The organism is Burkholderia metallica (genome assembly GCF_902832845.1).
GTDB classification, from domain to species: domain Bacteria; phylum Pseudomonadota; class Gammaproteobacteria; order Burkholderiales; family Burkholderiaceae; genus Burkholderia; species Burkholderia metallica.
In genome coordinates, this window is the sequence record NZ_CADFDB010000016.1 from 1 (window position 1) to 57,392 (window position 57,392).

The window sequence follows — 57,392 nt, forward strand, 5'->3', positions numbered from 1 at the left end:
AGACCAGGACGTTGATAGGTCAGGTGTGTAAGCGCAGTAATGCGTTCAGCTAACTGATACTAATTGCCCGTAAGGCTTGATCCTATAACAAGTCTGTCTCGCGCTGAGAACAGCGCGTCGGACTGGTTGGATTCTCGTGTGTGATACACACAACTCAAAATTACTGCTTCTTCCCAGATTGGTTCTGTTGGCCACGCCAGCAGAACAACCCTCTTTGCCTGATGACCATAGCGAGTCGGTCCCACCCCTTCCCATCCCGAACAGGACCGTGAAACGACTCTACGCCGATGATAGTGCGGATTCCCGTGTGAAAGTAGGTAATCGTCAGGCTCCCTAAGCCAAGAACCCCCGCCCGAAAGGCGGGGGTTTTTGCATTTCAGCGGCGGAAATGCATGCGCACGTGTTGGTCGATGCAATCTGCTATGCCGCGTCCTGAATGTGGAATCAGTTTGTGGTGGTGACGGTCCAGCTTTTCGATCGTTCGCCGTTGCGCCGAGCGCCCTCTCGGATAGTCGGCCACGCTGACACCTGACGTCATCGACCAGGAGCAGACAATGACAATCTTCTTGGCCGCCCAGTTCGCGACGAAGGCCTTGGCCCGGTCGGTGGCACCCGACCAGTGTTGTTGTGATTGTCAATGACGTTGTAAAGACAGACGATGGGCGGAGTTCGCCGAAAATGCCGGTGAATGATTCATGCCGACACAGGGTTTCCTTCACCGCGCCCCTCTTTCGACGCATTGCGTCGACCCTGCTGACAAACGTCAGTCGGCTCGCGCAGACGAAATTCGTCATAGAAATCTATGCGCATAAAGTCCATTCGCGCGACAAGCCCGCAGAGCAGGGTGCAAGTCCTTCGGGGTAATATCGCGATTCGTCCCGATTCCCGGCGCTTCCAGAGACCCCCGGGCGGTCGGTATCCTCCGTATTCCGTCTCCCGCACCGTTCATGACTGACAGCCCCGTTCAAGGTGGTCGGACGACCGACTTCTTGCCGTATCTCGTCGCCGCGACGTTCTTCATGGAGTACCTCGATACGACCGTGATAGCGACTGCGCTGCCGCAAATGGCGCGCTCGTTCGGCGTCGGGCCGAACGCGCTGAGCCTCGGGATGACGGCCTACATGCTGGCGCTCGCCGTATTCATCCCGATCAGCGGCTGGATTGCCGACCGTTATGGCTCGCGGACGGTGTTCGCCAGCGCGATCGTCGTCTTCACCGGCGCGTCGATACTGTGCGGGTTATCCGAGGGTGTCGTGTCGTTTACGGCTGCGCGTCTGCTGCAAGGCGTCGGCGGGGCGATGATGGTCCCGGTCGGGCGCATGATCGTCGTTCGCAGCACCGAGAAGGCGAAGCTGATGCGGGCGATTGCGACGATCACGTGGCCGGGCATCGTCGCGCCCGTCGTCGGGCCGCCGATCGGCGGCTTCATCACCACCTATGCGTCATGGCGATGGATCTTCCTGCTGAACGTCCCGTTCGGCCTTGCCGCACTGGTCTGCACCTGGCTGATCGTCCGGAACACGCGGGCCGACGAGCAACGGCCGCTCGATTGGGTCGGTTTCGTGCTCGCAGGGGGCGCGCTGACCTGTCTGCTGATCGGCACCGAAGCGGCCGGCCAGCAGGACGTTCACTTCACGCGCGCGGCTCTTCTGGTGGGCGCGAGTGTGCTGTTCGGTATCGTCGCGTGGTGGCATGCGCGACGTTGCGCGCATCCGCTGCTCGATTTCACGACGTTGAAGGTGCCGACGTTCTCCGTGACGGTGGTCACCGGTTCGATCACGCGGATGGCCATCAATGCCGTGCCGTACCTGCTGCCGCTGCTGTTCCAGATCGGCTTCGGGTTGTCGCCGTTCCAGTCCGGCCTGCTGCTGCTGGCGAGCGCGCTCGGCAATCTCGGGATGAAGGCGGGAACGTCGTGGATTCTCGATCGCTTCGGCTTTCGGCGCGTTGCGCTCGTCGACGTGACGATGGTCGGCCTTTTCACGATCGCGTGTGGCTGGCTGACTGCGTCGACGCCGTTGGCGATCACGCTGTTCGTCGTATTCGTCTATGGGCTGACCCGATCGATGCAGTTCACGACACTCGCGACGCTGGCCTATGCGGATATCCCGGCTCAGCAGACGAGCGCAGCCAGCACGCTCTGGAGCGCGGCGCAGCAGATGACGATCGGGATGGGCATCGCGTTCGGGGCGTTGTCGCTGCGACTCGCGGCGTTGGTGCGTGGCGATGCGGCCGGCATGCACTACGTGCTTGACGATTTCCGCTGGGCGTTCGTCGCGGCGGGCGTGCTCGCGTTGCTGACGTTGCCGGGCTACGCACGTCTTGCCTCCGATGCGGGCGACCGGCTGCGGGCAAATGTCGCGCGCGGATAGGCCGGGGTTCACGTCGATTTTGTGCTGCGACAGGTGAATGTTTCGGCTCGACGTCACTTGCCTGAAACGTGGATCCGTCGTGCGGCGATGCTCCGAAGGGAAGCGGAAACGGCTATCTGTCACAGCGGGGGAGTGAACTGATCGCGTAATGATGTCTATCCGCGAAGCGTCCTGATCGATCACGCGATTGGCACGTCGGATGTGCAGTTCTTCTCGCTCGAATCCGCCGGTGTGACGGATGGCATCACAGCGTCGTGCTCGTCCCGATCACCGTCACTGTGCGTCATGGAAAATGATGCCGACCGTATGGCGGTGGCCGCTCCGGATCCGGCTGACACCGTGGCGCAGTGTGACGCGATAGACGCCCCGCGTTCCCTGCACGGGCCTGCCATGGACGGCGAAGATGACGGCGTCGCCTTGTGTCAGCGGCACGACTTCCGCACGCGACTGCATGCGCGGCCGTTGTTCGGTCAGGACGAATTCGCCGCCGGTAAAATCGCGGCCCGGCTCCGACAGCAGGATCGCGACCTGGAGCGGGAACACATGCTCCCCGTACAGGTCTTGGTGGAGGCAGTTGTAGTCGTCGGGACCGTATTGCAGGATCAGTGGTGTCGGTCGCGTCTGTCCTGCCGCGTGGCAGCGGTCGACGAACGTCGCGTGGTCCGCCGGATAGCGGACGTCCATCCCGAGTGCCTGGTTCCAGCGATTCGCGATCGGCGCGAGGTGCGGGTAGAGCGTCGCACGCAGCTCGGCGATGACAGCCGGCAGCGGGTACGCGAAATACTTGTATTCGCCTCGGCCAAACCCGTGTCGCGCCATCACGACGCGCGAACGATAGAGCGCATCGCGCGGATAGAGCGACGCGAGCGCCGCGCACTCGCTTGCCGACATCAGGCCCGGCACGCGCGCGCATCCGTAGCGATCGAGATCGGTAGCGACGGTCGTCCAGTCGATCGTGTCGACGCGTTGCGCAATATCGAGCGATTCGACGGCAGGTTGCAGGTCGGCTATGTTCACGGGCGTACCTCGTTCGTCAGCGATGGGGCGCCGTGCAGTCGTGCAACCGTGCGAAATGCTTCGGCCACGTCGTCTGCGCGGTTGAGCCTACGGTAAGTGTCGATGAGCCCAGTCTACGGATGTCCACGCACCGGCGCGCTCCAGATCTTGCGCTTCAATTCGGGAAAAGAAGACGGTGAGTGCTCGTGATGGCACGGGCGCACCGGATGCTTCGACGCGTCGAGGTGGAGAAGCAGAGAAGCATGGGCCGCGTAGTCCCGAGATGCCGCTCAAGTTTGAACGGCGGAAAGGCGGAAAGGCGAGAAAGGCGAGGTCGAATCTTCTGCGTCAGGCAGCAAGCAGCCGGCTCTCGCCGGCCACCCGCCGCGTCACCGGTCACGCCAGCGACCGGAACAACCAATAAAGCGCGCCGGCGAGTACGATCGACGCCGGCAGCGTCAGCACCCATGCCAGCACGAGGCTGCGCACCGTCCCCCATTGCAGGCCCGATCCGTTCGCCGCCATCGTGCCCGCGACGCCCGACGACAGCACGTGCGTTGTCGACACGGGCAATCCGTACACGTCGGCCGCGCCGATCGTGAGCATCGCGACGAGTTCGGCCGACGCCCCCTGTCCGTACGTCAGATGCTGCTTGCCGATTTTCTCGCCGACGGTCACGACGATCCGCTTCCAGCCGACCATCGTGCCGAGGCCCAGCGCGATCGCGACCGCCACCTTCACCCACGTCGGAATGAACTTTGTCGCATGGTCGAGCTGCTTGCGATAGTTGTCGATCGCGAGCTTGTCGTCGGCTGCGAACGCGGGCTGTCCGGATTTCTCGATCAGGCGGATGGCTTCGGAGACCAGATACATCGTGTTGCGCACGTTGTCGACGTCGCGTTGCGGCACGGCCGCCATCGAGCCCGACGCGCCGACCGCGGTCGCGAGCGACGTGGACAACTGCGCGACGGCAGGAATCACGGCCGGCGTCAGTTCGCGATGCTGTACGTAGCGCTCGACGTCGATGCGCGGGTTCGCGGACGGTGCGACGCCGTTCGTGTACTTCCCGAACGTCGCGGCGGCCTGGTTCGCGACCGCCACGAAGGTCTGCGTTTCGGCCGGCGTGACGGCCTTGTTCAGCGCATACGCGGTCGGCACCGTGCCGATCAGGATCAGCATGATGAGGCCCATCCCTTTCTGGCCGTCGTTCGAGCCGTGTGCGAACGACACGCCCGTGCAGGTCAGGATCAGCAGGCAGCGAATCCAGAACGGCGGCGGCTGGTCCTTCGGCGGCTCCTTGTACAGCTCCGGAATCCGCACGAGGTTTTTCAGCACGAGCAGCAGCAGTGCCGCGCACAGGAAGCCGACGATCGGCGAGAACAGCAGCGACTTGCCGACGCCGAGCGCCTGGCCCCAGTCGACGCCGCTCGTGCCGGACGGCCCGTGCATCAGCTGGTTCATCAGCCCGACGCCGATGATCGATCCGATCAGCGTATGCGAGCTCGACGACGGCAACCCGAAATACCAGGTCGCGAGGTTCCAGACGATCGCGGCGATCAGCAGTGCGAACACCATCGCGAAGCCCGAGCCGCTGCCGACCTGCAGGATCAGCTCGACCGGCAGCAGTTGCAGGATGCCGAATGCGACTGCGCCGCTCGAGACCATCACGCCGAGGAAGTTCCACATGCCCGACCAGATCACCGCGACGTTCGGCGTCAGCGAGTGCGTGTAGATTACGGTGGCGACGGCGTTCGCGGTGTCGTGGAAGCCGTTGACGAATTCGAAGCCGAGCGCGATCAGCAATGCCGCGCCGAGCAACAGGTACGGGAACAGCTTGGCGTCGCGGACCGGCGACAGGTCGTCGATCAGGTGCGTGGCGATATAGACGGCGCCGAGCACGAGCACCAGCAGGAACACGGCATAGCCGATCTGCCGGGTGCGTTCGACGGAGCCCGATTGGTTCGGTGCGGACGAAGCAGGTTGATTCATGACGGCGTCTCGTAAGGGAATCGCGTCCGATCCTAGCTGCGGCTCGCAGTCAGTTTGATGACAGTCGGGACCACGAACGGTATGCCTTACAGATGTGTAAGGTACTCGGCGATGCGCTCACACAGTGAGCGCAAAGGCGGCTTACGCGTCGCTGTCGCGCCGGTCGTCGTCCGGTGTGGCCCACGTCCAGCCATCCGGTGACGCAGTGAACGTCGTGCACGACATCGGCGCAACGTCGACGCGCATGGCCGCGCGCGGCTCCATGCGCCGCACATGCGCGATGGCCGCACGGACGATCGGCGCATGCGTGATCGCGACGACGTCGCGACCGCGCGGCAGTGCGTCCAACCATGCGCCGATCCGCTGCACGGCGGCGTCGAACGATTCGCCGCGATGCGGCGACGCGGACGGATCGCCGATCCATGCGGCCAGTGGGTCCGGCAAATCGCGTGCGAGATCGTGCAGCCGCTTGCCGCGCCAGTGTCCGTAGTCGAGGTCGCGCAGCGCGTCGTCGACGCCGGCGTGCAGCCCGAGCGCATCGACGGTCTGCATCGCACAGCGGGCCGGACTGCACAGCACCAGCGAGCGGGAGGCGCCCGTCCACCGGTCGCGCGATGCAGCGGCTTCGGCGAGCCCGTGCGCATCGAGCGGATCGTCGTCGGGAAACGTGCCGGTGCGCATCGCGCGGGTCGATGCGTGTGCGATCAGGCGCAGCGTGGCGTGCATGTTCGTGTCGGTGTTCGGATGATCCGGGACGGACGCACCAGTCCCCCTGCCGCCGCTTCAATACGCGAACGTTCGCGCGTACAATTCGCCCGATACGAAACGCGGAAGCCGGTGCAAATCCGGCGCGGTCGCGCCACTGTAACCGGTGATCGATGATCCCGGAAGCCAGACCTGCCTTCGTACCCATCCAACATTTGTCGGGGCGCGATACCCCTGAGGTGCATCCATGAGCGAAGCAGTGCTGAAGCCGGCGGTCGTGCCGGCCCCCATCCCCGTCCGCGAACTGTTGCCGTGGGCTGTTTTCGTCGGCCTGATCCTGTTGCTCGCGCTTTATTTCGTCGGCGCGGAACAAGGCGCGACGTCGCTCGTGCCGGGCATGTACGTTCACGAATTCGTTCACGACGGCCGCCATCTGCTCGGCTTTCCCTGCCACTGACACGGAGCATACGATGGTCGGAAAGCTGCTCATGCGCGGGATGCTCGCAGGCATCGCCGCCGGTCTTCTCACGTTCGGTTTCGCCAGAATCGTCGGCGAGCCGCAAGTCGATCAGGCCATCTCCTTCGAGGAAAAGCTCGATGCCGCCAAGGGCGACGCACCGGAGCCCGAACTGGTCAGCCGCCACACGCAGGCCGGTCTCGGTCTGCTGACGGGCGTCGTGACCTACGGCGCGGCGTTCGGCGGGCTGTTCTCGCTGGTCTTCGCGTTTGCGTACGGGCGCGGCAGCCGCCTGCCGGCACGTCCGCTCGCCGCGTGGCTCGCGGTGGCCGCGTTCGTCGCGCTCGTGATCGTCCCGAACATCAAATACCCGGCCAATCCGCCGTCGGTCGGCGACCCCGACACGATCGGCTATCGCACCGGCCTGTTCTTCCTGATGATCGCGATTTCGATCGCGACGATGGTGTTCTCGGTGAGCGTCCGCCGCCATCTGCTGGCGAAGCTCGGGCAATGGAACGCGTCGATCGTCGCGGGGCTCGTGTTCATCGTGATCATCGCAGCCGTGCAGTTCGGGCTGCCGTCGATCAACGAAGTGCCGGCCGCGTTCCCGGCCGACGTGCTGTGGAAGTTCCGCGTGGCGGCCATCGGCATGCAGGTGATCATGTGGACGACGATCGGCCTGCTGTTCGGTGCATGGGTCGCGCGCGGCGAACGCATCGGCGCGCGCGCCGCCTGACGCGCATGGGCTCGGAGCGCGGCTAGCGCAGCATGCGCGGCGTGCTCGCCGTCGACTCGCGCGCCAGGGCGACGAACGCGGCGAGATAGTCGATCGACGCATCCGCTTCGCGGATGCCGAGGAAGATCTGCTTCGCGATTCCCTTTTTGCCGAGCTTGACCGGCACGACCGGCATCCGGTCCGCGTATTCGTCGGCCAGCCATCTCGGCAGTGCGGCCACGCCGCGCCCGCTCGCCACCATCTGCAACATGATGTCGGTCGTCTCGATCGACTTGTGCCGCCGCGGCACGATGCCGGCCGGCGTCAGGAACTGGTTGTAGATGTCGAGCCGGTCGGTTTCGACCGGGTAGGTGATCAGGATCTCGTCGGTCAGTTGCTCGGGCGTCACGTAGTCGGCATTCGCGAACCGGTGCGAATCGGCGACCACCAGTACCTGCTCGTAGTCGAACACAGGGTCGAAGCGCAGGCCCGGCTTGTTCAGCGGATCGGGCGTCACGAGCACGTCGATGTCGAAACCGATCAGCGCCCCGATGCCGCCGAACTGGAAGCGCTGTTTCACGTCGACGTCGACATCGGGCCAGCGCGACAGGTACGGCGACACGACCTTCAGCAGCCACTGGTAGCACGGGTGGCACTCCATCCCGATGCGCAGCGTGCCGCGCTGCCCCTTTGCGTACTGCTTCATCCGCTCTTCCGCGAGCTCGAACTGCGGCAGCAGCCGGTTCGCCAGTTTCAGCAGATACTGCCCGCCCTGCGTGAGCCGCAGGCCGCGACCTTCCCGGTCCCAGATCGGCGTACCGAGCTGCTGCTCGATTTTCCGGACGGTATGGCTGAGTGCCGACTGCGTGAGATGCAGCGTATTGGCGGCCGCGGTCATCGAGCCCTGGCGCTCGACCTCACGAATGACGACGAGATGGAATCGTTCCAGCATGGATAGGGGGCCGCGATAGACGCATGAGCCACATTAATGGATGAACGAAATAATGCCATTTTATTTCATGATTTGACATCCTTATGGTGGCTGCCGGACCTTCCAGTTTCTTCTGGACGACAGCGCACGGTCACGACCGTTCATGCGCGACGACCCGCCGCGCCCGGTGTCGTGCTACCCGCTTGCGCTCGCGATCCGCGACGAAGTGCTCGATCTGGAGAAGGCCGGCGTACGCGTGATCCAGATCGACGAGGCTGCATCGCGCGAAGGGTTGCCGCGGCGCGCAATGGAGCGAGTACCTGAAGCGGGCGAGTCCGACATCCACTCGCCGAACATCCCGGCGCAGGATCACATCGTCGGTCTGATGAAGGTCACGCGTGCTCGTGCGCGGCCGTGTCGGCGAGTGTCTCGGGGGACGGTGTCTCGGCAATCACGCGCCGTTCGCGGTCGAGGTCGAGCGAACGCGACAGGAGCGCGTACACGGCGCCCGCGACGATCAAGCCGACGAGCCACGCGATGTCGACGCCGCCGAGCATGCGTGCGAACGGACCGACGAACACCTCGCGATTCGCGTCGGCATCGAAGATGTAGAAGAACGGCACCATCGCCGCGAAGCCGGCCAGGTACGCGACGATGCCGCGCGGTTGCCATGCGCCGTAGAGCCCGTTCGGCGTGAAGAAATGCGCGATCGCATAGTGGCCGCGCCGCACGAAGAAATAATCGACGAGATTCACCGCGGTCCACGGCACGAGGAAGTAGAGCATCAGCGTCAGGAACGTCTGCAGCAGCGCGATGCCGTTGCCGCGGATCGCGAACACGCACGCGAGCACGAACGTGCTGATCGCGACGATCGACGCGACGCGCGCGCGCCGCGTCGGCCGGATCGGCACGATCGAATCGGCGGCGGTCAGCACGGTCAGCATCGCGCTGTATGCGTTGAGCGCGATGATCGGCAGGAAGCCGACCAGCGACACGATCGCGATCAGCTTGCCGAGGCCCGGCACGAGCGATGCGCCGACATGGTCCATCGCGATCAGTGCGTCGGCCGCGTGCAGCTTCTGCGCGAGCCACGCGCCGAGGCCGATCATCCACGTGCCCGACAGCGACGCGCCGGCGAAGATCACCGCGATCAGCTTCGCGCGGCTCGTATGCTTCGGCAGATAGCGCGAATAGTCCGACACGTACGGCGCATACGAGATGTTGTAGCTGGCGGCGATCGCGAACTGCGTCGCGAACGCGATCCAGTTGAAGCCCGGCGCGGCGGCCGGCGCAACGGCGGTGTGTGCGGGCGCCGCGTGGCCGAACGCGAGCGCGAGCGTGACGAGCGCATAGAGCGGCAGCGTCGCGATCAGCGCCCACGTGAAGGTCCGGTGCATCAGGTCGTGGCCGTAGATCGCGAGCAGCGCGCCGATCGCGACCGCCGCGACGGCGACGAAGCCGCCGTCGATCCCGAACACGTTGTGCACGCCGTCCACCATCAGCGATACGTTGACGACATTGAATCCGACGAATACGAACAGCGTCGCGAGCAGCGCGACGATCACGCCGCGATAGCCGAACTGCGCACGGGACTGGATCATCTGCGGCAGGCCCATCTCCGGCCCCTGCGAGCCGTGAAACGCCATGAAGATCGTGCCGAACATGATCCCGAGCGCGCCCGCGAGCGTCGTCCAGCCCGCCGACAGCCCCATGCCGGGGCCGACGAAGCCGATCGAGATCGTGAAGAAGTGGAAATTGCCGAGAAACCAGAACGGCCCCTGGCTCCCCAGTTTCGCGTGGCGTTCGTGTTCCGGGATGTAGTCGATCGAGTGGTGTTCGATCGCGAGGCCGGCCGGTTCGGCGCGGTCGAGGTCGAGGGTGTCGGGGCGGTTCATGACGGCTTGTCTCCATGGTCGCGCGCGGCGCGTCGATGCGACCGCGTGCGCCTGCCCTGCCGCGACACCGTCGCGGCGGGCGATGAATATCGGGGGATGCCGGGGCGGTGCGGTACGCCGCCGGACCATTCAACGAAAACGGGCAGGCGAATCGCCTGCCCGTCGCGGGAACTTACACGGCGCGTACGCCGCGCGGCAGCGGTTCGTTCACGTTGCCCGGCGCACCGGCATCGTCGATGCCGACGCGGCGCGCAATCAGCCACACGCACAGCGACGACAGGAGCGCGGCGCTCGTGTACTGGATCGCGAGCGGCCACCATTGCGGCGCGGTGTTCTGCGCGATGACGGTCGCGACGAGCGGCGTGAGGCCGCCGGCGAGCGCGCCGCACACCTGGTACGCGATCGAGATCGCCGTGTAGCGGATCCGCGCAACGAAAATGCCACTGACGAAGCCGGCGACCACCGAGTAGTAGCCGGATTCCGCGAGCGTCGCGAGGCCGACGCCGACGGTGATCGACACCGGCGTGCCCATGTGCACGAGCGGCAGCATCGCGAACGGGACGATCGCGGCCCACGCGCCGGTGATCAGCAGCACGCGCGTGGTGCCGAAGCGCTGCGCGAGGAACGCGGCCGCGAGCTGCACGACGAACTGCAGCACGGCGACGATCGTCATGCAATGCAGCACCATCGACCGGTCGAGCGACAGGAACTGCGTCGCGTAGCTGATCATGAAGATGTTGCTGAAATACACGCCGGCGATGCCGTACACGTTCGCGCCGATCGCGAGCAGCAGCAGCGGCCAATATTTGAGCGCTTCGCGCAGCGGTTTTTGCGCGATGTTGCCGCTCTTCCTGACTTCCTCGAACTCGGGCGACTCCGACACGCTCGCGCGGATCACGAAGCCGACGATCAGTAGCACGGAGCTTGCGAGGAACGGCACGCGCCAGCCCCAGCTCATCATGTCTTCCTTCGACAGCGTGCTGATCGCGCCGAACGCGAGCATCGACAGGATCAGGCCGCTCGCGCTGCCGAGTTGCGCGAACGAGGCGAAGAACGTGCGCTTGCCTTCGGGCGCATGTTCACCGGCGAGCAGCACCGCGCCGCCCCATTCGCCGCCCACGGCGATGCCTTGCAGCACGCGCATCAGCACGAGCAGGACCGGCGCGATCACGCCGGCCTGCGCATGCGTCGGCAGCAGGCCGATCGCGACCGTCGACACCGCCATCAGCATCAGCGTCGCGAGCAGCGAGCGCTTGCGGCCGAAACGGTCGCCGAGATAGCCGAACATCACGCCGCCGAGCGGCCGCGCGAAGAAGCCGACCGCGAACGAACCGAACGACGCGAGCAGGCTGATGAAGCGGTTTTCGCCGGGAAAGAACAGCGGCCCGAACACGATGGCGGCGGCGGTCGCGTAGCTATAGAAGTCGTACCACTCGATCGTGGTGCCGACGAACGATGCAAGCGCCGCCCGCTTGGGTTGCTTGACGGAAGTCCCCATTTTTATGTGTGCTCCTCTGTAATCTTCTGATTTGGAATAGGTGACGGCGCGGGGATCAGTCGCGGTATGCGACGCCCGGGAGCACGCACAGCAGCTCGTACGCGAGGTTCGCACCGAGCAGCGCCGTGGTGCCGAACGGGTCGTACGGCGGCGCGACTTCGACGAGGTCGCAGCCGACGATGTTCAGCCCCTTCGCGCCGCGGATGATCTCGAGCGCCTGCGGCACCGTGAGGCCCGCGATTTCGGGCGTGCCGGTGCCAGGCGCGTAGGCCGGATCGATGCCGTCGATGTCGAAGCTGATGTAGACGGGCGTGTCGCCGACGCGCGCGCGCACTTCTTCCATCAGCGGCGCGAGCGACTTGTTCCAGCATTCCTCGGCCTGGACGACGCGGAAGCCCTGCTCGCGGCACCAGTCGAAATCCTCGGCCGCGTAGCCGGTGCCGCGCAGGCCGATCTGCGTGACCTTGTCGCCGTGCAGCAGGCCTTCCTCGACCGCGCGACGGAACGGCGTGCCGTGCGCGATCTTTTCGCCCATCATCGTATCGTTCACGTCGGCGTGTGCATCGACGTGGATCAATGCAACCTTGCCGTGCTTGCGGTGGATCGCGCGCAGGATCGGCAGCGCGATCGTATGGTCGCCGCCGAGCGTGATCGGCTTGCAGTCGTGTTCGAGAATCGCGTCGTACGCGGCTTCGATGCGCACGATGGAATCGTGCAGGTTGTACGGATTGATCGCGACGTCGCCGATGTCGGCGATCTGCAGCGAATCGAACGGCGCGGCGCGCGTCGCCATGTTGTACGGGCGCAGCAGCACGGATTCGGTGCGGATCTGGCGCGGGCCGAAGCGCGCGCCGGTGCGGTTGGAGGTGCCGAGGTCGAACGGCACGCCGACGAAGCACGCGTCGAGCCCTTCGGCGCTGGCCACGTGCGGCAGGCGCATCATCGTCGCGATGCCGCCGCAGCGCGGCATTTCATTGCCGCCGAGCGGCCGGAAATGGGTGTGGTCGTTCATGGGCTGTCTCTTCCGATGTGGGGTTGCCGTATCATGCGACGCGGCCTGGCGCACAGTTTTACGCGCTCCGCCGGGAAAGAAGAATGCGAAGATATCGACGTAAACATCGATTTTCATCGATGTATGGAAGGGGATGAGCGTGCTGGGGAATCTGTCGACCCTCGATCTGCGGTTGATCCGCGTATTTCTCGCGGTCACGGACGCAGGCGGCGTATCGGCCGCGCAGGCCGTGCTGAACGTCGGGCAGTCGACGATCAGCGCGCAGCTGTCGTCGCTCGAGACGCGGCTCGGCTACCGGCTCTGCGAGCGCGGCCGCAGCGGCTTCCGGCTCACGCCGAAGGGCGAGCGGTTCCACGCGATGAGCCGCAAGCTGCTCGCGGCGCTCGACGAATTCGGGATGGCCGCGCGGCACATGGACCGTCAGCTCGTCGGTACGCTCAACATCGGCCTGATCGGCCATACGCCGATTAGCCAGAATGCGCGGATCGCCGAGGCGATCGCCGCGTTCCGCACCCGCGACGAGGCCGTGCGTTTCTCGATCTCCGTGCGCGCGCCGGGCGATCTAGAGGAAAAGCTGTTGAGCGACGAGATCCAGATCGCGGTCGGCTACTTCTGGCACCGCGTGCCGTCGCTGCACTACACGCCGCTGTTCGTCGAGCGCCAGGTGGCGTACTGCGGGCGCGGCCATCCGCTGTTCGACGGCGCGGGTGCGCAGACGCCCGCCGACGTCGCGGGCTTCGAATGGGCGTGGCGCTCGTATCCGCTGCCCGAAGCGCAGATGTCGACGACGCCCGACTGCGTGACCGCGACCGCCGACAACATGGAGGCCGTCGCGCTGCTGATCCTGTCCGGCCACCACCTCGGCTATCTGCCGCAGCATTTCGCGGCGCCGTACGTCGCGCAGGGGCTGCTCGCGCCGCTCAATCCGGAGCAGCTGCGCTACGACGTGACGTTCCACATGGTCGTCGCGCGCAACGGGCGCGGGAATCCGCTCGTCGAAGCCTTTCTCGAGGATCTCGAGCGCGCGCACCAGCCGCCCGACGTCGCGTAGGCGATCCGCATCGCCACGGTGAACGAGCGCGACGACGGCGCGGCCGGAGGCGGGCTGACGCGGCCCACATCGATCGGCGCCGAAGTAACGAACCGGGCACCGGGTTCGGCGGGCATCACGGCACCGGCAACCCCGCGTCGTGCTTGACCTCGCGCAGCGACAGCGCCGATTCGATCGACGTCACGCCCGGCAGCATGCGCAGCGATTCGCGCAGGAACGTGCCGTAGTCGTCGAGGTCGCGCGCCACCACCTGCAGCAGATAGTCGGCGGTGCCCGCGACGTTGTGGCACGCGAGAATCCGCTCGATGCCGAGCACTTCCCGTTCGAACCGGTCGGCGGTCTTGCGGTCGTGCGTCGCGAACCGCACGAGCACGAACGCCACGACGCCGAAGCCGAGCGCCTGGCGCGACAGCTGCGCGCGATAGCGCTCGATGTAGCCGTCGTTTTCGAGGCGCTTCAGGCGGCGCGCGCAAGGGGTCTCCGACAAGCCCACGGTGTCGGCGAGGCGGGCGATCGGCAGGCGGCCGTCGCGCTGCACCGCGGCGAGGATGGCGCGGTCGGTTTTGTCGAGGTCGGTCATGTTGGCGGATTCCTGATGCGGATGGGTAGATTGTGGCGGATTCCCCTACGGATCGCCAATCCCGAGCCAAAGATGGCCAATAATCCCTCGCTCTCCGGCGGCAACATATCGCCGTAAGAGGACGGGGGCAGACCATGATTTCCACGCATTTGCTGTTGATTTATCTCGCCGCGCTGGCGGCCATTTATGCGGTGCCGGGGCCGGACATGGCGCTCGTGCTGCAGACCAGCATCGGCCGCGGCGTGCGGCCCGGGATCGCGGCGGCGGCCGGCCTGTCGCTCGCCCGCACCGCGCACGTGACGCTGTCCGCGTGCGGCGTCGCGGCGCTGATCCGTAGCGCGCCGTGGCTGTACGAAGTGATCCGCTATGGCGGCGCGCTCTATCTCGCGTACGTCGCGATTCAGGTGTTCCGTTCGCCGGTGTTCGCGCTCGGCGACGGCGATGCCACGGCCGCCGCGGGCGAGCTGCGCCAGTCGTTCGTGAAGGGCCTGCTCACCAACCTGCTGAACCCGAAGGCGCTGCTGTTCTGCTCGGTGCTGCTGCCGCAGTTCGTGCGCCCCGAGGCCGGGCCGGTCGTGCTGCAGATGTTCGAGCTGGGCGCGCTGCTGGTGGCGGCCGGCGTATGCTTCGACCTCGCGTGCGTGTTCGGCGCGTCGCGGATCGCCGTGTGGATGCGCGCGCATCCGCTTGCGCAGACGGTGCAGCGTTGGACGTTTTCCGCGGCGCTGATCGGTTTCGCGCTGCGCTTGTCGATGGACTGAGCGACGCCGCGCGGCAGCCATCCCATGGAGCGGGGCGACCGCGCGCGATGCCGGTCGCCCGCGCGCACGCGTTGCGGCAGAAGGGCGTGCGCGCAAATCATCTGACTGTTCTACACTTCCTCTAACGTCGCGCAGCGGCGAACCGACTGACCGAACGGAACCGTCTTCCACCGGCCCTGTCCGATTTCCTGGCTGTTCCGTGCAACGCGGTACCAAGGAGGGTCTGAACATGGCAAGGCATCTTCAAGCCGACCGTGAGCCCCGGATCGTCGCCGAATCGAAGTGTCTCGGCCAGTGCGATCCGGCAGAACGTATCCACGTCACGATCATGTTGCGGCGGCAGGAAGAAGGGCAACTCGACGCATTGGTCCACCAGCTCGCCACCGGCGACGCTCACGCAAAACCGCTGTCGCGCGACGCGTTCGCGCAGCGTTTCTCCGCCAACCCCGACGACATCCGCAAGACCGAGGCCTTCGCGAAGCGTCATCAGCTGACGGTCGATCGCGTCGATCCGGTCGAAAGCGTCGTCGTGCTGTCCGGCACGATCCAGCAGTTCGAAGCGGCGTTCAGCGTGAAGCTCGAGCGCTTCGAGCATCGTTCGATCGGCCAGTATCGCGGCCGCTCGGGCCCGATCGCGCTGCCCGACGAGCTGGGCGACGCCGTCACCGCGGTGCTCGGCCTCGACAGCCGCCCGCAGGCGCGGCCGCACTTCCGGCTGCGGCCGCCGTTCCGGCCCGCGCGCGGCGCCGCGGCCGTCACGTTCACGCCGATCCAGCTCGCGTCGCTGTACGACTTTCCGGCCGGCGACGGCGCCGGGCAGTGCATCGCGATCATCGAGCTCGGCGGCGGCTATCGCGCGGCAGACATCCAGCAATACTTCCGCGGGCTCGGGATCAAGACGCCGCCGACGCTCGTCGACGTGAACGTCGGCACCGGCCGCAACGCGCCGACCGGCGACGCGAACGGCCCGGACGGCGAAGTCGCGCTCGACATCGAGATCGCCGGCGCGATCGCGCCGGCCGCGAAGATCGCGGTCTACTTCGCGCCGAACAGCGACGCGGGCTTCATCCAGGCGGTCAACGCGGCCGTTACCGACAAGACCAACAAGCCTTCCGTGATCTCGATCAGCTGGGGCGGCCCGGAAGCGATCTGGCAGGCGCAGTCGGCGCAGGCGTTCAACCGCGTGCTGCAGGCGGCGGCCGCGCAGGGCATCACCGTGTGCGCGGCGTCGGGCGACAGCGGGTCGGGCGACGGGCTGCAGGACGGCACCGATCACGTCGATTTCCCCGCATCGAGCCCGTACGTGCTCGGCTGCGGCGGCACGCAGCTCGACGCGCTGCCGGGCCAGGGCATCCGCAGCGAGGTCGCGTGGAACGACGAAGCCGCGGGCGGTGGCGCGGGCGGGGGCGGCGTCAGCACGATGTTCGACCTGCCGGTGTGGCAGCAGGGGCTGAGCGTCGCGCGCACCGACGGCGGCAGCACGCCGCTCGCGAAGCGCGGCGTGCCGGACGTTGCCGGCGATGCGTCGCCGCAGACGGGTTACGAAGTGTCGGTGGCCGGCACGCCCACGGTGATGGGCGGCACGAGCGCGGTCGCACCGCTGTGGGCCGCGCTGATCGCGCGGATCAATGCGGCAGCCGGCGCGCCCGCCGGCTGGATCAATCCGGTGCTGTACAAGCATCCGGGCGCGCTGCGCGACATCACGAAAGGGTCGAACGGCACCTATGCGGCCGCGTCGGGCTGGGACGCGTGCACGGGCCTCGGCAGCCCGAACGGCGCACAACTCGCCGCGATCCTCGCGCGCAAGCCGTCGAGCTGACGCGCGGGGACACAGCTTTGCGTTCGACGCGGGTGTCCTGCCCGCGTCTTTTTTCACCTCCAGGAGCAGCACGATGGGCATCGATTCCGCATCTTCCGGCGGCGTGTATCCGCTGCATCACGGCGACCACAATTCGCATGGCGTGCCGCCGACCGTCAATCCGGTCGCGCTCAGCCACGGCCGCGACCAGCCTTTCTTCGATCCGGTCGCGTACGGCAACGGCCCCGACGACTCGGTGACCGACACGACCGAGGCGGCCGCGATCACGCATCACACGATCCTGATCGACGGAAAGCGCATCGCGTACACGGCGACGGCGGGCCATCTCGTGACGGTCGACCCGAGCAGTTCGCAGCCGGCCGCGAAGCTCTTCTACGTCGCGTTCACGGCCGACGGCGCGAAGGAAGAAACGCGGCCCGTCACGTTCTTCTACAACGGCGGGCCGGGCTCGTCGTCGGTGTTCGTGCTGCTGGGCTCGTTCGCGCCGAAGCGCATCAAGACGTCGATGCCGGGCTTCACGCCGCCCGCGCCGTACCAGATCGAAGACAACCCGGACAGCATGATCGACCACAGCGACCTGGTGTTCATCAACCCGGTCGGCACCGGCTATTCGGCGGCCGTCGCGCCGAACAAGAACCGCAACTTCTGGGGCGTCGACCAGGATGCGGATTCGCTGAAGCAGTTCATCAAGCGCTACCTGACGAAGAACAACCGGTGGAACTCGCCGAAGTACCTGTTCGGCGAATCGTACGGCACCGCGCGCAGTTGCGTGCTCGCGTACAAGCTGCACGAGGACGGCGTCGACCTGAACGGCGTCACGCTGCAATCGTCGATCCTCGACTACCGGCAGGCCGGCAACCCGGTCGGCGCGCTGCCGACCGCCGCGGCCGATGCGTGGTATCACAAGAAGCTCGGCATCACGCCGGCGCCGACCGATCTCGGCGCATTCGTCGAGGAGGTCGCGCAGTTCTCGCGCACCGACTACCTGAACGCGCTGCGCACGGTCCCGCATGCGGACCCGGCCGTCGTGAAGAAGCTGTCGCAGTACACGGGCATCGATACGGCGACGCTGCAATCGTGGAGTCTCGACATCGCCGGCTACGACACGCGCGGCAATTCGCTGTTCCTGACGACGCTGCTGCATGCGCAGGGGCTCGCGCTCGGCTCGTACGACGGCCGCGTGACCGGAGTCTCGTCGGGCATCGCCGGCAAGATCGACCCGAACTCGGGCGGCAACGATCCGACGATGACGGCCGTGACGGGTGTCTATACGGCGATGTGGAACAGCTACCTGAACGAGCAGCTGAAGTTCACGTCGAATTCCGCGTTCACCGACCTGAACGACCAGGCGTTCCAGAACTGGGATTTCAGTCACATCGACCCGACCGGCGCGCAGCAGGGCATCGATGCGCAGGGGAACGTGATCCTTTATACGGCAGGCGATCTCGCCGCGGTGATGGCGCTGAACGTCGACCTGAAGGTGCTGTCGGCGAACGGTCTCTACGATTTCGTCACGCCGTTCTACCAGACCGTGATCGACCTGCAGCAGATGCCGCTCGAGGATCAGAAGGTGCGGCAGAACCTGTCCGCGCGTTTCTATCCGTCGGGGCACATGGTGTATCTCGACGGCGGCTCGCGTACCGCGCTCAAACGCGATCTCGCGGCGATGTACGACACGACGGTCAGCGACACCGGGGCGCGGCTGCGGATTCGCGCGCTGCAGGCGAAGAAGACGGGCGGGCACGCATAACGGTGCCCGCCGGGTGTCCGCCGCGCGCAGCCGTGACGGTGCGCGCGGCGTTTTTTTGACGCGCGGGCGGCCGGCTTACGCGGCCGGCCAGTCGAACGGCGTGTACGGCAGCGCGCGCTTGTGGCGCGAAGCGTCGTAGAAGCGCAGCACCGTTTCGTACACGTGGTCGCTGACCGGCTTGCCTTCGAGGAAATCGTCGATCTCGTCGTAGCTCACGCCGTACGCGTGTTCGTCGGGGCGCAGCGGGCGCAGTTCCTCGAGGTCGGCCGTCGGCACCTTCATCACGATCAGCTCCTCGCCGCCGAGCGCGCGGGCCACCGCGCGCACGCGACGCTTGTTCAGCCCCGCGAGCGGCAGGATGTCCGCGCCACCGTCACCGAACTTCGTGAAGAAACCCATCAGCGACTCGGCCGCGTGATCGGTGCCGATCACAATGCCGCGCCGCGCGCCGGCTACCGCGTACTGCGCGATCATGCGTTCGCGCGCCTTGATGTTGCCGTGCACGAAATCCTGCTGGGCCGGCGTCTCGAACGCATGGCCGGACGCGGCGAGCGCGCCGAGCATCGCGTCGGCGGCCGGTTTCACGTTGACGGTCAGTTCCTCGTCCGCGCGGACGAACGCGAGCGCGCGTTGGGCGTCGGCTTCGTCGTTCTGCACGCCGTTCGGCAGGCGCATCGCGATGAAGCGCGCATCGTAGCCGCCGGCGCGCAGGCGCTCGACCGACAATTGGGCGAGCCGGCCGGCCGTCGACGAATCGACGCCGCCGCTGATGCCGAGCACGTAGGTCCGCAGGCCGGTCGAACGAAGGTATTGCGCGAGGAACTCGACGCGGCGGGCGATTTCGGCCTCGGCGTCGAAGTGCGGGGCGACGTTCAGTTCGGCAATGATCGCGCGTTGGCGGCTGGCGTAATCGGCGGATGTCATGAAGGAGGTTCCGGAACGAAATGCAAGGCGCCCATCATAAGCGCAATCGCCGCGCGGCGCCGCGCCGGGCGTGCGATCCGGCGGTTTCGCGTTGCTTCGGCGAGACGCGCTGCCTCGCGTTGGTGCACGGTGCGCCGGGCGGGTGCGGGAGGCCGCGCGCAGTGCGGTTGCGCACGGTTGCGACGCGGATGCGGGCTCGCCGGCCGACGTCAGCGCCGCGCGAGCACGACGCCCACCAGCGCGAGCGCGAAGCCGGCGAGCTGGATCGCCGCAAGCGTTTCGCCGAACAGCCAGTAGCCCTGCAGCGCGGCCAGCGGCGGCGCGAGGAACAGCAGCGACGTCGCGCGCGCGGCGTTGCCGCGCCGCAGCATCCACATCAGCATCGTGACTGCGCCGCCTGACAGGAACACGACACCCCACACGAGCGACACCCACAGCGCCGGCGCGCCGATCCAGCGCGTCTCGTGCAGCAGCACGACGAAGAGGGCCGCGACGATCGCCGCACCGAAGTTCTGGACCGCGACCGCCGTGCGCAGGTCGCTCTGCGCGAGCTTGCCTTTCTGGTACAGCGAGCCGGCGGTGATCGACCCGACCGCGAGCACCGAGACGGCGACGACGAGCCACGCGGGCGCCGCGCCCGGCGGCGGCGCGCCGCCGCCCGTGACCTTCGGCGCCAGCACGAGCGCGACGCCGGCGAGCCCGAGCGCCATCCCGAGCCAGCCGCGCGCGGGCAGTCGCTCGTTGAACAGCGGGACGGCGAGCACGGCGGTGGCGAGCGGCTGCAGCGCGCCGAGCAGCGCCATGACGCCCGCGTTCAGCCCTTGTGCGACGGCCCAGTAGCTTGCGCCGAGATAGACGCCCTGCAGCAGCGCGCCCGCGATCAGGTGGCGCGGCCATTCGCGCCGGGCCGGCCACGGCGCGCGCGTGACGAGCGCCACCGCGCCGAACAGCGCGGCCGTGCCCGCGAAACGCGCGAGCAGGAACAGGTTGGGATCGGCGTAGGGCTTGATGGCCCGCGCGACGATGAAGCCGGTGGACCAGAGTGCGACGAAAGCGGCGGCGACGATCGAGGTCAGCATGCGTGGCGGGCCGCGACGCGGCCGGACAGAATCGTGAAGTCGGCCAGTATCGGCGCAGGCGCTGCCGGCGTCTTGTCGAATCCTGCACTCGTGCCGTGGGCCGCGCATGCGGCCGTCGGTGCGGGCGACGCGAGCGCCGCCGCGCATGGGCGGCCGGCGGGCGTGACGCCGCGACGATCAGTCGATCGAGAACGTGTCGAGCGGCTGGTTCGCGCGCGCGTCGGTCGCAAAGCGCGCGGCGAGCTGTTCGTAGAGCCGGCGCGCTTCGTCGAGCGTCAGGTCGATCCAGTACGGATCGCCGGCCGCGTCGTTGAGGCGTTCGGGCGGAAACTGGATTTCGATCACACTGCCTTTGCGATACATGGCGCGAGCCCCTTTGCTTGGTCGTCGTTCGGCGAAGCGCAAAGTGTAGCAACCGGCGCCGTGCCGATTCGCGCGCGTCGGGCAATTCAGAATTTCGCTTTCGGGAAACGCGACCGGCCCCGGTTCCCGCCGCGGTCAAATGCCGGTCAAACGGCCGTAATACAATGGCCGGCTTACCCATTACCAGTCGCCTCGGGCGCACACGCGATGCTGGCGGAACAACGTCATCAATACATCCTGTCGGAGCTCGGACGGTCGGGCGCATTGTCGGTCGCGGAACTCGTGCGCTCGCTCGACGTGTCGCGCGAGACCGTGCGGCGCGACCTGAACGCACTGGCCGCGCGCGGCCTGCTCGTGATGACGCACGGCGGCGCGCTGGCGGCCGACCGCCGCGAGCCGAGCCTGTCCGAACGCGAAGCCGCGAACGCCGACGCGAAGCGCACGATCGGGCGGCGCGCGGCCGAATTCGTGCCCGACGATGCGTCGGTGCTGATCGATTCGGGCAGCACGCCGCATGCGGTCGCGCTCGCACTCGCCGACCGGCACCGGCTGTCGATCTACACGAACGACTGGCGCACCGCGTTCGTGCTCGCCCGGCGCAACGGCAACCGCGTGACGCTGCTCGGCGGCGAGCTGTCCGACGACGAGGACGCCACCTTCGGGCTCGACACGATCCAGCAGCTCGCGCAGTACCACGTCGATTTCGCGTTCATCGGCGCCGGCGGCATCACGCCCGACGGCGAATGCACCGACTACTCGCGGCTCGCGGCCGAGGTGCGCAGCCGGATGATCGCGGCGGCCGGCACGGCGATCATCGTCGCCGATCATTCGAAATTCGGCCGCGTGACGCCGGTGCGGATCAACGGCGCGGCCGCCGCCCGCTATCTCGTGACCGAGCGCGCGCCCGACAAGGCCGTGCGCCGCGCACTCACCGCGCGCGGGATCGAGCTGCTCGTGTGCGACTGACGCGCGTCCGACATACAAGGTTCATCGAACCGTCATTCCGCGGGAAGAACCTCTGCCGACACTGACCCATTCATTTCGACCGGCCTCGCGGCCAGGGAGCAACGAATGTCCGTCAGCGTGCGCAGCTATCTTTCCCCCACTCTCGTCCTGCTGGCTTTCGACTGGGCCGATGCGCAGTCGCGCGACGATTTTCTCGGCTTCGCGATCCGGCGCACGCCGGGATTCTGGTCGGCCGACGGCAGGACGCGCGCACCGAACAGCTGGCTGCCGAACCGCCTGACGTTCGACGGCCCGGCTGCCGACACGCAGGGCGACGCACCGACCGACCAGGCGCCGATCCAGAAATTCATGTGGTGGGATGCGCGCATCGATCCGCAGGACCGCGGTGCGTCGTTCCGCTACGACGTCTATCCGGTCGTCGGCACGCCGGCGAACCTGAACGTGCTCGACGCGCAAGCCGGCGTGTGCGACGTCGTGCTGCCCGCGCACGTCGAGGACGGCATCGGCACGTGGTTCAACCGCGCTGTGGTGAGCTCGCAGGCGTTCGCGAAGCAGGTCGCGGCGCTGGGCCTCGCGCCGAATGCGGCGCCGAGCGACGCGCAGGCGCTGAAGCTGCGCACGTGGCTCGCGAACGACATGGAGCAGGTGTTCGCGCAGATGCTCGACCCCGCGTCGCGCGCGGTGTCGGCCGTCTATCACCTGACCGACACGCTGTGGGCGCTGCCCGCGTTCGAAGCGTTCGGGCGCACGCACGGCGAAGCGTCGCTCGCGATCGTCTACGACGCACACACGACGGCGCGCAAGGGCAAGCCGCCGCTGCCGTCGCCGAACCAGCCGGCCGTCGATGCGTTGCAGGGTCTCGCGACGCTCGCGCCACGCGACAGGACGCACATCATGCACGACAAGTTCATCGTGACCGATGCGCCGTCCAACCCGGCGCCCGCGCGCGTGCTGACCGGCTCGGCGAACTTCACGACCGAGGGGCTCACGGAGCAGGCGAACGTGCTGCACGCGTTCGACTCGCCCGCGCTCGCCGTGCTGTACGACGCGCGCGCGCATGCGCTGGCCGGGAATCCGTCGATCGCGGAGACGGCGCGCCTGTCGCCGGGCTGGTCGGAACCGGTGACGATCGGCAGTGCACAGGTGCGGCTCGCGTTTTCGCCGGAGCCGGCGGGGCAGCGCACCGAGATCGACACGATCGTCACCGCGATCGCGGCCGCGAAGCATTCGGTGTCGTTCTGCCTGTTCATGCCGACCGACGCGGCGCTGCGCGATGCGTGCTTCGCGGCCGGCGACCGCGGGCTGATGATGTTCGGGCTGGTGAACAGGATCAACGTCGGCAGCGCGACGAAGGCCGATGCCGCGCGGCAGGCCGGTGAGCCGCTCGATGCGGCCACGCTCGCGAACCTCGAGCTGTACCACCGCAGCCGCGACAACCGCGACGTGATCGATGCCGCGTATTTCTCGCCGGCCACCGTGCCGCAGGGTTTCGAGCCCGAGCTGCGGCTCTTTCCGGGCGAACCGGCGCCGGCCTTTCCGCCCGTCGTGATCCATCACAAGTTCATCGTGATCGATGCGGAAGGCGCGAATCCGGTCGTCTATACGGGCTCGGCGAACATGAGCCGCAATTCCGAGCAGTACAACGACGAGAACCTGCTCGAGATCCGCGACCGGCGGATCGCGGCGATCTATCTCGCGGAATTCCTGCGGCTTTACGAGCACTATCGCGCGCGGGCGCTGTCGATCGATGCGAAACGGCGCGGCGCCGATGCGGGTACGGGCGCGCATGCACGGCTCGCGCTGGCGCCCGATTCGAGCTGGGCCAGGAAGTATTACGTGACGGGAAGCCCGGAAGAGAAGGCGCGGATCGCGCTGGCGTCGAGCGCGCCGACGGACTGACGCACGGGGCTGGGACGGGCGCGGCAGATGCGCGCCCGGTGCGCGCTAGTGCGCGGCCGGCCGGTGCCGCTTACGCGGCGACGTAGCGCAGCACGGCGTCGGCGATCGTGTCGCGATGCCGTGCGCGCAGGCGCGGCGCCGACGGATCGCGGCCGAACGCGGCGCCGAACGTGTAGCGGTTCGACACGCGGTGGAAGCAGAAGGAGCTGATCAGCAGGTGCAGGTCGAATGCGTCGATGTCCTTGCGGAACGCGCCGCTCGCCGCGCCGCGCTCGACCAGTTCCTCGAGCGTCTTGATGATGCTGACGTTGCGGTTCTTGAACGACTTGAGCTGTTCGAGATACTTCGCGCCGTGGATGTTCTCGATCGACACGAGACGCACGAAGTCGCGATGCTTGTCGTGATAGTCGAACGTGAATTCGACGAGGCGGCGCATGCCTTCGCGCGGCTCCATGTCGCCGACGTGCAGTTCCTGCTCGAGCGCGCGGATGTCGCCGTACACCTTCTCGAGCACGGCCTCGTACAGCCCTTCCTTGCTTTCGAAGTAGTAGTAGAGCATCCGCTTCGTCGTGTTGGTGCGCTCGGCGATCGCGTCGACGCGCGCGCCGGCGAGCCCCATCGCGGAAAATTCCTGCGTGGCGACATCGAGGATGTTGCGCTTGGTTTGCTCGGGATCGTATTTGCGCCGCGCATCGGACGCAAGCGCGCGGATGTCGGACGTGGCGGCCTTGCTTCCTGCTTTCATGTGACTTTATTGTGGCTTCGGCGGCGTGGAAAAGGCATTCTAGCATGTGGGAAATCCCCGCCCGGCCGACCTCGCGCTCTAATCGTCGGGGCCGTTTCGGCCGCCGTGGCCGCCGCTCAGCGGCGGCAGGACGCGAGCGCGTCGCGGGCCTGGTATGCCGTGTACGTGAGCTGCGCGGCGGCGAGGCCCGCCAGCCCGAACGTGCGCGTGAGCCCGAACGCGTTGAAGCCTTCCGGCACCGGCCGGCCTTCGGCCAGCGCGGCCGCGAGCGCTTCGCCGGCCACCGTGGTCGGCGCCATGCCGTGGCCGCCGAACGCGATCGCGTGCCACACGCCGTCCGCGTCGCGGCCGATCTGCGGCATCTTGTGCCGCGCGTAGCTCATCAGCCCGCCCCACGCGTAGTCGACCTTCACGTCGTCGAGTTGGGGATACACGCGCAGCAGGTCGCGGCGCAGCAGCCGGGCGATCGCGTCGGGGCCGCGGTCGAGCACCGAGATCCGGCCGCCCCACAGGATCCGCGTGTCCTTCAGCGGGCGGTAATAGTCGAACGCGAAACGCGTGTCGTAGATCGCGTACGGCGCGTCGATCGCGTCGGGCAGGCGCGCGCCGAGCGGCTCGGTCGCGATCACGTAGGTCGCGATCGGCAGCACCGCGCGCTCGATGCGCGGCGACACGCCGCGTGCATAGCCGCCGCCGGCGAACACGACGTCCTTCGCGCGGACCGTGCCCTGCGCGGTGCGCACGACGTACCCGGCGCCTTCGCGCGCGATGCCGAGCGCGGCCGAGCGTTCGTACACGCGCGCACCGCCGCGCGACGCGGCCGCCGCGACGCCGAGCACGTACTTGAGCGGATGGAAGTGGAACGCGTTCGGCTCGAACAGGCCGCCGTAATAGCGCTGCGTCTTCAGCCGCTGGCGCAGCGCGTCCGTCGAAACGGGTTCCCAGTCGACGCCGAGTTCGTCCTTCATCAGCGTGCGCACGCCGTCGAGCCGGGAAGGATCGTCGAACCAGTTCGCGAGCATCACGCCCTGGTCGACGATGTCGCAGTCGATGCCGTAGCGCGCGATCCGCGTGCGGATCAGGTCGACCGCATCGACGGTGAGCCGGTACAGCCGGCGCCCTTCGTCGCGGCCGAGCGTGCGCAGCAGGTCGGCATTGTCGAGGCTGTAGCCGCCGAACACGAAGCCGCCGTTGCGGCCCGATGCGCCGAAGCCGACCCGTTCGCCGTCGAGCACGACGACGTCCTGCACGCCGCGCTCGACGAGGCCGAGCGCCGTGCACAGGCCGGCGAGGCCGCCGCCGACGATGCAGACCTGCGTGTCGATCGTGCCGGTCAGTTGCGGGTAGGGCTGGCGGGTAACGGTGGCTTCGTAGAAGTTCTGCATGCGATTTCGTTGACTCGTGACGGCGGAAAACAGGCGGCGCGCGTCGATCTTGCCTGAACGCGCGCGCCGCGTCGAATGGGTGGCTGGCGCAGGCCGCCGCGCCAGGGGCGGCGGCGGCGGGTGCGATGCGGACCGAGCCGGGCGGTCAGGCGCCCGGCGTCGGGTTGGCCGGGCGGGCGACGTAGCCCGCGTAGCCGGCATCGGTTTTCGGTGCGGTGTCGGGGGCGACGTTGCGTTCGATCCACGGCGCGATTTCCATGTCTTCGTAGCGCACCAGGCGGCATTTGCGCACGAGCGCGTAGCCGAGCCAGATCGCGACGAAGAACGGCAGGCCGATGTAGGTCGCGGCGACGGCGGCCCAGTCGACCTTGTCGGAGAGGAACGCCTGGTAATCCTGGCCGAGCGCGACGACCGCGCACAGCGCGAACGCGAACAGCGGGCCGAACGGGAACCACTTCGACCGGTACGGCAACTGGTCGAGCGAGTAGCCTTGCTTCAGGAACCCCTTGCGGAACCGGTAGTGGCTCACCGCGATGCCGAGCCAGGTGATGAAGCCGGCCATGCCCGACGTGTTCAGCAGCCACAGGTAAACCGTCTTGTCGCCGTACAGCGACGTGAGGAAGCACAACGCGCCGACGGCCGTCGTCGCATACAGCGCGTTGCGCGGCACGCCGCCGCGCGACAGCTTCGCGAAGATCCTCGGCGCGCGGCCTTCGACCGCGAGGTTGTAGAGCATCCGCGTGGACGCATACATGCCCGAGTTGCCGGCCGACAGCACGGCCGTCAGGATCACCGCGTTCATCACGCCGGCCGCGAATGCCAGACCCGCGTGGCGGAACACGAGCGTAAACGGACTCACGCCGATGTCGGTCACGTCGCTCTTCAGCAGGCTCGGGTCGGTATAGGGAATCAGCACGCCGATCACGAAGATCGCCAGCACGTAGAACAGCAGGATGCGCCAGAAGATCTGGCTCACCGCGCGCGGAATCGTCGTGCGCGGGTTTTCCGATTCGCCGGCCGCGACGCCGATCATTTCGGTGCCCTGGAACGAGAAGCCCGCGATCATCGCGACGCCGAGCATCGTTGCCCAGCCGCCGGCGAACGGCGCGTCGCCGATCGTGAAGTTGCTCCAGCCGGCGCTCGGGCCGCCCTGCATGATTCCGAAGATCATCAGCAGGCCCACGCCGACGAACGCGAGCACCGTCAGCACCTTGATCAGCGCGAACCAGTATTCGGCCTCGCCGAAGCCGCGCACCGACAGCGCGTTGAGCGCGAAGATCAACGTGAGGAACAGCGCGCTCCACCAGACCCCCGGCACGTGCGGGAACCAGTAGTGCATCACGAGCTGCGCGGCGACCAGCTCCACCGCGAGCGTGACGGCCCAGCTGTACCAGTAGTTCCAGCCAAGCGCGAAGCCGAAGCCTTCGTCCACGTATTTCGCGCCGTAGGTCGCGAACGAGCCCGACACCGGCATGAACGCGGCCATTTCGCCGAGGCTCGTCATCACGAAATAGACCATCAGGCCGATCACCATGTACGCAAGCATCGCGCCGCCGGGGCCGGCCTGCGAGATCGACGCGCCGGACGCGACGAACAGGCCCGTGCCGATCGAGCCGCCGATCGCGATCATCCGCAGATGGCGCGCCTGCAGCGCACGGTGAAGGGACGGCTTCGCGGGCGGCGAGCCGGACGGACGGGGTGAATCGGGGCGGGCATCTGAATGCATGGCGGGCGCTGGGCGCTGTCTCCGGGATTGTTTTTCGGTGACGACGCGCGACGCGTTGCCGGCCGCCGGCCGGGCAGCGGTGATGCGATGCCGGAACGGGCCGGATGAACCGGGCCGCGATGCGTGTCGCGTTCGTCTGTCGTCGGGCTGCCGTCATGGCGGCCGGCGGCGCGCCGGGTGCATTGCACCTCGACGTCGCGACGATTGTGGGTGCCGGATACACTGGCCAGCAAACGATATTTCCGCACAGGGTGATGCCACTTTGTCATCAACTTGCGTCGCGTCGCGACGCGTCCGATGGCCCGTCCGTGGGCTTGGGAGAGGTCCGATATCGACGCGGAACCCGGTCGGTCCGATCTGCGGAGTTGTTGCGTTTTCGGAATGAAGTGGTGAGTTAATATCAATAGCGGCCCGACTTGTGGCCACCGACAATGTGTTTCATGGATCGTGCCTTGCGAGGCGGGAGCGCGCCGTGCGGCCGGGCCTGCCGCGCGGTGCATCCGCTTGCACAGGGCGCGCGAACGCGCTCCAATCGAATCACGCGGGCGGCGTTGCCGCCGCACCGATCAATCTGTCCCTGAAGAGGAAGTGATGCAATTCAACGACATTCTTGCCGCGCTCGATATCGATCTCGCCCAGTGGAAAGGCAATGCGCTGACCGCGCGTTCGCCGCTCGACGGCGCGACGCTCGCGACGCTGGCCGTCGACACGCCCGCCGACGCCGAGCGCAAGATCGACGCCGCGCACGACGCATTCCTCAAGTGGCGCACGGTGCCGGCGCCGGTGCGCGGCGAGTTCGTGCGCGTGTTCGGTAACGTGCTGCGCGAGCACAAGGCCGAACTGGGCCGCCTCGTCACGCTCGAAGCCGGCAAGATCACGTCGGAAGGGCTCGGCGAAGTACAGGAAATGATCGACATCTGCGATTTCGCGGTCGGTCTGTCGCGTCAGCTCTACGGCCTGACGATCGCGTCCGAGCGCCCGGGCCACCGGATGATGGAAACGTGGCACCCGATCGGCGTGTGCGGCGTGATTTCGGCGTTCAACTTCCCGGTCGCCGTGTGGGCGTGGAACGCGGCGCTCGCATTCGTGTGCGGCGATTCGGTCGTGTGGAAGCCGTCGGAGAAGACGCCGCTCACCGCGATCGCGTGCCACGTGCTGCTCGGGAAGGCGCTGCGCGAGTTCGAGAAGACGCATCCGGGCGTCGCGCCGGAAGGGCTGAGCCAGCTGGTGCTCGGCATGCGCGATGTCGGCGAGGTGCTGACCGCATCGAAGAAGGTGCCGGTCGTCAGCGCGACGGGCAGCGTGCGGATGGGCCAGGAAGTCGCGAAGGTGCTGAGCCAGCGTCTTGCGCGCGGCATCCTCGAACTCGGCGGCAACAACGGGATGATCGTCGCGCCGAGCGCGGATCTGGATCTCGTCGTGCGCGCGGTCACGTTCGCGGCGGTCGGCACGGCCGGCCAGCGCTGCACGACGCTGCGCCGCCTGATCGTGCATCGCAGCCTGGTCGAACAACTGCTGCCGCGCATCGAGAAGGCCTATGCGTCGGTGAAGGTCGGTAATCCGCTGGAAGAAGGCACGCTGGTCGGCCCGCTGGTCGATCGCGCGTCGTTCGACGCGATGCAGAAGGCACTGGCCGATGCACGCGAGCAGGGCGGCGAAGTGAAGGGCGGCGAGCGCGTCGACGTCGGTCATGCGGATGCGTACTACGTGCGTCCGGCGATCGTGCGGATGCCGAAGCAATCGGCGGTGGTCGAGCGCGAGACGTTCGCGCCGATCCTGTACGTGATGATCTACGACAACTTCGACGATGCGATCGAACTGCACAACGCGGTGCCGCAAGGGCTGTCGTCGGCGATCTTCACGAACGACATGCGCGAGGCCGAGCAGTTCATGTCGGCGGCGGGCAGCGATTGCGGGATCGTCAACGTGAACATCGGCACGAGCGGGGCGGAAATCGGTGGCGCGTTCGGCGGCGAGAAGGAAACCGGCGGCGGCCGCGAGTCGGGTTCGGATGCGTGGAAGGCGTATATGCGTCGCGCGACGAATACGATCAACTACAGCCGGCAACTGCCGCTGGCGCAGGGGGTGAAGTTCGATGTTTGATACGGGGCGCCCGGACGGGCGCTGCGTATAGGCAGAAAGGGCCGGCTGCCGCGTTGCGGCGCCGGCCCTTCGTTCATCCGCGCGACGGCAAGCGCGCGAGCCGCGTCATGCGTCTCCCGCCGTCGGCATGTTCTGCACCACCAGCATCTGCGGGCTCGACAGCGTGATCTCCGCCGCGCGCAACTGCTTCAGGATCTCGAACAGCAGGTCGCTCTTCGTCGAACTCGCGATCCGCGGGCTCGATACGTAGCCCGTCACGCTGAGCGTGATGCCGTCCGGCGTGAGCTGGCTGAACGTCACCGACGGCGCCGGTTTCTCGAGAATCGCCGGGTGCTCGCGATACGCATCGAGCAGCAGGTCGCGCACCTGCTCGGGGTCGGTGTTCAGCGGGAACGTCAGCACCAGTGTCGCGACGCCCTGCGTGCTGTTGCCCATCGTCACGTTGCGCAGGTTCTGCGAGATCAGTTGCGAGTTCGGCACGATCACGGTCGAGCGGTCGCTGAGCTGGATTTCGGTCGCGCGCACGTTGATGCGGCGAATGTCGCCTTCGACGCCCGCGATGCTGATCATGTCGCCCACCTTCACCGGGCGCTCGGTCAGCAGGATCAGCCCCGACACGAAGTTCTTCACGATCTCCTGCAGGCCGAAGCCGATACCCACCGACAACGCACTGACGATCCACGCGAGGTTGTTCCACCGGACGCCGAGCAGCCCGAGCGTCATCAGCACGAGCAGCACGTAGCCGACGTTGGTGAACAGCGTGATCAGCGACACGCGCATGCCCGTATCCATGCCGAGCGCGGGCATGAACTCGCCGTCGAGCCAGCGGCGCAGCGAGCGCAGCAGGTAGAAGCCGATCGCGAACCCGATTCCCGCGTTCATGATCCGGTCGGGCATGATGTTCAGGCTCTGCAGTCGCTGGCTGCCGATCATCGCGATCGCGCTGTCGAGCAGGTCGCTCGGCGTCGTGCCGAAGCCGCCCGTCACCAGTGCGATGGCCGCGATCAGCATCAGCAGGCTCGTGCCGAAGCCGGACAGCACCGTGCGGGCCTGGTCGAGATGACGGTCTTCGAGCGCGAACAGGTGCTTGATCTGCTGGCCCGTCGACAGGCTCGGCGAGAACAGGCTTTCGCTCGCGTCGCGCGTCAACTGGATCAGGATGTAGGTGGCGCACAGCACGATCTCGAACCACACGAGCTCGTAGGTGATGAAGCGCGCGACCGTGATGTAGCCGATCACGAGTGCGATCAGCGACGCGACGATCGCCAGCGTGACGCCGGCATGGATCAGCCCGGCGAGCGTCGAACGCTGCTCGGGCGCCTCGCCGGCCGCCGCCAGCACGCTGCGCGCGCGGTTCGAGCGCAGCAGCGACGCGCCGACCGTCAGCGCGACGACGAGCGACACGATACCGCGGCCGAACAGCGTGACCGACAGGCTGGTGTCGACGATCCGGTTGATCGATTCGAGCGTGCCGGACATCATCAGCAGCGCGGCCAGGATGCTGGGGAACGGCTTCATCGCGCGCGCGACGGGATCGGCGATCGCGGGCAGGCGCCACGACGGATGCCGGGTGCAGAGCAGTGCGCGGCCGAGCCCGCCGATCAGTGCGCAGGTCGTCGCGAGCTTCGCGATCTGGTCCCACAGATCGCTCAGCGCCGGCGTGAGCTCGTAATGGCGCGCGACGGCGAGGTAAAAGATCTGGACGGCGAGGGCGGTTGCCAGCAATGTCGACAGCGCGGTCGACAGCGCCAGCGCGCTGCGGCGCAAGCGGGTGGCCGGCAGCCGGTTCATGCAGAACCACGCGAGCGCGTGCTCGATGGCCCGGCGGCCGCCGGTCCACGCCGTGAACGCGGCGATCAGCAGCAGCACGGTGATGGCTTTTTGTCCAGGCACCCACGACGAATGCAGCATGTCGAGCATTTCGTCGTCGAAGTCCCCGAGCCGCTGGGCGTCGTCTGGCGAAAGATGGAACAGCGGCAGCCAGAACTGCGCGCTGAAAATGCCGCCCGAACGGAACGCAAGCTGGTTCTTCAGCAGGCCGCGATGCAGCTTCGCGAACTGCTCGTTCAGATTCGTGAGGCTGGTCTTCTGGTCGGCGATCTGCTTCAGCGCGGCATCGATCTGCGTCTTGCGCGCGTTCAGCGTGGCCCGCTGCTTCGCGACGGCCGGCGCTTCCGGCGCGGCGCCATCGGCCGGGGCCGGGCCCAGCACGTCGAGTTGCCCCTGGATCTGCGCACGTTGCGGAACGAGTTCGCTCTGCAGCTTGTCGACGTCGGCGCCCAGCTCCTGCGTCGAGTCGCCGAGCGCGTCCAGCTCCTTGCTGTTGGACGCGGTCGAGGTCTGCTGCTTGATGCGGTCCAGTTCGGCCTGCATCTGCTTGAGCTGCGCGACGGCGTCGTTCAGCGAGATGGCCGGCACGGGCGCGCCGACACCGCTCGCGATCGGTGCCGAGGCGGCCGCCGGAAACGCCGACGCGGTCGCGATCGCCGCGAACTGCAGCAGCGCGACCAACGCGACCCGGCGGGCGTAAAAGGAGAGTCGTTGTATGGACATGGAATGCTTACGATTTGCCGACAGTCCCGGTCGCCGAAAGGCGCCCGGAAGCCGGTGGTTGGCCCGGTAGCATGTTACCGGGGCGCGGGGGACGTGGTTGTCCCGATTGCGTCCGCCGTTTGCGACGATTCCGATGCGTTGCGGCCGCGCGAAATCGCGTGTCGCGCCCGGTCCGTCGGGGCGGCGGCACCGGCGCAACGGGACGGACGGTGACGGATGGCCGTCATGATCCCCGTTCCCTTGCCGACAGACGGTTACGCAAGTTACATATCGTCCGGTGCGAAAACGGGTGTTCGTCGTGTCGCGTGCCGGATATCGGGGGCGGCTCGCATCCGCGCAGGCCGGGCGGGCCGGTACAATGCAGCGATTCGCCCGACGGCGGCTCGACGGTCGCCGGACAACAACATACGACACGATCAGGAGACGCGCGCAAGATGGCCTCAACGGACAGCCTTCCACGGCAGGCACCTGCCTCATCCCCCTCCATCGACCCCGGCTCCATCTCGGCCCGCCTCGACCGCCTGCCGCCCACGCGCACCGTGTGGAAGCTCGTCGTCCTGCTGAGCCTCGGCTTCTTCTTCGAACTCTACGACCTGCTCTACAGCGGCTACGTGGCCCCCGGCCTCGTGAAAGGCGGGATCCTCTCCGCGACGACGCACGGCCTGTTCGGCACCACGGGCGTCGCGAGCTTCATCGCCGCGCTGTTCTCGGGGCTCTTCATCGGCACGATCGCATGCGGCTTCCTCGCCGACCGCTTCGGCCGCCGCGCGATCTTCACGTGGTCGCTGCTGTGGTACACGGCGGCCAACGTCGTGATGGCGTTCCAGGACACCGCCGCCGGTCTGAACTTCTGGCGCTTCGTCGTCGGTCTCGGCCTCGGCGTCGAGATGGTGACGATCGGCACGTACATCTCCGAACTCGTGCCGAAGCAGATTCGCGGCCGCGCATTCGCGTGCGAGCAGGCAGTCGGCTTCGTCGCGGTGCCGGTGGTCGCGTTCCTCGCGTACCTGCTGGTGCCGAATGCACCGTTCGGCCTCGACGGCTGGCGCTGGGTCGTGCTGATCGGCGCGCACGGCGCGCTGTTCGTGTGGTGGATTCGCCGTGAACTGCCGGAAAGCCCGCGCTGGCTCGCGCAGCAGGGGCGGGTGGACGAAGCCGACCGCATCATGCGCGCGCTCGAGGCGAAGGTCGAAGCCGAATACGGCCGGCCGCTGCCGCCGCCCGCGCCCGCCGAGCCCGTGCCGCCGCGCGGCAGCTTCCGCGACATGTGGGTGCAGCCGTATCGCAACCGCACGATCATGATGACGATCTTCAACGTGTTCCAGACGGTCGGCTTCTACGGCTTCGCGAACTGGGTGCCGACGCTGCTGATCAAGCAGGGCATCACGATCACGTCGAGCCTGATGTATTCGAGCGTGATCGCACTCGCCGCGCCGATCGGCCCGCTGATCGGCCTCGTGATCGCGGACCGCTTCGAGCGCAAGTCGGTGATCGTCGCGATGGCGGCGGCGATCGTCGTCTGCGGCCTGCTGTTCAGCCAGACGACGGTCGGCGCATTCCTGATCGTGCTCGGAATCGGCCTCACGCTCGCGAGCAACATCATGTCGTACAGCTTCCACGCGTATCAGGCCGAGCTGTTCCCGACGTCGATCCGCGCACGGGCAGTCGGCTTCGTCTATTCGTGGAGCCGCTTCTCGGCGATCTTCTCGTCGTTCGTGATCGCGGCCGTGCTGAAGGGCTTCGGCACGCTGGGCGTGTTCGCGTTCATCGCGGGCGCGATGGTGATCGTGATGGCCGCGATTGGATTGATGGGGCCGCGCACGAAAGGCATCGCGCTCGAAACCATCTCGAAGTAAGTGGGAGTTGTGCACGCGTGGCGCACGGTTCGTGCGGCATGCGTGCGATGCGGTGGCGTTGTGAATCACGTGTGTTGCGAGGACGGTTTGCCTCAAATAATACGGTATCCGAAGTTATTGGAAAAAGCCGTCTTTTGTCGGTCCGGAACGTCCAGCGATCAAGCCTGCCACGTTCCGAAAACGCAGGAAGCAACGAGTTGAAACAAAGCGTGACGAAGCGCAATTCCGCCGCGAAACCGCGGTTTTGCCGCTGCGCAATCGTGCGACGGGGCGTAAAATGAAGGGCCTGACGACTCATTAGCTACCATCGGACCGTACGCGTTACAGCAGCGAACGGCTCCCCGCAAAGAGGCGTCGGCGCCGGGCGCACAGAGTGCGCCGGATGTGTCGATAGCTCGCGCGGAAGATGCGCCGCTCGCAACAGCAGCATGCGGCGGCCGGATCGGCCGATGGCTTCGAATTCATGATTCTTTTCAGCCTGACGCGGCCGTTTGCGAAGCCGCGCCGTCTTGCCCGCGCAGTTGCCGCGTCCGCGTGGCTCGCCGCCGCGCTGCCGATTTCCGTTCTTGCCGTGCAGCCGGCCTTTGCCGCGTCCGACGCTTCGCCGTCCATTGCTACGTCATCCTCATCAGCTACGCCGCCCGCGTCGGCGGCTTCTCGTGCGCATTCGGCGTCGGCCGCACACGCATCGTCCGGTGCATCGGGGGCGTCGGCCGCGCAGCCTGCACCTGCGTCGTCGCAAGCACATCGTGCCGAGCCTGCCAGCGCGGCCTCGGGCGCATCGGCTGCATCCGGCGCATCCGGCACTTCCGGCGCATCCAGCGCATCCAGCGCATCCAGCGCATCCAGCGCAGCGCCCGCGTCGGCCGCATCCGCCACCGCCGCCAGCGAGGCCGAGCCTCCCGCACCCACCCCGCCGCGGCGCCATCCGCCGCTGTCGGCCGAAGAAGCGAAAAACGCGACCGCGCGCGCGATCGACATGCGCAAGCGTTTCTCGCAGGAAGTCACGCGGCGCCTGAACGTGCCGGTCGGCGACCAGCGCGCGTACGGCGAGCGGCTCCAGAAGGCGCTCGCCGCTGCGGATCTCGGCGACCTCGCCGGCGAATACGTCGCGATGGTCGACCGCGCGCCGAACGTGCAGGCGCTGTTCATCTACTTCCGCGCAACGCCGGCCAACGCGTGGATGATGATCGGCGCATCGCCGGTCGGCACCGGGCTGCCGGGCCAGTACGACCATTTCCTGACGCCGCTCGGCGTGTTCCATCACTCGCCCGACAACATGGATTTCCGCGCGGAAGGCACGACGAACGAGAACGGCATCCGCGGCTACGGGCACCGCGACATGCGCATCTACGATTTCGGCTGGGTGGACGGCGAGCGCGGCTGGGGCAAGGGCGGCGTATCGCCGATGCGCTTCCAGATGCATGCGACCGACCCCGATCGACTCGAAGCGCTGCTCGGCATCCGGCACTCGAAAGGGTGCGTGCGGATTCCCGCATCGCTGAACACGTTCTTCGACCGGCACGGCCTGCTCGACGACGACTATCAGGCGCGTGTCGAGGCCGGCAAGTCGCTGTGGGTGCTGCGCCGCGATCGCGACATCACGCCGATCGCGGGCCGCTACCTGGTCGTGGTCGACAGCGCGCGCAAGAGCCGCCCGGCGTGGTCGCCGTTGTCGGGGCGCAAGGCATGGTCGAAGCTGCCGAAGAGCGGCGACACGGCGGACTGACGGCCGGCCGGCGGCCGCGAGAGTGTGCGGAGTGCGCGGGTGAGGCGCGTGGGAGCGAGAGCGGGGGGAACGATACGGATGAGAATAAATCCGTTTTATTGAGACATAAGAAAAGCAAACTTTTATTTGCCGATCCGGGTTCGTATAGTCGAGGCCAGTTTCGCGGAACCCTGCCGCGCCTGGACCACCACCGCTCACACGACCCGAATGAAAACTCTCTACAAGCTCGCCCCGCTCGCGATGCTCGGCGCCTTCGCGACGCATGCCTGTGCGCAAAGCAGCATCACGCTGTACGGTCTCATCTCGGCCGGTGTCGGGTTCGCGACCAACCAGGGCGGCAAGAACGCCTGGCAGGCGCTGTCCGGCACGAACCAGAACCCGCGCTGGGGGCTGAAGGGCAAGGAGGATCTCGGGCAGGGGCTGTCCGCGGTCTTCCAGCTCGAGAACGGCTTCAACGTGATGACGGGCACGGCCGCGCAGAACGGCCGCGAATTCGGGCGGATGGCCTACGTGGGCCTGGCCGACCGCACCTACGGCTCGCTGACGTTCGGCCGCCAGTACGACGCGATCCACGACTACATCGGGCCCGTGATCATCGCGAGCAACGGCGTGAACATCGGCGACAACGACAACGGCTACAACGACATCCGCGTACAGAACTCGGTGAAGTACGTGAGCCCCGTCTACCACGGCCTGAAGTTCACCGCGCTGTACGGCTTCAGCAACGCGACGGGCTTCGCGAACAACAGCGCCTACAGCTTCGGGCTCGGCTACGAACAAGGCCCGCTGCGCTGGAGCGCGGTCTACGCGCAATACAACCATCCGTACAGCGCGACGAACCAGGACGGCGCGATCGCGAACGACTATGCGTCGCCGCTGCTGATCTTCAGCAAGAGCGCGATGACGCCGGCGGCGTACGCGAGCCGGCAGCGGATCGCGGGCACGGGCGGCTTCTATACGATCGGCCGCGCGCAGTTCGCCGCGATGTTTACCGACGTGCGCTACGATTACCTCGACAATTCGCATCTGCACCTGCAGAACCTCGGTGTGAACGTGGTCTACACGATGACGCCGCAGCTCTTTCTCGGCGCCGCGTACGCGTTCACGAACGGCAAGTACGACGTGATCGACAAGCGGCCGAAATGGCACCAGGTGAACCTGCAGGCCGATTACTTCCTGTCGAAACGCACCGACGTCGCGCTGACGGTGATCGCGCAGCAGGCGGCCGGCGACGCGGATCATGCGCAGATCTTCGCGTACGCACGCTCGACCGGCACGCGCCAGATGATGGCGACGCTCGGCGTCCGGCACGTTTTCTGAGCGACACGCCATGACCCATCCGATCGCATCCCGCCGCACGTTCCTGAAACTGTCCGCCGCGCTGGCCGGCACCGCGCTGCTGCCCGAAACGGGCGCGTTCGCGGCCGGCGGCGACGCCGCGCGCCGCACGGTGATCATCGATACCGACCCGGGGCAGGACGACGCCATCGCGATCCTGTTCGCGCTGGGCGCGCAGGACCGGCTCGACGTCCGCGCGCTGACGGCCGTCGCGGGCAACGTGCCGCTCGAGCTGACCGAACGCAACGCGCGGATCATCCGCGACTGGGCCGGCCGCACGAAGTCGCTGCCGGTCTACGCGGGTTGCCCGCGGCCGCTCGTGCGCGACCTCGTGACAGCCGCGAACGTGCACGGCAAGACCGGGCTCGAAGGCGTCGAGCTGCATGCGCCGCTTGCCCCGCTCGCCGCCGGCCACGCGGTGTCGTATCTCGTCGACACGCTGAGCCGCGCGGCGCCAGGCAGCGTGACGCTGTGCGCGCTCGGCCCGCTGACGAACCTCGCGACCGCGCTGGTCGAAGCGCCGCAGATTCGCGCTGCGCTGCGCGACATCGTGCTGATGGGCGGCGCGTTCTTCGAGCGCGGCAACATCACGCCGGCCGCCGAGTTCAACATCTACGTCGATCCACAGGCGGCCGACGTCGTGTTCGGCAGCGGCGTGCCGATCGTCGTGCTGCCGCGCGACGTCGCGGTGAAGGCGCCGATCACGCCGGCGCGCGTCGCGCCGTTCCGCGCGCTCGGCAACCTTTGCGGCGCGATCGTCGCGGACATCATGGATGCCGAGCTGGCGTACAACAAGAAGCGGCGCGGTGTTGAAGACGCGCCGATGTACGACCCGACGGCGGTCGGCTATCTCGTCGATCCGACGTTGTTCGGCGGGCGCAAGGTCAACGTGATGGTCGAGACGACCGGGCAGTGGACGCTCGGCGAGACCGTCGTCGACTGGAACGGGCGCAGCGGCCGCGCGGCGAACGCGACGTGGATCAACGAGGTCGACGCGGACCGCTTCTATGCGACGCTCGCCGAACGCATCGCGAAGCTGCCCTGAGTGCGAGTCGTCAGCCTGCAGACGGCGAACGTCGTCAGATGTGCTTCGCAATCCACTCGCGGCACGCGCGCACGTGCGGGCCGCGATCGTCCGCGGCGAGCGAGATCAGCGAGATCGCGCGTGTGACGCGCGGTTTGTCGACGCGCAGCGCGACGAGTTCGGGATCGTGCAGATGCATCGTGTAGAGGCTCGGCAGCACGGCGGTCGCGAGGCCGTTGCGCGCGAGCGCGTAGAGCGGCTCCGTATATTCCATCCGGTACGTGACGTTCAGGCGCAGCTTCTCGGCGCCGCCGGTGCGATGCAGCGATTCGCTGACGCTGCCGCGCACGAACACCGCGAGTTCGCGATCGACGAGCTTCGACCACGTGACGCTCTTCGCGCGGGCGAGCGGATCGTCGCGCCGCACGACGATCACGATCTCGTCCTCGAACAGTTGCCGGTAGCGCAGCGTGCCGTCGTCGCTGTCGGGTTCGCGCACGCCGATGCCGAGATCCGCGACGCCGTCGCGCACGGCTTCGACGAGTGCGCTGTTCGGCAGGTCGGTGAGCGTGAAGCGCAGCGTCGGGTGCGCGTCGCGCAGTGCGTTGAGCGCGGGCAGCAGGCGGCCCGCAACCGACGGGATGAACGCGATGCGCACGGTCTGAATGCGTTCGCCGATGAGCCGCGTCATGTCGTCGAAGGTGCCGCGCGCGTGGTTGAGCAGGCGTTCGGCGAGCGGCAGGACGGCTTCGCCCGCGGTGGTGAGCGTGAGGCGATGGGCCGAGCGCGAGAACAGCCGGCCGCCGAGCAGGAATTCGATCTGGCGGATCGACGCGGTGAGCGCGGGCTGCGTGAGCGACAGCGCCTGCGCGGCCTGCGTGAAGCTGCGTGCGTGGGCGAGCACGACGAAGTGCTGGACCTGCCGCAGCGTGAGCGCGGGCAGCAGCGACGAACGGTCGGACGACATCGGGCAATAACGGTCGGGGATACGGTACGCGGCAGTATAAGACCGCGCTGCGTGAACCGGCACAGGACAATATTCGGAATCACAGGAGAACCACCATGTCAGCGACTGACACGATCCCGGCGCGCGCGCCGGCCAACTGGCTCGAACGCCGCTTCGCGCTCGCCGCGCGCGGCACGACCGTGCGCACCGAGGCGATCGCGGGTGTCACGTCGTTCCTCGCGGCCGCGTACCTGCTCGTCGTGATTCCGTCGCTGCTCGCGACGGGCGGGATGGCGCGCGGCGCGGCGACGACCGCGACGATCATCGTGTTCGTGCTGTTCACGACGCTGATGGGGCTCTACGCGAACCTGCCGTTTCTCGTCGGCCCCGGTATCGGCGGCTCGGTGATCATCGGCGTAACGCTCGCGACGACGGAGCACGTCGGCTGGCAGACGGGCCTCGGCATCGCGTGCGTGTCGGGCGTGCTGTTCTTCCTGCTGACGATACTCGGCGCGCGCGGCGTCGTGGTGCGGCTGATTCCGGTGCAGATCAAGCTCGGGCTCGGCGCGTCGATCGGGCTGTTCGTCACGATGCTCGGGCTGCGCAACGCGGGGATGGTCGTCGCGAACGCGAAGACCAACGCGTTCGCGCTCGGCGATTTCTCACGGCCGGGCGCACTCGTTGCGCTGATCGGCCTCGCGGTCGCGATCGTGCTGCAGGCGCGCAAGGTGCCCGGCGCGATCCTGATCGCGATCCTCGTCGCGGCCGCGGCCGGCGTGCCGCTCGGCGTCACGCACCTGCCCGAGTCGTTCGTGTCGCTGCCGCACAGCATCGCGCCGATCGCGTTCAAGCTCGACATCGGCAGCGCGTTGAGCGTCGCGGCCGCGCCGTACCTGTTCGCGTTCTTCGCGGCGGAATTCTTCTCGACGCTCGGCACCGCGCTCGCGGTCGGCGCGAAGGCGAACCTGCTCGACGAACAGGGCAACCTGCCGAACATCAACCGGCCGTTCCTCGTCGATTCGCTCGCCGCGACGCTCGGGCCCGTGTTCGGCATTCCGGCGCTCACCGCGCTGATCGAATCGGCGGCGGGCGTCGAGGCCGGCGGCCGCAGTGGGCTGTCGTCGCTGGCCGCGGCCGTGCTGTTCGCCGCGATGCTGCTGTTCGTGCCGGTCGCGCTCGCGATCCCGAAGGAGGCGACCGCGCCGGCGCTGATCCTGATCGGGCTGTCGATGTTCGCGACGATCCGCCATACGCATTTCGACGACTTCACCGATGCGCTGCCCGTGATGTCGATGGTGCTGCTCACGCTGATGTCGAACAGCTTCGGCACCGGCATCGCGGGCGGGCTGCTGTGCTACGTGCTCGTCAAGCTGCTGGCCGGCCGCCGGCGCGATGTGTCGTGGGGGCTCGTCGTGCTCGCGCTGCCGCTCGGCTATTACTTCTGGACCGTCGTGAAGCCGCATTGAGAGACGGCTTTCGCGATGCATTGGCACTACCGAACAAAGAGACTGACATGAACGCAACACCAGGCAACGTCCCGGCCGCGCGCACGGGCATCGAGATCACGCCGGCCCATCGGGCCTTCTTCCACGCGCTGCCGAAGGTCGAGTTGCATTGCCACCTGCTGGGCGCGGTGCGGCACGACACGTTCGTCGCGCTCGCGGCGCGCAGCGGCGCGCCGATCGAGCGCGCGGAAATCGACGCGTTCTATGCGCGCGGCGAGAAGCCGGTCGGCGTGCTGCACGTGCTACGCGCGCTCGACAAGTACCTGCTCACGCAGCCCGACGACCTGCGGCGGATCGCGTACGAATATCTGGAGGATGCGGCTGCGCACAACGTCCGGCACGCGGAATTCTTCTGGAATCCGACGGGAACGGTACGCGTATCGGGCATCGCGTATGCGGATGCGCAGGCCGCGATCGTCACGGCGATCCGCGATGCGGCACGCGATTTCGGCATCGGCGCACGCCTGATTCCGAGCATCGACCGCGAGCAGGATCCGGACGAAGCGGTCGCGATCGTCGAATGGATGAAGGCGAACCGCGCGGACGAAGTGGCGGGGCTCGGTATCGACTATCGCGAGAACGACCGGCCGCCGGAGCTGTTCTGGAAGGCGTACCGCGATGCGCGCGCGGCGGGTTTTCGCACGACCGCGCATGCGGGCGAGTTCGGGATGCCGTGGCGCAACGTCGAGACGGCCGTCGATCTGCTGCAGGTCGATCGCGTCGATCACGGCTACACGATCGTCGACAACCCCGAGCTGTGCGCGCGCTATGCGGAGCGCGGGATCGTCTTCACCGTCGTGCCGACGAATTCGTACTACCTGCGCACGCTGCCGCCGGAGCAGTGGGCTGAACGGCATCCGATGCGCAAGATGCCGGGCCTCGGGCTGAAGATCCATCCGAACACCGACGATCCGACGCTGCACAAGGTCAATCCGGCCGAGGCGTGGGAGCTGATGTTCAGCCATTTCGGCTTCGCCGTGGCCGAGCTGAAGCAATTCATGCTGAACGGGATCGACGGCGCGTGGGTGGACGACACGACGAAGGCCGCGTGGCGGGCGGCGTGGGCATCGGAGTTCGATGCGCTGGCCGCGCCGCTCGCGGCGGGCTGAGCGCGACCGTATCTGCCGCCGGCCGGGGTATCGACCGGCCGGCGGCGGCGCGTTCAGGTTCGGGTGCCGGCGTGTGTCGCCCGCGAAACCGGCATCGCCGCCGGCGGATCAGCGGAAGAACCGCAGCCAGTCGAACAGGCCCGAATGCTGCTGCGTGCGCCGTCGCGGCGCGGGCGCGCTGCGCGGCCGGAAGTCGGGCGAGAACTGCGCGTGCGGATCGATCGCCCGCGCGCGCAGCGCCGCATCGTAGAACGTGCCGACGATCGGCAGCGCGCTGTGCGCGCCCGCGCCCCAGTAGTCGCTGCGCAGCGTCACGCTGCCGTCGTCGAAGCCGACCCACGCACCGGCCACGAGCTGCGGATGCATCAGGATGAACCAGCCGTCCGCGTTGTCCTGCGTCGTGCCCGTCTTGCCGGCCACGTCGACGCGAATGCCGTAGCGCGAACGGATGTCGGCGCCGGTGCCGCGATCGACGACGTCGCGCATCACGTCGACCAGCGTCTGCGCGGCGGGCGCCGGCAGCGCACGTTCGGGCGGTGCGCTGCCGAACGCGGCGAGCACCTTGCCGTCGCGATCCTCGATGCGCGTGATCATCTGCGGCGCGACGTACACGCCGCGGTTCGCGATCGTGCCGTACGCGGACACCATCTCCTTCAGCGTGACGGGGCTCGTGCCGAGCGCGAGCGACGGTACCGCGTCGAGCGGGCTGTCGCGCACGCCCATCGCACGGGCGAGCTGCGCGACCTTCGCGGCGCCTTCGTGCTGCATCACCTGCGCGGTGATGCGGTTGCGCGACAGCGCGAGCGCGTCGCGCAGCGTCATCGGCTCGTCGGTCGGCGGCTCGGCATCGGTCGGGCGCCACACCGCACGACCGTCGATCGGAATCGCGACGGGGCGGTCGACGAACGTATCGCCCGGGCGCATGCCGTCCGCGAACGCGGCGCCATAGACGAACGGCTTGAACGTCGAGCCGGGCTGACGCCGTGCCTGCGCGACGTGATCGAACGGCTCGCTGTCGAAATCGGGGCTGCCGACCCATGCGCGGATCGCGCCGTTGCGCGGATCGATCGCGACGAAGCCGGCCTGCACCTGCGTCTTGCGCGCGCACAGCGTGCGCATGAATTCCCGATTGGCGCCGAGCTGCTTCAGCGCCGCGACGTCGGCAAGGCCGGTGTCGCGGGCCTGCCGATAGTCGGGCGTCTGGCGGATGAAGCCGCGGAACAGGTCGTTGCGCAGCCCGCAGCCGGACGGGCCGCGCCACGCGCCGTCGGCGATCGCCTGCAGCCGTTCGGTCTGCCGCGTCAGCGCCTGCGTGGCCATGTCCTGCAGCCGCGCGTCGAGCGTCGTGCGCACGACGAGGCCGTCCGAGTACAGGTCGTAGTTGTTGCGATCGGCCCACGCGATCAGCCATTTGCGCAACTGCACCGCGAAGTGCGGCGCGAGGCCGGGCTGCCCCGTCTGCGGCTCGAAGTCGACGCGCAGCGGCTGGCGCCGCAGTTTCGCGAGCTGCTGCGGCGTCAGCATGTGCATCTGCGCCATCCGGCCGAGCACGATGTTGCGCCGCTGTACCGCGCGTTCCGGATTCAGCACCGGGTTGTAGTAGCTGTTGCCCTTCAGCATCCCGACGAGCGTCGCGCTTTCGACGATGTCGAGCCGGTCGGCCGATTTGCCGAAGTAAGTGCGCGCGGCCATTTCGACGCCGTACGCGTTGTACAGGAACGGCACCGTGTTCAGGTAGGTCTCGAGAATCTCGTCCTTGCTGTACACCGCCTCGATCTTGAACGCGGTGATCAGCTCCTTCACCTTGCGCGTGAGCGTCGGCGCGCGGCCGACTTCATCCGGATACAGGTTGCGTGCGAGCTGCTGCGTGATCGTCGAGCCGCCCTGGCGGTCGCCGGAGAACGTGTGCAGCCCGGCCGCGATCGTGCGGCGCCAGTCGATGCCGTGATGCGCGTAGAAGCGGTGGTCCTCGGTCGCGATCAGCGCGTCGACCATGTGCGGCGAGATCTGCTTGAGCGGCACCCATTCGCGGTTGACGGGCCGGAACTCGGCGATCAGCAGGCCGTCGGCCGACAGCACGCGCGCGGGGCGGTCGATGCGCGCCTTGCGGATGTCGCCGATGCTCGGCGTGAACGGGACGAACGCGAGCAGCACCAGCAGGCCCAGCACCGGTATCGCGGCGAGCGTCAGCGCGACGCCGCGGCGGGTCGGATGACGCAGGCGGTGCAGCAGGCCGGCGGCCAGCGCGCGCACGCGCACGCGGGCGCGGCAGGCGGCGGCGAGCGGTGCGACGCGGGCGCGGCAACGGAGCCACGCGTTTCGGAGCAACGGCACGAAGCGATTCAAGGCGGCAGGGGCGCGGAAGGAAGACGCGCGATCCTAGCAAACGGAACACGCGCGCCGGCGGCCGAAACGGCCGTTTGCTTGCAGGATTTACAGACGATTACGTTTGTTGCCCGCCGACAACCTTTTAGCGCCCGCGCGGGCGCGATTCCACCGACGAAACGACGTCCGCGAGCCGCTGCGCGGCCGCCTCCATCTGCGCGCGGCCGAATCCGCCGAAGCCCAGCACGAGCCCCGGGCGGGCCGTGCCGGGCGCGAACATCGGCGACACCGCGCGCACCGCGACGCCGGCTTGCGCGGCGCGCTCGACCACGTCGAGATCGTCGATTCCTTCCGCGAGCCACAGCACGACGTGCATCCCCTGATCGCCCGGCTGCACCCACGCGCGCTCGCGCGGCAGCCGCGCGCCGAGCGTGTCGATCAGCAGCGCGCGCTGCTCCGCATACACGCCGCGCACACGGCGGATGTGGCGATCGAGATGGCCTTCCGCGATGAACGCGGCCAGCACGTGCTGGTCGGCGGTCGGCGCATGGCGATCCATCAGCACGCGTGCGCCGCAGAACGCGGGCACGAGATCGTCGGGCGCGATCACGTAGCCGAGCCTCAGCGACGGAAACAGGATCTTGCTGAACGTGCCGAGATAGATCACGCGCTCGGGATCGAGCCCCTGCAGCGACGGGAACGGATGGCCTTCGTAGCGCAGCTCGCTGTCGTAGTCGTCCTCGACCACCCACGCGTGCCGCGTCCGCGCCCACGCGAGCAGCGCATTGCGCCGAGCCATGCTGAGCGGCATGCCGAGCGGGTACTGGTGCGACGGCGTGACGAACGCGGCGCGCGCATGCGGCGCGAGGCGGATGCCGGCGTCGACGTCGAGGCCGTCCGCGTCGACGGGCACCCGCACCATCGCGTCGTGCCGCCCGGTGCTGTCGAGCAGCGCGGTGATGCCGCGATACGCGGGATTCTCGACCCATGCCTGATCGTTCGGGCCGAGCAGCACCTGGCTCGCGAGATGCAGCCCCTGCTGCGTGCCGCTCGTGATCACGATCTGGTCGGCATGGCAGCGCACCGAGCGCGAGCGGCGCACGTAGTCGGCGATCGCCTCGCGCAGCGGCAGCGCGCCTCGCGGGTCGGCATAGCCGGACGGCGCGCCGGCGCCGCGTGCGCGCAGGCGGTTGCCGAGCCGGCGCCAGATGTCGTCGGGCGCGGTGAGGCCGACCGGCACCGAGATCGCGAACGGGGTGGCCGGCAGCGGACGGAATTCGCCGGCGACGCGGGCGAAGGCGGCGGCCGGTTCGGGCAGGCCGGCGCGCGCCGCAGGGCGGCGCCGGGCCGGCGGTTCGGGAGCAGGGACGGGCGACGCCTCCGCGAGCGCGTTCGCGACCCGGGTGCCCGCGCCGCCGCGCGATTCGAGAAAGCCTTCGGCGACGAGTTGCGTGTACGCGTCGACGACGGTGCCGCGCGCCACCTGCAGCGACGTGGCGAGTAATCTGGTGGACGGCAGCATGTCGCCGGGCCGGACGTCGCCGCGCCGCACGGCCTCGCGCAGCGCCTGCGCGAGCTGGCGGCTCAGGTCGCCGGCCGCGCGATCGAGCGTGCCGAGCGACGGGATGTCGTTGTTCCGGGCCGTTCTTGCCATGATTCTGGTCTGCTGAAATTGTGCCAAATCGGCTCTACAGCATAAACCAGTTAGGGTCCACAATCGCTGCATGACGGCCCAGCGCCTGATTCATCCTCACCCCGCACGACCCTGGAGCCGACATGTACGTCCCCGCCCATTTCGACGAATCCGACCCTGACACACTGCGCGAGCTGATCGTGCGGCATCCGTTCGGCAGCCTGATCACGCACGGCGCAAGCGGGCTCGACGCGAACCACCTGCCGTTCGAACTGCTGCCGAACGACGGCGGGCTCGGCGAGCTGCATGCGCACGTCGCGCGCGCGAATCCGGTCTGGCAGGACGTCGCGAACGGCGACGAGGTGCTCGTGATCTTCCGCGCGGGCGACGCGTACATCTCGCCGACGTGGTACCCGAGCAAGCACGCGACGCACCGGCAGGTGCCGACGTGGAACTACCTGGTCGCGCATGCGTACGGGCGCATCACGGTGCGCGACGACGAGAAGTTCGTGCGCGGCATGGTCGCGCGGCTGACGCGCACGCACGAGGCGTCGCAGCCGGTGCCGTGGAAGATGGGCGACGCGCCGAAGGATTATCTCGACGTGATGCTGCAGTCGATCGTCGGGCTGCAGATCGAGATCACGCGGCTCGTCGGCAAGCGCAAGCTGTCGCAGAACAAGGCGGCGGCCGATATCCGCGGCGCCGGCGAAGCGCTGGTCGCGAACGGCAACCTGGCGATCGGCGAAGCGATGATCGATGCGGCCGACGCAGCCGACGCGAAGCGCGGGTGAGCGCCCCCGCTGCGCGCGCCCGCGCAGCTTACTGCGTGCGCGTCGCTCCGTTCGCGCCTTCACCGGCCTGCGCGAGCGCACCGCGAATCGCCGCCTCGGTCTTGTCGTACCCGCCTTCGCCATAACGCGTATAGACGACCTTGCCGTTCGCATCGATCAGGTACAGCGCGGGCCAGTACTGGTTGCCGTACGCGCGCCACGTGTCGTAGCGGTTGTCCTGCGCGACCGGATACCGGATGCCGAAGCGCTTGATCGCGTCGGCGACGTTGCCCGCGTCGCGCTCGAACGGATATTCGGGCGTGTGCACGCCGACCACGACGAGCCCCTGGTCGCGATACTTCCGGTCCCATTCCTTCACGTACGGAATCGTATGAATGCAGTTGATGCACGAGTACGTCCAGAAATCGACGAGCACGACCTTGCCGCGCAACTGGCCGAGCGTGAGCGGCGCGCTGTTGTGCCAGCGGTCGATGCCGGTGAAATCGGGGGCGGCGGTACCGGCCTGCGAGGCCGGCATGGTGGCCGCGTCGTCGCGGGTGCCCGCGAAGGCGGCGAGCCCGGCCGTGGCGGCAAGGGCGATGATGACGGCGGCGGTCTTGAGGCGGGGCAGCATGGTGTTCTCCTGAGCGGGAGGCCGCCGCGCGAGGGCGGCGGCCGGACGGGTTTCGACAGGCCCCATTAGGCGGCGCCGACGTATCTGCGATGTGTCCGGCCGGCCGCGCGTGTGCAATGTTGTGTGTCGCCACGGCGGCGCGATACATTGAGATACAAACGCGTGGCCGCCGTGCGGTATAACAGCGGACATCGCGTGCCCGCCCACCTCGAACCCGACACCGACATGGACAAGATCGACCACGTGCTGATCGTCGACGACGATCGCGCGATCCGCGAACTGATCGCGGATTATCTGGAAAAGAACGGCATGCGCGTGTCGCTGGCCGCGAACGGCCGCGAGATGCGCAACGTGCTGGACGGCGGCGCGCCCGACCTGATCGTGCTCGACCTGATGCTGCCCGGCGAGGACGGCCTCACGCTGTGCCGCGACCTGCGCGCGGGCAAGTTCCGGACGGTGCCCGTGCTGATGCTGACCGCACGCGGCGAGGAGACCGACCGCATCATCGGCCTCGAGATGGGCGCCGACGATTACCTGGCCAAGCCGTTCGCGGTGCGCGAACTGCTCGCGCGGATCCGCTCGGTGCTGCGCCGCGCGCGCATGCTGCCGCCGGGAATGCAGGTGACGGAAACGGCGGAGATGCTCGCGTTCGGCGAATGGCGGCTCGACACGACCGGGCGCCACCTGCTCGACGCCGAAGGCACGCTGGTCGCGCTGAGCGGCGCCGAATACCGGCTGCTGCGCGTGTTCCTCGACCACCCGCAGCGCGTGCTGACGCGCGACCAGTTGCTCAATCTCACGCAGGGGCGGCAGTCCGATCCGTTCGACCGGTCGATCGACCTGCTCGTGAGCCGGCTGCGCCAGCGGCTGCGCGACGGCGCGCGCGAGCCGCGCTACATCAAGACGCTGCGCAACGAGGGCTACGTGTTCTCGTCGGCCGTGACCGCCGTCGACGGTACGCCATGAGCGCGCGCATGCCGTGGCACTGGCCGCGCTCGCTGTTCGCGCGGCTCGCGCTGATCCTGTGCGTGGGCCTCGCGCTCGCGCAGACGCTGTCGTTCTGGCTCACCGTCACCGAGCGCGACCAGGCGACCACCAACCTGATGATGGGCTACATCGAGCGCGAGGTCGCGAGCTCGGTCGCGCTGCTCGATCACCTGCCGCCGGCCGAGCGGGCCGCGTGGCTGCCGCGCCTCGCGCGGCGCAGCTATGCGTTCATCCTCGGGCCCGGCGAGACCGGCACGCCGCCGGAGGCGCGGCTGTCGGCGCGCGTCGAGCGGTCGATTTCCGACGGCATCGGCGGCGACTACCCGCTGACCGCGAACGCGATCCCCGGCGACGGCGAACATCTGCAGGTGCATCTGCGCCTGACCGACGGCTCGCCGCTGACGATCGACATCCATCCGATGTCGACGGTGCCGCTGTCGGGCTGGCTGCCGGTCGTGCTCGTGCTGCAGCTCGCGGTGCTGGCCGCGTGCTGCTGGCTCGCGGTGCGGCTCGCGACGCGGCCGCTCAAGCAGCTCGCGCAGGCCGCCGATGCGCTCGGCCCGGACCTGAAGGGCGAACGGCTGAACGAAACCGGGCCGTCGGAAGTCGCGCGCGCCGCCCGCGCGTTCAACGCGATGCAGGACCGCATCGCGCAGTACATGGCCGAGCGCATGCAGATTCTCGCGTCGATCTCGCACGACCTGCAGACGCCGATCACGCGGATGCGGTTGCGCGTCGACGTGATGGACGACGACGTGCAGGGCGCGAAGCTGCGCCAGGACCTGATCGAGATGGAGCATCTGGTGAAGGAGGGCGTCGCGTATGCACGGACGCTGCACGGCACCGAGGAAGCCGCGCGCCGCATCGATGTCGACGCGCTGCTCGACAGCATCGTGTGCGACTACACGGATGCGGGGCAGGACGTCGCGCTCCATAGCCGCGCGCCGCTCGCGCTCGTCACGCGGCCGAAGGCGCTGCGCCGCATCGTCGGCAACCTCGTCGACAACGCGCTGAAGTTCGCCGGCGCGGCCGAGATCGACGTGCGCGCCGCGCCGGACGGCGGCGCGGTGATCGCGGTGCTCGACCGCGGGCCCGGCATTCCGGACGATCAGCTCGACGCGGTGTTCGAGCCGTTCCGGCGCGTGGAGACGTCGCGCAACCGCGAGACGGGCGGCACGGGGCTCGGCCTCGCGATCGCGAAGCAGCTCGCGCTCGCGATGGGCGGCACGCTCACGCTGAACAACCGGCCCGACGGCGGCGGGCTCGAGGCGCGGCTCACGCTGCGCAATGCGGGGTAACCGGGGGCGTGAGCGGCGCGGTTCGAGGTTCGTGCCGAAGCGGATGCCGACGTCGAAACCGGGGCGCGCGACGTCACACGCGCTGCAGATGCGCGTCGACGAGCGGTGCGAGCGTCGCTGCATGCACGGCCGCGAGATCGTGCCGGCCGCCCGGCACGACGTGCAACCGCGCATCGGGCAGCCGTTCGAGCAGGCGCCGGCCGGCCGCGACCGGGCTGATCGGATCGTCGTCGCCCCACAGCAGCAGTGTCGGCTGCGCGATGCGGCCGATCTCCCGTGAGTAGTCGGCACGCAACGTCATGAACCAGTCGGGAAGTTGCGGGTTGGCTTGCGCGAAACCGGCGCGCCAGTCCTGCGCGCCGAGCGCTGCCATGTCGAGACCGCCGGACGTGACCGTCAGCACGAGGTGCGTGATCCATTCGGGCTTGTCGAGCGCCGCGCGCATCGCGATCACGCCGCCCATCGATTGCGCGATCACGGCGGTGGGCCGGTCGATCGTGTCGAGCACACGACGCACAAGGCTGTCGAAATCGTCGACGGCCGGATCGCGCGGCGTATCGCCGAAGCCCGGATAGCCGACGATCCGGCGCTCGGCCGGATGCGCCAGCAGGCCGGCGAGCGGTTGCCAGAAGGCGGTGCTGCCCGATGCACCGGGCAGGAAGAGCAGTTGCGACGGAACGGGCATGGCGGCGCGGTTTTCTGGTGAATGAAGGGTAGCGTGCAAGGCGGGTGCGTCAGCACCGGCCGGTGCGCAGCGCGACGGTCCAGTCGTCGCGCCCGCGCGATGCCGCGGTGGCGGCGGCCGTGTGCCAGTCGTACTCGACCGCGTGAAATTCGACGTTCCAGCCGGCCGCCGTGCGCGACACCATCGCGTAGCGCGCATGCGGCGAGCCCGTTTCGATGCGGTGCGGATGCGGCAGGTCGTCGGTGTACGCCTGCAGCCCGACGCTGCCCGGGTTGACGATCAGCCGGCCGTCGTCGAGCCTGGCCGTGCGCGGGAGATGCGTGTGGCCGCACAGGATCAGCGATGCCCGCTCGTCGCCCGCGCGCTGCGCGATTTCATCGGGCGTGGCCGCGCGGCAGCCGTCGGGCGTGACCGTTTCGAGGAAATAGACGAGGTCGCTGTTCGGCGTGCCGTGCACCATCAGCACGTCGCCGTCGAGCGTCATGCGGGCGGGCAGCGCGGCGATCCAGTCGAAATGATCGGCGCGCAGCGTGTCGTGCGCCCAGCGATCCGACAGCCGCATCGATTCGCGATCGCCGGCGAGCAGTTGTCGTTCGTGATTGCCCTTGATCGTCGGCAGGTCGAGCGCGATCAGGCGGTCGGCCGTTTCGGGCGGATGGAGCGCGCCCGACAGGATGTCGCCGAGATTGACGATCACGTCGGCGCCGCGACGGCGGATGTCGTCGAGCACCGCGTCGAGCGCGGCGAGGTTGCCGTGGATGTCGGACAGCGCGGCGATTTTCATGACGGATCGGCGGGGAACGGAACGGCGATTGTCGCCAATTCGGCGCGGGCCGTCCAATCGCGCGCATGCGAAGCCGCGAGCGGTCCGGCGCGCAGCCGTGGACGGCGCGTCAGTCGGTCGCGAGGCGCGCGTACATCGCGAAATCGCCCGGCGTGCCGCGCACCATCCTGTATGCGCGCAACAGCCCTTCGTAGCGATAGCCGCACTTCTGCAGTACGCGCGCGGAGCCTGCGTTGCTGGTCAGCACGACACCCTGCACGCGGATGAAGCCGCCGTCGGCGAACGCCCACGCGGTGACGGCCGCGCACAGCGCGCTCGCGACGCCGCGCCCCCAGTGCGACGGCGCGAGATCGTATGCGATCTCCGCCGAGCGGTTCACGGTCGACACGGTATGCAGGCCGATCGTCCCGGCGAGCTCGCCCGATGCGTCGTCGATCACGGCGAGACGGCGCACCGAATCCGGGTCGGCCGATTCGATGGTGTCGAACAGCGGCAGCAGATCGTCGGGCGAGCGCAGGTTCCAGCTCGTGTGGCGGAAGACATCGGGGTTCGTCAGGTACGCGTACCACGCGTCGAGGTCGGCGCGTTCGAGCTGGCGAAGCGACAGGCCGGGAAAGCCTGAGCGGGGCGGGTTGGCGATTCGCATCGGCATCCGCGCCTATGCGGGATGACGCCGGTACAGCGCCAGCGACCCGGCGAGCGCGACCAGCATCGCGCCGCACGTGCGTTCGAGCCACAGCGCACCCGCGCGCTCGAGCAGCCGCACCGCACGTGCGCCGAGCAGCGCGTAGCCGAACATCACCGCGCCGTCGAGCAGCGCGAACGTGATCGCGAGCGCGACGTATTGCGGCGCAAGCGGCGCGGACGGATCGAGGAACTGCGGCAGGAACGCGGAGAAGAACAGATAGCCCTTCGGGTTCGTCACCGCCGTGACGAAGCTCTTCGCGAAGATCGACGCATTGCGCCCGGTTGCCGTGCCGTCGTGCGCGGCGGCGACGTCGAGCGAACCCTTCGACATCAGCAGCCGGATGCCGACGTAGGCGAGGTACGCGGCGCCGACCCACTTCACCACCGAGAACCAGAACGCCGACGCCATCAGCAGCGCGCCGAGGCCGAGGGCGACCGCGACGATCAGCACGACATCGGACAGCATCGCGCCCGCGAAGCCGTAGGCCGCGCGGCGCACGCCGTAGCGCGAGCCGTTGGTCAGCGCGAGCAGCACGGTCGGGCCGGGTGTCGCGATGCCGACGAACGCGACGGCGGCGAAGATCAGCAGGGTGGCTGGATGCATGAAGGCGCTCCCGACGGGACGGTACGCGGTCGATTATCGGCTGCGCCCGCCCGGCGTGTACAGGCGCGCCGCACCGTGCACGCGGCCGCCCGTCGACTATCTCGATTTTGGCAAGAAACTGTTTTCATTATTCCGCTTTCGACCGAAACCGGTTCCATCTACCATGGCGGCCGCAGCGGGCATGCCCGCCGCGCCGTCGCGCGCGGACGCCGCCGGCCTCGCACCGCCGACGGACCTCGCCGCCCGCGCGCTACTCGCAACCGACAGCCAGAACAACGGGTTCACCGCCCGGAGACATACAACCATGAACAAGCAACTGATCGCAGCGCCGCTGCTGCTCTCGTTCGCGGGCATCGCCGCCGCGCAAAGCTCCGTGACGCTGTACGGCATCGTCGATGCGGGCGTCACCTATCGCAGCAACGAGCGGGTGGGTGCCGCGGGCGCGTACACCGGCCATTCGAGTGTCGGGCTGACGACCGGCAACCTGTCCGGCAGCCGCTGGGGCATCAAGGGTTCCGAGGATCTCGGCGGCGGGATGCGCGCGCTGTTCGTTCTCGAGAACGGTTTCGACATCACGAACGGCACGTCCGGCCAGGGCGGCCGTCAGTTCGGCCGCCAGGCGTTCGTCGGCCTCGGCAGCGACCGCTACGGCACGGTCACGCTCGGCCGCCAGTACACGTCGCTCGACGACTTCGTGAGCCCGGTCGGCCCGTCGTCGTTCATCGGCGGCTTCGGCGCGCACCCGGGCGACATCGACGACCTCGACCAGACCGCCCGCGTCGACAGCTCGATCAAGTACACGAGCGCCAGCTATTCGGGCTTCACGTTCGGCGCGCTATACGGCTTCGGCGGCCAGCCGGGCAGCATGAAGCAGCGCAATACGTGGAGCGTCGGCGCGGCGTACGCGGCGGGCCCGCTGCGCGTCGGCGTCGGCTACGAGCGGTCGGACAACAGCAAGACGGGCGCGACCGACCCGACCACCGGCAAATGGCAGAGCACCGACGACGGGCTGTTCAACTCGTCGATCAACGAAGGCTATGCGAGCGCGCAATCGCAGCAGGTGATCGCGACCGGTGCGACCTACGACTTCGGGCCGGCCGTCGTCGGCGTGAACTACAGCAACGTGCAGTACCGCAGCGGCGGCCAGTCGCTGTTTACCGGCCACGCGACGTTCAACGTCGCGGGCGTGTTCACGCGCTGGAACGTGCGCCCGCAGACGCAGTTGTTCGCGGGCTACAGCTACACGCGCGGCAGCGATGTCGACGGCGTGGACGACCGTGCGCAGTATCACAACGTCACGCTCGGCGCCGTGTACGACCTGTCGAAGCGCACCAGCGTGTATCTGCTCGGCGCGTACCAGCACGCATCGGGCATGACGCTCGACGCGCTCGGCCGGCCGGTGGCCGCGACCGCGTCGGTGTCCGACAAGGCGAACGGCCATTCGTCCGACTCGCGCTCGCAGGCCATCGTCAGCCTCGGCCTGCGCCAGAAGTTCTGACGCGCAGAGATCGTTGCGGACGCAACGTTGCCGGCAGCCGATGCCGGCGACGTTGCATGCCTGTACCTATGCTGTCGCCTCCATTCTTCGCGGAGACGACATGACCCGATCGCGCCCGCGCGCCGGTACGACCGGTGCGCGGCTTTCCCCGCCGTTTCCCGCTTTCTCTCCCTTCCTCCCGCTGCATGCCGCTGCGCCGAATCGCGACGACGCGATTGCGCCGGACAATATTTTTTCTCTTTCATTTTAATTTCGATTTGTAATCATTTTGCCTGTTTTCCGGGAATGAAAAAGGGAGTGCGGATGTTTCAGAAAAAATGACGCATTCGTATTTAACAATCCGGAAGAAAATGCCGGGGAAAAGGCGCCGGAATCGTGCGGCCGGCACGTCGCTGCGGCGCAGTGAACGGGTTGGGGCATCATTGACGGAAAGCGCCGGACGGCAAAAAAGAGCGCGGTGAATAATGGGCGGTGACGGCGAATGCGTTTTATTCGGAATCACCAATTATTCATACGCGGCGATTTACAGTGTCGACCATTGAACGTTCGGGAGCATTATTCATGTCAATGAAACAAATTCGGGCGGTGTTGCTGGGAATGTGCATCGCGGTACTGGCGCAGGCGAGTTACGCACAGGCGCAATATTCGACCGACTGGCTCGCGAACACGTACGGCACGCTGGCCCAGCACGTGGGCAATGCCGCGCGCTCGATGTGGGTCGCGCCCGAGGGTGTGATTTACACGGCGTCGCGCTGGGACGAGAACGCGGGCGGCGTCGCGCTCTACCAGAACGGCCAGACGATGGGCACGATCGGCATCCACGACGAATTCCAGGGCGGCGCGATCACCGGCAACGCGACGTCGATCTTCGTCGCGCTCGGCTACAACCGCAACTTCGGCAGCGGCTCGGTGGGCCGCTACAACCGCGGCACGAACCAGCGCGACCTGCGCATCCCGGTCAGCACGTGGACGGGCCTCCCGAACCCGGACGTGATCACCGGCCTCGCAACGGCCGGCAACCTGCTGTACGCGAGCGACTTCTACGGCAACCGCGTGCGCGTCTATACGACCGACGGCGTCTGGCAGCGCGACATCGGCGTGACCGGGCCGGGCGCACTGGCGCTCGATGCGGCGGGCAACCTGTGGGTCGCACGCATGAGTGCGGGCGTGGTCGTGCAGTACAGCGCGACCGGCACGCTGATGAACACGATCCAGATGGCGGCCGGCGCGCGGCCGTCGGCGGTCTATTTCGACGCGTCGACGGGGCAGTTGCTGGTGGGCGACCAGGGCCCTGACATGAACATCAAGATCTACAGCCTCGCCGGCTCGCCGCAGCAGATCGGCACGTTCGGCGTGCAGGGCGGCTATCTCGACACGACCACGGGTATCAAGGGGCAGGTGGGCGACAAGCGCTTCACACGCGTGGTCGGCATCGGCAAGGATTCGGGCGGCAACCTGTACGTGCTCAACAACGCGTGGGGCGGCGGCTGGGATCTCGGGCGCAACGGCAGCACCGACCTGCACGCGTACAGCCCGACGGGCGTGCTGCAATGGAAGCTGCAGGCGCTGAACTTCGAGTCGATCGCCGCACCCGACCCGGCGACGGACGGCGCCTTCTTCTACAGCGGCAACAACGTGTACACGGGCACGGCGGGCGGCACGTTCGTCGCGAACACGGTCGATCCGCTCGCCTATCCGAAAGACCCGCGCCTCGACATGAACGACTACCAGCGCGGCCAGCACTTCGGCCAGCTCGTGACGGTCGGCGGCAACCGGATTCTCGTCGCGTCGGGCCAGAACCCCGGCAACTTCAATTTCTACTACTTCACGCCGGCGACCGGCTATATCGCGAATCCGGCCGGCTCGCTGCCGGGCAAGCCGTTCAACACGACGCTGCAGGTCACGGCCGGTTTCGACATCGACGGCAACGGCGACGTGTGGGCCGGGCTGAACGGTTCGAACGTGATCGCGCGTTACCCGATGACGGGCTTCGACGCGACCGGCAAGCCGTCGTGGGGCCGCGCGACCACGACGCCCGTGCCGAGCACCGTGGCGCCGACTGCGCGCATCGTCTACCAGTCGGACAGCGACACGATGATTCTCGCGCAGGGCCTCGCGGGCAACTGGGACTGGACCGCGATGAACGGGCACATCGAGGTCTATCACGGCTGGAAGAGCGGCAACACGAACGCGCCGAGCCCGGTGATCAACCTGACCAGCGCGAACCCGAAGTCGATCGCGGCGGCCGGGCATTACCTGTTCGTCGGCTACGTGCACACCGTGCCGAACGTCGACGTGTTCGATCTCGACACGGGCGCGCTCGTCGCCACGCTGACCAACTCGAACACGTCGGCGATGGACGTCGGCAACGACGTCGACTCGATGTACGGGATCCGCGCGTACCTGCGCTCGACCGGCGAATACGTGATCACGAAGGACAACTACAACGGCACCAGCATGATCGTGTATCGCTGGCGTCCGTGATGCGTGCCGCAAATGCTCGCGACGCGGGCGCCGCTGCGCCTGATGCGCGGCGGCCCACGCGGAAGGTGCGCGTGAGCCGCCGCTTACCGGCCGGCCCATGCACGCATCAGGCCATCAGAACGACACCGTCGTCGTGAGCGTGACGAGCCGCGGCTCGCCGACCGCGATGATCAGGTTGTTGTTGCTCGACGGGTAGTAGGTCTTGTCGAGCAGGTTCTTCACGTTGAGTTGAAAGCGTGTCGGGAACTTGCCGATCGTCGTTTCGTAGGCCGCGAACGCGTCGACGGTCACGTAGCCGGGCAGCGTGAAGCTGTTCGCGGTGTCGCCGGAGCGTGTGCCGACGAGCCGTGCGCCGCCGCCGAAGCGCCAGCGGCCGGGCAGGTTCGCGATCGCGGTGTCGTATACCGCGAACAGGCTGCCCGTGTGACGCGCGACGTTGACGAGCGGCGTGTTGCTGTCGCGATCGGTCGCGTTCGTATACGCATAGCTGCCGATCACGCTCAGGTGGCGCGTGATCTGCCCCGCGACGTCGAGCTCGATCCCGCGCGAGCGCGCGGTGCCGATCGTCGACGTGAGGTCGCCCACCGTGACCGCGACGTTGCGCTTGTCGATCTGGTAGACCGCGAGCGTGCCGGTGATCGCCGGCTTCAGGCTGAACTTCAGCCCGGCTTCGAGCACGCGTCCGTATTCCGGCGCGAGCGGCGCGGCGACGTTCGTGGCGACGTTCGGCTTGAACGAGCGGCTCACGTTCGCGTAGGCGGTCAACGCCGGCGTGAGCGCATACGCGAGCCCGAACTGCGGCAGCCACACGCTGCCGTGCGAGCGGTCGGCGAACACGAACGGTCGGCCCATCCCCGATTCCTGCTGCCAGTTTTCCCAGCGCAGCCCGCCCACCGCGGTGAGGCGGTCGGTGAGCTTCACCGAATCCTGCACGATCGTCGAATACGCATGCACGACCGAGCGCGAATCGCTTTGCTTCGGGTTGGGCGTGCCGCCCGGCGCGAGCAGGCCGTACACGGGATCGTAGAGATTGAACCCGGTCGTCGCCTTGCCGCGGATCGTGTCGCCGCGGAAGCTGCGCTGCCGCTCGTATTCGCCGCCGACGTAAATCGCGTGGTTCATTCCGGCGAGCGTCACGTTGCCGAGCAGGCCGAGCGTCGCGATCTGGTCGGAATCGTTGCGCCCGAGGTTCGCATCGGACGAGCGCGTCAGTGCGCCGGTC

47 protein-coding genes, 2 rRNA genes, 1 pseudogene and 1 riboswitch (1 of these 51 running past the window's edge) are annotated in these 57,392 nt (G+C 67.9%); of the genes and pseudogenes, 25 read left to right on the plus strand and 25 right to left on the minus strand.

All coding sequences use genetic code 11. The annotated features are described in order from the left end of the window. The 3 genes from HWX08_RS31215 to HWX08_RS31225 all read left to right on the plus strand — a co-directional run. Nucleotides 1–84 (plus strand): 23S ribosomal RNA (locus HWX08_RS31215); the annotation flags it as partial. A gap of 133 nt (nt 85–217) precedes the next feature. Beyond that, nucleotides 218–330, plus strand: a 5S ribosomal RNA gene (gene rrf, locus HWX08_RS31220). A gap of 617 nt (nt 331–947) precedes the next feature. Next, entirely contained in the window at nt 948–2,372 is a 1,425-nt protein-coding gene (locus tag HWX08_RS31225) for a DHA2 family efflux MFS transporter permease subunit (protein ID WP_174922744.1), read from the plus strand. A 273-nt stretch (nt 2,373–2,645) separates the two neighbouring features. Here HWX08_RS31225 and HWX08_RS31230 read toward each other — a convergent pair whose 3' ends face one another. From HWX08_RS31230 to HWX08_RS31240, 3 genes are all read right to left on the minus strand, one after another. Continuing rightward, nucleotides 2,646–3,389, minus strand: a complete 744-nt coding sequence (locus HWX08_RS31230; RefSeq protein WP_069260769.1) for a 2OG-Fe(II) oxygenase — start codon at nt 3,387–3,389, stop codon at nt 2,646–2,648. Nucleotides 3,390–3,764: 375 nt separating this feature from the next. Then, nucleotides 3,765–5,357, minus strand: a complete 1,593-nt coding sequence (locus tag HWX08_RS31235; RefSeq protein WP_174922745.1) for an inorganic phosphate transporter — start codon at nt 5,355–5,357, stop codon at nt 3,765–3,767. Nucleotides 5,358–5,498: 141 nt separating this feature from the next. After that, entirely contained in the window at nt 5,499–6,083 is a 585-nt protein-coding gene (locus HWX08_RS31240) for a histidine phosphatase family protein (RefSeq protein ID WP_174922746.1), read from the minus strand. Between the two features lie 55 nt (nt 6,084–6,138). After that, nucleotides 6,139–6,276: riboswitch (cobalamin riboswitch) on the plus strand. 33 nt (nt 6,277–6,309) lie between these two features. On the opposite strand from HWX08_RS31240, the gene HWX08_RS31245 reads away from it, so the two are divergent. Together HWX08_RS31245 and HWX08_RS31250 are read left to right on the plus strand one after the other, a co-directional pair. Then, nucleotides 6,310–6,519 carry a CbtB domain-containing protein gene (locus HWX08_RS31245; RefSeq protein ID WP_006488502.1) on the plus strand — a complete coding sequence of 70 codons (210 nt, stop codon included), beginning with the start codon at nt 6,310–6,312 and terminating at the stop codon, nt 6,517–6,519. 13 nt (nt 6,520–6,532) lie between these two features. Beyond that, nucleotides 6,533–7,255: a CbtA family protein gene (locus HWX08_RS31250; RefSeq protein ID WP_174922747.1), complete on the plus strand. Its 723-nt coding sequence runs from the start codon at nt 6,533–6,535 to the stop codon at nt 7,253–7,255. Between the two features lie 22 nt (nt 7,256–7,277). Here the strand turns inward: HWX08_RS31250 and HWX08_RS31255 are convergent, their stop codons facing one another. Then, complete coding sequence (locus tag HWX08_RS31255; RefSeq protein ID WP_174922748.1) at nt 7,278–8,186, minus strand: LysR family transcriptional regulator; 909 nt, start codon at nt 8,184–8,186, stop codon at nt 7,278–7,280. Between the two features lie 139 nt (nt 8,187–8,325). On the opposite strand from HWX08_RS31255, the pseudogene HWX08_RS31260 reads away from it, so the two are divergent. Continuing rightward, a pseudogene (locus tag HWX08_RS31260) lies at nt 8,326–8,497 on the plus strand (hypothetical protein); the annotation flags it as partial. Nucleotides 8,498–8,557: 60 nt separating this feature from the next. Here the strand turns inward: HWX08_RS31260 and HWX08_RS31265 are convergent. The 3 genes from HWX08_RS31265 to speB form a co-directional block, all read right to left on the minus strand. Continuing rightward, nucleotides 8,558–10,060, minus strand: coding sequence for a purine-cytosine permease family protein (locus tag HWX08_RS31265; protein WP_174922749.1), 1,503 nt, complete (start codon nt 10,058–10,060; stop codon nt 8,558–8,560). Nucleotides 10,061–10,232: 172 nt separating this feature from the next. Next, nucleotides 10,233–11,558 (minus strand): MFS transporter, encoded by a 1,326-nt coding sequence (locus tag HWX08_RS31270; protein ID WP_069260762.1) that lies wholly within the window; start codon nt 11,556–11,558, stop codon nt 10,233–10,235. A 55-nt stretch (nt 11,559–11,613) separates the two neighbouring features. After that, nucleotides 11,614–12,570 carry an agmatinase gene (speB, locus tag HWX08_RS31275; protein WP_174922750.1) on the minus strand — a complete coding sequence of 319 codons (957 nt, stop codon included), beginning with the start codon at nt 12,568–12,570 and terminating at the stop codon, nt 11,614–11,616. Between the two features lie 139 nt (nt 12,571–12,709). Between speB and HWX08_RS31280 the strand changes: the two genes are divergently transcribed. Next, nucleotides 12,710–13,621 (plus strand): LysR family transcriptional regulator, encoded by a 912-nt coding sequence (locus HWX08_RS31280; protein WP_174922751.1) that lies wholly within the window; start codon nt 12,710–12,712, stop codon nt 13,619–13,621. A gap of 115 nt (nt 13,622–13,736) precedes the next feature. Here HWX08_RS31280 and HWX08_RS31285 read toward each other — a convergent pair whose 3' ends face one another. Further along, the gene (locus HWX08_RS31285; protein ID WP_069260761.1) at nt 13,737–14,201 is read right to left on the minus strand and encodes an Lrp/AsnC family transcriptional regulator; all 465 of its coding nucleotides are present in this window, start codon (nt 14,199–14,201) and stop codon (nt 13,737–13,739) included. Between the two features lie 134 nt (nt 14,202–14,335). Here HWX08_RS31285 and HWX08_RS31290 point away from each other — a divergent pair, with 134 nt between their 5' ends. The 3 genes from HWX08_RS31290 (at nt 14,336) to HWX08_RS31300 (ending at nt 18,531) form a co-directional block, all read left to right on the plus strand. Next, nucleotides 14,336–14,962 (plus strand): LysE family translocator, encoded by a 627-nt coding sequence (locus HWX08_RS31290; RefSeq protein WP_174922752.1) that lies wholly within the window; start codon nt 14,336–14,338, stop codon nt 14,960–14,962. A 229-nt stretch (nt 14,963–15,191) separates the two neighbouring features. Next, a complete protein-coding gene (locus tag HWX08_RS31295; protein ID WP_174922753.1) occupies nt 15,192–16,781 on the plus strand; it encodes a S53 family peptidase in 1,590 nt (529 codons plus the stop codon). 73 nt (nt 16,782–16,854) lie between these two features. Then, entirely contained in the window at nt 16,855–18,531 is a 1,677-nt protein-coding gene (locus HWX08_RS31300; protein ID WP_069260758.1) for a S10 family peptidase, read from the plus strand. 75 nt (nt 18,532–18,606) lie between these two features. Here the strand turns inward: HWX08_RS31300 and nadE are convergent, their stop codons facing one another. The 3 genes from nadE to HWX08_RS31315 form a co-directional block, all read right to left on the minus strand. Next, on the minus strand, nt 18,607–19,455 hold the full coding sequence (gene nadE / locus HWX08_RS31305) for an ammonia-dependent NAD(+) synthetase (protein WP_107311648.1): 849 nt from the start codon (nt 19,453–19,455) through the stop codon (nt 18,607–18,609). A 209-nt stretch (nt 19,456–19,664) separates the two neighbouring features. Then, on the minus strand, nt 19,665–20,534 hold the full coding sequence (locus HWX08_RS31310; protein ID WP_069260756.1) for a DMT family transporter: 870 nt from the start codon (nt 20,532–20,534) through the stop codon (nt 19,665–19,667). Between the two features lie 177 nt (nt 20,535–20,711). Further along, nucleotides 20,712–20,897, minus strand: coding sequence for a hypothetical protein (locus HWX08_RS31315; protein WP_006480515.1), 186 nt, complete (start codon nt 20,895–20,897; stop codon nt 20,712–20,714). 207 nt (nt 20,898–21,104) lie between these two features. On the opposite strand from HWX08_RS31315, the gene HWX08_RS31320 reads away from it, so the two are divergent. Next, a complete protein-coding gene (locus HWX08_RS31320) occupies nt 21,105–21,863 on the plus strand; it encodes a DeoR/GlpR family DNA-binding transcription regulator (protein ID WP_069260755.1) in 759 nt (252 codons plus the stop codon). Between the two features lie 105 nt (nt 21,864–21,968). Then, nucleotides 21,969–23,762 carry a phospholipase D-like domain-containing protein gene (locus tag HWX08_RS31325; RefSeq protein ID WP_174922754.1) on the plus strand — a complete coding sequence of 598 codons (1,794 nt, stop codon included), beginning with the start codon at nt 21,969–21,971 and terminating at the stop codon, nt 23,760–23,762. Nucleotides 23,763–23,832: 70 nt separating this feature from the next. Here HWX08_RS31325 and HWX08_RS31330 read toward each other — a convergent pair whose 3' ends face one another. From HWX08_RS31330 to HWX08_RS31340, 3 genes are all read right to left on the minus strand, one after another. Next, nucleotides 23,833–24,507 (minus strand): TetR/AcrR family transcriptional regulator, encoded by a 675-nt coding sequence (locus tag HWX08_RS31330; RefSeq protein WP_069260753.1) that lies wholly within the window; start codon nt 24,505–24,507, stop codon nt 23,833–23,835. A 116-nt stretch (nt 24,508–24,623) separates the two neighbouring features. Next, entirely contained in the window at nt 24,624–25,892 is a 1,269-nt protein-coding gene (locus HWX08_RS31335; protein ID WP_174922755.1) for an NAD(P)/FAD-dependent oxidoreductase, read from the minus strand. A 145-nt stretch (nt 25,893–26,037) separates the two neighbouring features. Then, on the minus strand, nt 26,038–27,618 hold the full coding sequence (locus HWX08_RS31340) for an amino acid permease (protein WP_174922756.1): 1,581 nt from the start codon (nt 27,616–27,618) through the stop codon (nt 26,038–26,040). A gap of 591 nt (nt 27,619–28,209) precedes the next feature. Here HWX08_RS31340 and amaB point away from each other — a divergent pair. Next, the gene (gene amaB, locus HWX08_RS31345; protein ID WP_107311613.1) at nt 28,210–29,721 is read left to right on the plus strand and encodes an L-piperidine-6-carboxylate dehydrogenase; all 1,512 of its coding nucleotides are present in this window, start codon (nt 28,210–28,212) and stop codon (nt 29,719–29,721) included. A 105-nt stretch (nt 29,722–29,826) separates the two neighbouring features. Here the strand turns inward: amaB and HWX08_RS31350 are convergent, their stop codons facing one another. Then, nucleotides 29,827–32,274, minus strand: coding sequence for a DUF3772 domain-containing protein (locus tag HWX08_RS31350; RefSeq protein WP_174922757.1), 2,448 nt, complete (start codon nt 32,272–32,274; stop codon nt 29,827–29,829). A gap of 434 nt (nt 32,275–32,708) precedes the next feature. Here HWX08_RS31350 and HWX08_RS31355 point away from each other — a divergent pair, with 434 nt between their 5' ends. From HWX08_RS31355 to HWX08_RS31370, 4 genes are all read left to right on the plus strand, one after another. Continuing rightward, complete coding sequence (locus tag HWX08_RS31355) at nt 32,709–34,130, plus strand: MFS transporter (RefSeq protein ID WP_107311610.1); 1,422 nt, start codon at nt 32,709–32,711, stop codon at nt 34,128–34,130. A gap of 406 nt (nt 34,131–34,536) precedes the next feature. Further along, nucleotides 34,537–35,859, plus strand: coding sequence for a hypothetical protein (locus tag HWX08_RS31360; RefSeq protein WP_174922758.1), 1,323 nt, complete (start codon nt 34,537–34,539; stop codon nt 35,857–35,859). Nucleotides 35,860–36,066: 207 nt separating this feature from the next. Then, nucleotides 36,067–37,179 (plus strand): porin, encoded by a 1,113-nt coding sequence (locus HWX08_RS31365; protein ID WP_107311608.1) that lies wholly within the window; start codon nt 36,067–36,069, stop codon nt 37,177–37,179. A gap of 10 nt (nt 37,180–37,189) precedes the next feature. Beyond that, nucleotides 37,190–38,242: a nucleoside hydrolase gene (locus HWX08_RS31370; protein ID WP_174922759.1), complete on the plus strand. Its 1,053-nt coding sequence runs from the start codon at nt 37,190–37,192 to the stop codon at nt 38,240–38,242. Between the two features lie 34 nt (nt 38,243–38,276). Here HWX08_RS31370 and HWX08_RS31375 read toward each other — a convergent pair whose 3' ends face one another. Beyond that, nucleotides 38,277–39,188 carry a LysR family transcriptional regulator gene (locus HWX08_RS31375; RefSeq protein ID WP_174922760.1) on the minus strand — a complete coding sequence of 304 codons (912 nt, stop codon included), beginning with the start codon at nt 39,186–39,188 and terminating at the stop codon, nt 38,277–38,279. A gap of 95 nt (nt 39,189–39,283) precedes the next feature. Here HWX08_RS31375 and HWX08_RS31380 point away from each other — a divergent pair, with 95 nt between their 5' ends. Then, nucleotides 39,284–40,633 (plus strand): NCS2 family permease, encoded by a 1,350-nt coding sequence (locus tag HWX08_RS31380; RefSeq protein ID WP_174922761.1) that lies wholly within the window; start codon nt 39,284–39,286, stop codon nt 40,631–40,633. A 47-nt stretch (nt 40,634–40,680) separates the two neighbouring features. Continuing rightward, nucleotides 40,681–41,781, plus strand: coding sequence for an adenosine deaminase (gene add, locus HWX08_RS31385; RefSeq protein WP_174922762.1), 1,101 nt, complete (start codon nt 40,681–40,683; stop codon nt 41,779–41,781). Between the two features lie 108 nt (nt 41,782–41,889). On the opposite strand, the gene HWX08_RS31390 is transcribed toward add, so the two are convergent. Both HWX08_RS31390 and pdxR read right to left on the minus strand, forming a co-directional pair. Then, nucleotides 41,890–44,127 carry a penicillin-binding protein 1A gene (locus tag HWX08_RS31390; RefSeq protein ID WP_174922763.1) on the minus strand — a complete coding sequence of 746 codons (2,238 nt, stop codon included), beginning with the start codon at nt 44,125–44,127 and terminating at the stop codon, nt 41,890–41,892. 124 nt (nt 44,128–44,251) lie between these two features. Further along, complete coding sequence (gene pdxR, locus HWX08_RS31395; protein WP_175806952.1) at nt 44,252–45,760, minus strand: MocR-like pyridoxine biosynthesis transcription factor PdxR; 1,509 nt, start codon at nt 45,758–45,760, stop codon at nt 44,252–44,254. Between the two features lie 122 nt (nt 45,761–45,882). Between pdxR and HWX08_RS31400 the strand changes: the two genes are divergently transcribed. After that, on the plus strand, nt 45,883–46,530 hold the full coding sequence (locus HWX08_RS31400; RefSeq protein WP_174921828.1) for an FMN-binding negative transcriptional regulator: 648 nt from the start codon (nt 45,883–45,885) through the stop codon (nt 46,528–46,530). 28 nt (nt 46,531–46,558) lie between these two features. On the opposite strand, the gene HWX08_RS31405 is transcribed toward HWX08_RS31400, so the two are convergent. After that, nucleotides 46,559–47,143, minus strand: coding sequence for a thioredoxin family protein (locus HWX08_RS31405; protein WP_069260738.1), 585 nt, complete (start codon nt 47,141–47,143; stop codon nt 46,559–46,561). A gap of 225 nt (nt 47,144–47,368) precedes the next feature. Here HWX08_RS31405 and HWX08_RS31410 point away from each other — a divergent pair, with 225 nt between their 5' ends. Then, nucleotides 47,369–48,109 carry a response regulator gene (locus HWX08_RS31410; RefSeq protein WP_174921874.1) on the plus strand — a complete coding sequence of 247 codons (741 nt, stop codon included), beginning with the start codon at nt 47,369–47,371 and terminating at the stop codon, nt 48,107–48,109. After that, complete coding sequence (locus HWX08_RS31415; RefSeq protein ID WP_174921829.1) at nt 48,106–49,428, plus strand: ATP-binding protein; 1,323 nt, start codon at nt 48,106–48,108, stop codon at nt 49,426–49,428. The genes HWX08_RS31410 and HWX08_RS31415 overlap by 4 nt, the downstream gene beginning before the upstream one ends. Nucleotides 49,429–49,501: 73 nt before the next feature. On the opposite strand, the gene HWX08_RS31420 is transcribed toward HWX08_RS31415, so the two are convergent. From HWX08_RS31420 to HWX08_RS31435, 4 genes are all read right to left on the minus strand, one after another. Next, complete coding sequence (locus tag HWX08_RS31420; RefSeq protein ID WP_174921830.1) at nt 49,502–50,113, minus strand: alpha/beta fold hydrolase; 612 nt, start codon at nt 50,111–50,113, stop codon at nt 49,502–49,504. Nucleotides 50,114–50,162: 49 nt separating this feature from the next. After that, on the minus strand, nt 50,163–50,897 hold the full coding sequence (locus tag HWX08_RS31425; RefSeq protein ID WP_174921831.1) for a metallophosphoesterase family protein: 735 nt from the start codon (nt 50,895–50,897) through the stop codon (nt 50,163–50,165). Nucleotides 50,898–51,006: 109 nt separating this feature from the next. Next, entirely contained in the window at nt 51,007–51,543 is a 537-nt protein-coding gene (locus HWX08_RS31430) for a GNAT family N-acetyltransferase (RefSeq protein WP_069261240.1), read from the minus strand. 12 nt (nt 51,544–51,555) lie between these two features. Further along, entirely contained in the window at nt 51,556–52,188 is a 633-nt protein-coding gene (locus HWX08_RS31435; RefSeq protein ID WP_069260733.1) for a LysE family translocator, read from the minus strand. Nucleotides 52,189–52,492: 304 nt separating this feature from the next. On the opposite strand from HWX08_RS31435, the gene HWX08_RS31440 reads away from it, so the two are divergent. Continuing rightward, on the plus strand, nt 52,493–53,686 hold the full coding sequence (locus HWX08_RS31440; protein WP_174921832.1) for a porin: 1,194 nt from the start codon (nt 52,493–52,495) through the stop codon (nt 53,684–53,686). Nucleotides 53,687–53,786: 100 nt separating this feature from the next. Beyond that, entirely contained in the window at nt 53,787–53,936 is a 150-nt protein-coding gene (locus tag HWX08_RS31445; RefSeq protein ID WP_174921833.1) for a hypothetical protein, read from the plus strand. On the opposite strand, the gene HWX08_RS31450 is transcribed toward HWX08_RS31445, so the two are convergent. Further along, nucleotides 53,928–54,188, minus strand: coding sequence for a hypothetical protein (locus tag HWX08_RS31450; protein ID WP_174921834.1), 261 nt, complete (start codon nt 54,186–54,188; stop codon nt 53,928–53,930). The two genes, HWX08_RS31445 and HWX08_RS31450, sit on opposite strands and share 9 nt — an antisense overlap. A gap of 59 nt (nt 54,189–54,247) precedes the next feature. Between HWX08_RS31450 and HWX08_RS31455 the strand changes: the two genes are divergently transcribed. Then, a complete protein-coding gene (locus tag HWX08_RS31455) occupies nt 54,248–56,170 on the plus strand; it encodes an SMP-30/gluconolactonase/LRE family protein (protein ID WP_174921835.1) in 1,923 nt (640 codons plus the stop codon). A 114-nt stretch (nt 56,171–56,284) separates the two neighbouring features. On the opposite strand, the gene HWX08_RS31460 is transcribed toward HWX08_RS31455, so the two are convergent. Beyond that, nucleotides 56,285–57,392 carry the 3' portion of a TonB-dependent siderophore receptor gene (locus HWX08_RS31460; RefSeq protein ID WP_174921836.1) on the minus strand. 1,082 nt of this gene lie beyond the right edge of the window, so only the last 1,108 of its 2,190 coding nucleotides appear in the window; its start codon lies beyond the right edge, outside the window — the gene reads right to left on this strand; it ends in the stop codon at nt 56,285–56,287.

Coding starts and splice junctions, on each gene's coding strand:
- HWX08_RS31430 (WP_069261240.1), bottom strand. CDS start 51,543: ATGCGAATCGCCAACCCGCCCCGCTCAGGCTTTCCCGGCCTGTCGCTT.
- HWX08_RS31270 (WP_069260762.1), bottom strand. CDS start 11,558: ATGGGGACTTCCGTCAAGCAACCCAAGCGGGCGGCGCTTGCATCGTTC.
- HWX08_RS31400 (WP_174921828.1), top strand. CDS start 45,883: ATGTACGTCCCCGCCCATTTCGACGAATCCGACCCTGACACACTGCGC.
- HWX08_RS31435 (WP_069260733.1), bottom strand. CDS start 52,188: ATGCATCCAGCCACCCTGCTGATCTTCGCCGCCGTCGCGTTCGTCGGC.
- HWX08_RS31365 (WP_107311608.1), top strand. CDS start 36,067: ATGAAAACTCTCTACAAGCTCGCCCCGCTCGCGATGCTCGGCGCCTTC.
- speB (WP_174922750.1), bottom strand. CDS start 12,570: ATGAACGACCACACCCATTTCCGGCCGCTCGGCGGCAATGAAATGCCG.
- HWX08_RS31320 (WP_069260755.1), top strand. CDS start 21,105: ATGCTGGCGGAACAACGTCATCAATACATCCTGTCGGAGCTCGGACGG.
- HWX08_RS31445 (WP_174921833.1), top strand. CDS start 53,787: ATGACCCGATCGCGCCCGCGCGCCGGTACGACCGGTGCGCGGCTTTCC.
- HWX08_RS31315 (WP_006480515.1), bottom strand. CDS start 20,897: ATGTATCGCAAAGGCAGTGTGATCGAAATCCAGTTTCCGCCCGAACGC.
- HWX08_RS31405 (WP_069260738.1), bottom strand. CDS start 47,143: ATGCTGCCCCGCCTCAAGACCGCCGCCGTCATCATCGCCCTTGCCGCC.
- HWX08_RS31410 (WP_174921874.1), top strand. CDS start 47,369: ATGGACAAGATCGACCACGTGCTGATCGTCGACGACGATCGCGCGATC.
- HWX08_RS31250 (WP_174922747.1), top strand. CDS start 6,533: ATGGTCGGAAAGCTGCTCATGCGCGGGATGCTCGCAGGCATCGCCGCC.
- HWX08_RS31425 (WP_174921831.1), bottom strand. CDS start 50,897: ATGAAAATCGCCGCGCTGTCCGACATCCACGGCAACCTCGCCGCGCTC.
- HWX08_RS31355 (WP_107311610.1), top strand. CDS start 32,709: ATGGCCTCAACGGACAGCCTTCCACGGCAGGCACCTGCCTCATCCCCC.
- add (WP_174922762.1), top strand. CDS start 40,681: ATGAACGCAACACCAGGCAACGTCCCGGCCGCGCGCACGGGCATCGAG.
- HWX08_RS31375 (WP_174922760.1), bottom strand. CDS start 39,188: ATGTCGTCCGACCGTTCGTCGCTGCTGCCCGCGCTCACGCTGCGGCAG.
- HWX08_RS31225 (WP_174922744.1), top strand. CDS start 948: ATGACTGACAGCCCCGTTCAAGGTGGTCGGACGACCGACTTCTTGCCG.
- HWX08_RS31420 (WP_174921830.1), bottom strand. CDS start 50,113: ATGCCCGTTCCGTCGCAACTGCTCTTCCTGCCCGGTGCATCGGGCAGC.
- HWX08_RS31380 (WP_174922761.1), top strand. CDS start 39,284: ATGTCAGCGACTGACACGATCCCGGCGCGCGCGCCGGCCAACTGGCTC.
- HWX08_RS31360 (WP_174922758.1), top strand. CDS start 34,537: ATGCGCCGCTCGCAACAGCAGCATGCGGCGGCCGGATCGGCCGATGGC.
- nadE (WP_107311648.1), bottom strand. CDS start 19,455: ATGACATCCGCCGATTACGCCAGCCGCCAACGCGCGATCATTGCCGAA.
- HWX08_RS31335 (WP_174922755.1), bottom strand. CDS start 25,892: ATGCAGAACTTCTACGAAGCCACCGTTACCCGCCAGCCCTACCCGCAA.
- HWX08_RS31235 (WP_174922745.1), bottom strand. CDS start 5,357: ATGAATCAACCTGCTTCGTCCGCACCGAACCAATCGGGCTCCGTCGAA.
- HWX08_RS31265 (WP_174922749.1), bottom strand. CDS start 10,060: ATGAACCGCCCCGACACCCTCGACCTCGACCGCGCCGAACCGGCCGGC.
- HWX08_RS31325 (WP_174922754.1), top strand. CDS start 21,969: ATGTCCGTCAGCGTGCGCAGCTATCTTTCCCCCACTCTCGTCCTGCTG.
- HWX08_RS31255 (WP_174922748.1), bottom strand. CDS start 8,186: ATGCTGGAACGATTCCATCTCGTCGTCATTCGTGAGGTCGAGCGCCAG.
- HWX08_RS31330 (WP_069260753.1), bottom strand. CDS start 24,507: ATGAAAGCAGGAAGCAAGGCCGCCACGTCCGACATCCGCGCGCTTGCG.
- HWX08_RS31455 (WP_174921835.1), top strand. CDS start 54,248: ATGTCAATGAAACAAATTCGGGCGGTGTTGCTGGGAATGTGCATCGCG.
- HWX08_RS31340 (WP_174922756.1), bottom strand. CDS start 27,618: ATGCATTCAGATGCCCGCCCCGATTCACCCCGTCCGTCCGGCTCGCCG.
- HWX08_RS31350 (WP_174922757.1), bottom strand. CDS start 32,274: ATGTCCATACAACGACTCTCCTTTTACGCCCGCCGGGTCGCGTTGGTC.
- amaB (WP_107311613.1), top strand. CDS start 28,210: ATGCAATTCAACGACATTCTTGCCGCGCTCGATATCGATCTCGCCCAG.
- HWX08_RS31240 (WP_174922746.1), bottom strand. CDS start 6,083: ATGCACGCCACGCTGCGCCTGATCGCACACGCATCGACCCGCGCGATG.
- HWX08_RS31300 (WP_069260758.1), top strand. CDS start 16,855: ATGGGCATCGATTCCGCATCTTCCGGCGGCGTGTATCCGCTGCATCAC.
- HWX08_RS31310 (WP_069260756.1), bottom strand. CDS start 20,534: ATGCTGACCTCGATCGTCGCCGCCGCTTTCGTCGCACTCTGGTCCACC.
- HWX08_RS31290 (WP_174922752.1), top strand. CDS start 14,336: ATGATTTCCACGCATTTGCTGTTGATTTATCTCGCCGCGCTGGCGGCC.
- HWX08_RS31245 (WP_006488502.1), top strand. CDS start 6,310: ATGAGCGAAGCAGTGCTGAAGCCGGCGGTCGTGCCGGCCCCCATCCCC.
- HWX08_RS31285 (WP_069260761.1), bottom strand. CDS start 14,201: ATGACCGACCTCGACAAAACCGACCGCGCCATCCTCGCCGCGGTGCAG.
- pdxR (WP_175806952.1), bottom strand. CDS start 45,760: ATGGCAAGAACGGCCCGGAACAACGACATCCCGTCGCTCGGCACGCTC.
- HWX08_RS31440 (WP_174921832.1), top strand. CDS start 52,493: ATGAACAAGCAACTGATCGCAGCGCCGCTGCTGCTCTCGTTCGCGGGC.
- HWX08_RS31415 (WP_174921829.1), top strand. CDS start 48,106: ATGAGCGCGCGCATGCCGTGGCACTGGCCGCGCTCGCTGTTCGCGCGG.
- HWX08_RS31370 (WP_174922759.1), top strand. CDS start 37,190: ATGACCCATCCGATCGCATCCCGCCGCACGTTCCTGAAACTGTCCGCC.
- HWX08_RS31295 (WP_174922753.1), top strand. CDS start 15,192: ATGGCAAGGCATCTTCAAGCCGACCGTGAGCCCCGGATCGTCGCCGAA.